Genomic DNA, 50,910 nt, shown 5'->3' with positions numbered 1-50,910 from the left:
CCCGCCTCCCGTCGGCGCTCTTCCCCCGCGCGCGCCCCCCCCCGCGGCGGGCCCCCCCCCCTCGACCGGTTCTGTCAGTGGGAAAGAGCTATACCCCTGTTCGAACAGCATGGAGTAGAGGCGGACAGAATGGTATCTCCGCGCGCCGTCGATGCGGCCGTCGAAGTCAGCGGGAGCGTCGTCTGCCAAATCCGCGAGGGTGTCGGCGACCTCCCGGACTCCGACGCGTCTCGGGCCGACGAAATTCTCTCCCGAAGCGGACTCGACGACCCGAGTCCGGACGAGTGGTATCCGCTCGTCGAACTGCTGGACGCGCTCGACGCGGTCGGCGACGAGGCGCTGATTCACCTCGGAACGACGATTCCCGAAGGCGTCGAATGGCCGCCGAGCATCGAGACCGCGAGCGAAGGGTTCGCGACTGTGGACGAAGCGTACCGACTGAACCACCGTGGCGGTGACATCGGCTACTACGAGTTCGCCGAAGTGGCCGGCCGCGACCGAAAAGTCATCTGCGCGAATCCGTACCCGTGCGCGTTCGACAAGGGCATAATCGAGGGGACGCTCCGAGCGTTCGGCGGCGAGTTCAGTTACACGCCGATGATATTCCTCCACGAGACGAGCGAGCGGTGTCGAGCGGAGGGCGGAGAAAAATGTACGTATCGCGTTTCGTGGTGAACTCTCGCGTTTCGTGGTGAACTCTCACGCGCCTTCGAGCGTCTCTTTCAGTTTCTCGGCCTCCTCGCGGTCGAGGAACGCCGCGAGGAAGCGCCCGTCCCATCTGCCCTCCTCGACGGCCGCGGCGAAGTCCGCCCCGAGCATCGCGGTGTTGAGACGCTCGCCGCCGAGATGCGTGTGAATCTCGTGGGCAGACGGGTCCTCGTACGCGCCGATTGCGTCGAGTCCGTCGGCGAACGCGTCGGCCGCCTCGTCGGTCAGCACCACCGGTAGCCGGTGGTCGTCCCCCCTCGGAGACTGCTCGATTTCGCCGACTGACGCTACTCCTGCCGTCGTCGCGAGTTCGACCGTCTCGTCGCCGTTCGTGACGGTTATCCGGAACTCGGTCGCACCGTCGGTTTCAGAAGTGGTTTCATCGGCTTCGGAGCCGGTGTGGTCGGTTTCGGAGGTGGAGTCGTCGGTACTGCCGTCGCTCTCGGAAGCGGTGTCGCCGGACACGCCCGCGTTCGACTCGCCGAGACACCCCACGTTGCCGGCCAGCGCGAGGCACCCGAGCGCGAGGACTCGCCTTCGGGAGACCATGTCAGCAGTGTAACTTTATCAGTACTTCAAACGCTCGAAACGACTTCCCCCGCGCCCCCACCGAGACCCGTGATTTGATAAGTCAACGCTACTGAACTAACGTATGGCAGATGCGTACGACGACGTTCTGGACCGCTACGAGCGAATCTCCGCACTGAGAGACGGTCAGGGCGTCCTCTACTGGGACCAGCAGGTCACGATGCCCGAGGGCGGCACGCCCGCCCGGTCGAAACAGCTCTCGACGCTCTCGGCGCTCGCCCACGAGAAACTGACCAGCGACGAACTCGGCGGGGACTTGGACGACGCCGAGCGCGAGGACCTCGACGCCGCTCAGGAGGCCGTAGTCCGCGAGATTCGCCGCGACCACGAACGGGCCGCGAAGGTGCCGGGCGAACTGGTCGAGGAACTGAGTCGGCTTCAGTCCGAAGCCCAAGACGACTGGCGCGAGGCCAAGTCGAACGACGACTTCTCGGCGTTCGAGCCCACGCTCGAAACGCTCGTGGACCTCCGGACCGAGCGCGCCGAACACATCGACCCGAATCGGGACCCCTACGAGGTCATGTTCGAGGACGGCGAACCCGACCTCGGACTCGACACGGTCGAGCGAATCTTCGAGGAACTCAAGGACGGTCTGGTTCCGCTCATCGAGGAGATTCGGGCGAGCGACCCCGTACCGAGCGTCTTCGAGGGAAGCTTCGACGAGGACACCCAGCGCGAACTCTCGGAGGACGCGCTCGACCTGCTCGGCTACGACTGGTCTCGCGGCCGCCTCGACACCTCCGCGCACCCGTTCACGTCGGGCAATCAGTTCGATTCGCGCGTCACGACCCGATTCCACGAGGACGACCCCATCGACGCGCTGACCGCGACCGTTCACGAGTTCGGTCACGCGACGTACAATCTGGGGCTTCGGGAGGACGCCTACGGCTCTCCGCTCGGGCAGGCGCGCTCGCACGGCGTCCACGAGTCCCAGTCGCGATTCTGGGAGAACCACGTCGGCCGGACGGAGGAGTTCTGGGAACTGTTCTTGCCCACCTTCAAAGAGCACTTCCCGGAGGTCGGGGATGTGACGCCCGAGGAGGCCTACCGGGCCGCGAATCGGGTGCGCGACGACAATCTGATTCGGGTCGAAGCCGACGAACTCACCTACCACATGCACATCATCCTCCGGTCGGAGGTCGAGAAGGCGTTCGTCTCGGGCGACCTCGAAGTGAGCGAGATTCCGAGTCTCTGGAACGACAAGATGGACGAGTACCTCGGAATTCGCCCCGAAACGGACACCGACGGATGTCTGCAGGACATCCACTGGACCGGCGGGTTCGCGCGCTTCCAGAACTACACCGTGGGGAGCGTGCTGGCCGCCCAACTCTGGGCGACCGTCGAGGACGAACTCGACGACGCCCGCGGCCTGATTCGGGACGGGAATTTCGAGCCGATTCACGACTGGATGACCGAGAACGTCCACCGCCACGGACGCCGGTACACCACCGACGAACTGATTCGAGAGGCGACCGGCGAGGACCTGACCGCCGACTACTTCCTCGACTACGCCGAGGAGAAGTTCGGCGAGATTTACGGGCTCTGAGAGGGTCGGTCGTCGGGTCCGGAATCCCCGCCGAGTGGAAACGGTTATTTTTCCGGCACGAAACTTCAGAGGTGTGCCCTCCAGACGAACGCTTCTATCCGCGCTCGGAGCGAGCGCCGTCTCCGCGGCGCTCGCCGGATGCGCCGCACTCCCCGACGACCCGCTCGAACCGACCCCGGACGAACCGCCCGAATCGGGCGTGGACCACCGTCCCGACCCCGGCGACCACATCTTCGGTGCCGACGGCGAGTGGTCGAGTTTCGGCTGTAACGCGAGCAACACGCGGGAAGTCGCGGACGGGAAGGCCCCGGTAGACGGCGTCGAAGAGCAGTGGCGCACGGAGGTCTTTCAGATGACCGCCGCCGAGCCAATCGTCGCGGATGGCCGAGTCTACCAACTGACGGTGCGGGACCTCGCGGTGTACGACGCGAGCGACGGGAGTCAACTGTGGACGAAGTCCGGCGCGGGCGGACCGCCGCTCGTCGTCGGCGAAACCGCGTACCTCGGCGCGAACGACAGCCTGCTCGCGCTCGACGCCGCGACCGGCGAGACGCTGTGGGAGCGGACGTTCGAGAAAAACGCCATCGTCAGGTCGCCCGCGACCTACTCGGGCGACCGCCTCTACGTTCCCGCTGGCGAGACGATTCACCGGGTCGATTCGGAGACCGGCGACGTGGACTGGTCGCGCCGACTGTTCGGCACGCTTCTGGGGTCGCCAGCCATCTACAGCGGGTACTCCGTCGCAGTCGCTTCGGAGGCCGGAACGCTGTATCTGCTCGGTCCCGACGGGACGGGCGCGGGCGAGTGGAACCTCCCGGCCGTGCCGGAGGCCCCGCCGACTACGGACACCGACCGCATTTACGTCAACTGTTTCGACGGCCGGACCTACGCCGCCGACCTCGAAAGGGAGTCGAAGGGAACCTTCGCGTGGGACGCGGACTCGGGAGTGGCGAGCGCCGGACTGGCCGTGAAGTCCCACGTCTACGCGACCGGCACGGGGGGTCTCTCCGCCATCGACCCCGACACCGGCGAGCGCGCGTGGAAACACGACACGGGCGACTGGCGGTGGACCGCGCCCGCGCTCGGCCGCGACACGCTGTTCGTCGGCGGCGACGCGCTCTACGCGCTCGACCCGACGCCGTCGGGCTTGCTCGGCGACGGACCCGCGCTCCGATTCGAGGAGTCGTTTTTCGGTCGAGTGGGTCCGGGTCCCGTGCTGAACGACGGCACGCTCTACGTGGTGGCCCAGACCAGCGAAGAGTCGTACCACCTGCTCGCGCTGGAGTGAGTATCGGACCGAGCGCGGTCGGTACGGTCAGCCTATCTCCTCGGACGAGTCCAGTCGCAAGAGAAATCAGCGATTGAACAGGTCTGGAATCGGTTTGTTGGACCAATACCATTATATGGCTGGTGTGCGTTAGCATACCATGTATGGCGACCGCACCGACTGGCGACGACGACGCACTTTTCGACGACTTCCTGTCCGAGCGTGGCCACGAAACCGAAACGGTCGGCTGGCAGACGGATTATAACAAGAAGAAATGCCCCGACTGCGGCGGCCTCCACGACACCGCCGCGAGCGAGTGTTCGGTGTGCGGTTGGCGACCGTAGCGTGCGACGAGGCCCTGTAGTCGATACAGTGTAGCTTTTGCGTTGTTTTCCGTCCCACGCAGTCGTGACCTGCCGGACTGCTCCGCCGACCGACTTATCCACCTCCGGTGAGCGTCTCGCCCCGTCACCGCAGGACGCGACGGTCGGAGCGTTCCGTTTCCGGCCACGTTCAGTCGGTGTCGATAGAAATATATTGTAAGATTTCCGTAGCCTCACAAGAGAATGCCAGAGTGTCAAAACTGCGGGGCGTTCGTGACCGACGCCTACGCGCGGGTGTTCACCCCGCGCGGCGTGGACGAACCGCGCGTCTGCCCCGAATGCGAGGACAAGATTCGAGACGGAAGCGAAGTGCGCGAAGCCCGCTCACCGCGAAACACCTCCTGATAGGGTCGGTCGTAACTATTTTCAGCAGTCGTACGCTCTCTCGGCTGAATCGGGCGTGAAATCGTCCGGTGACGGATGCGGGTCGGCAAAGAATGACGACCGACCCTATGACACGGCGTCGGGGCGTCTTCTCCCCGAACTCCGTCCGGTGCGGAGCGTTGTGTCCGACCGCCCCCCGCGGCGGAACCAATTCACGTCCCTTTATGAGTACGGGGAACATGTGATTGGTGTAATGAGCGACGATACGGACGAACGCGTGACCCGCCTCTTCGGCGGTCCGGGGAGCGGGAAGACCACCGAACTCCTCGACCGAGTCGAGGACCTCCTCGACCAGGAGGGCGTGGGCGTCAAGGACATTCTACTGGTCTCGTACACTCGCGCGGCCGCCAACGAGGTCCGCGAGCGCCTCGCCGAGCGCCGGGACCTCAACCCCCGGTCCCTGCAGGGGTCGGTCTGCACGATGCACGCGAAGGCGTACGAACTCCTGGACCTCTCGCGAAACGACGTGGTCGGCGAGTCCGACAAGAAGGAGTTCTGCGAGGACTTCGGCATCGAGTTCGAGGACGAGTACAGCGGCGCGGGACGGCGAACCGCCCGCTCGACCACGCTCGGCAACAAGATTATCGCGACCAGCCAGTGGCTCCAGCGCACCAGCAGGGACGTGGCCGACTGGTACGACGTGCCGTTCCAGTGGAACGACGAGGAGGTCCGCCTACCGCCGGACATCGACCCCAACGCCCAGGAGGGCAACAAGTACACCCCGACGTGGCCGAGTTCCGACGACCGAATCGACGTGCCCGAGGCCATTCGCGGGTGGCGTTCGTACAAGGGCGAAAACGACCTCGTGGGCTTCGCCGACATGCTCGAACGCGTGAAACAGCGGTCGCTCCTCCCGAACGTCGAGTATCTGGTCATCGACGAGTTTCAGGACATCACCAGCCTCCAGTACGACGTGTACGAGGAGTGGAAGCCCCACATGGAGAAGGTCCTCATCGCGGGCGACGACGACCAGGTCGTCTACGCGTGGCAGGGCGCGGACCCCCGACTCCTGCTTGAGGAGGGCGGCGACGACGTGATTCTCGACACCTCCCACCGACTTCCCTCCGAGATTCTCCGCGTCGTCCAACACGAGGTCCGCCACATCGACCAGCGTCAGGAGAAGAACCTCTCGCCCCGGAAACAGGGCGGGACGGTCGAACAGATAGATAGCCCGTCGATGCTCGACCTCGTTCGAAACGTCCGGTACACCGTGGACGAACACGACGGCACCCTGATGCTCCTGTTCCGGGCGCGTTACCAGATGTTCCGGTTCATCGACGAATTCATCGACGAAGGCATCCCGTTCCGGTGTCTGACCGACCAGCGGATGTGGACCGACAGACTCACCCAGTACGTCCGGGCGGTCGAGCAAATCGACGCCGACGAACCCATCACGGGCCTGCAGGCACGGCGACTCGCCGACATGCTTCAGGACTCGGCGTTCGGAACGAACGAGCGCGACGAACTGTTCGACGCCATCGACGAGCGCAAGGAGGAGGCGGACACCGACGACCTCGCTGAAATCGAAGTCGATGCCGACTTCGTGACCGAGTTCGCGCCGTTCATGCCCGGTCCGGCGTCGGCCGCCGACATGGTCCGGAAGGTCACGAGCTTCCAGAAGAACTCGATGAAGGCGTACTTCCAGAACGCGAAGTACCACGGCATGCCCGAAGACCGGGTCCGAATCGGGACCATCCACTCCGCGAAGGGTCGCGAGGCCGACCACGTGTTCGTCGCCACCGACCTGACCGAGAAGGTGGTCGAGCAGATGGCCGCCACGGTGGACGAGGCGGACGTGCCCGACGACATCGAAGAGTTCACCTCCAAGACCGACCCCGTGCCGACGCTGACCGACAACGAGCGCCGGGTGTTCTACGTCGGGATGTCCCGCGCCCGCGAGCGCCTCGTCATCATGGAGAACCTCGTCAGCGGCGCGCCCACGCTTCCCATCGACGTGCTGCTCTACAACGAGCGCAACGAGAAGAGCGTTGAGGACGTGCTGGCGGAGTTGGAAGAACCGCCCGCCCAATCGGACTGAGTTCGGGCATTTTTGCTCAGTTTGTGGCTTCTATGGCGTGGGAGAGTTGCGACTACGGAGCTACTTCTTCACGATGGACGACAGAGAAGCTAGCTACTCCCGGTACATATGAGAAAGAAGCCCTCAGTCGTTGCTCGCGACCTCCGGTCGCTCGCGCTTCCTTCGCCCTTCATCCGCCGAGGGTCCCCACACCTCCCCACTCGCGCACCTACGGTGCGCGGTGCATCCGACCGCAGGGGCTGGGACGAGCCGGGCGCTTCGGAGGCGACACGAGCCACGGGATGCGCCGCGCTTGCGCCCCCACAAGGGCGCAAGCGCACGCGGGGAGGAACGGGGGCGCGGTGCTGTGCGGGGCGGTCCTCATTTGTACCGGGAGTAGCTAGCTTCGTCTAAAAGAGATGAGTCCACAATCTCCGAAAAAAACCGTCCACTTCGACGCTTCCCTCTAGCTACTCCTCTTCATCAGGCGTCTTCGCCACCTTCCCGACCGCCTTCTGCGCGACCGACCCCGGCACGTCGGTCGGACTCGTCAGATACTCCTCCAGCACGACCATCAGAACCGCGACGCCGACGAACGCCGCGCCGACGGTCGTCTCGCCCGCGAGGAGTTTCTCGACGCCGAGCAGGCCCACCGGGAGGGCGAACACGAGCGTCGCCGCCAACTGAATCGTACCCACGATACCCGGCTTGCTCATTGGGTGTCCTTTCCCTCCGACGCGTTAAAAATCCCGCGAGCGCGGACCGGGGGTTCCGCTTCGATGCGCCCTACCTTCGACGCGACTCCGGAATCCTTTTCATCCGACCGCCACCACAAATCTGGTATGTTTACCGGAATCGTTGAGGAGGCGGGCGAGGTACGGGACGTGACCGACACCGACGAGGGCCGACGGCTCACCCTCGCGGGCGACCGAGTCGCACAGGACCTCGACCGCGGCCAGAGCGTGAGCGTGAGCGGCGTCTGTCTCACGGTCGAGGACCACGGCCCGGGGTGGTTCGAGGTGTTTCTGGCGAGCGAGACGGTCGCGAAGACCTACCTCGGTGAGGTCGAGGCGGGCGACCCCGTGAACCTCGAACGCGCGATGCCCGCCGACGGCCGGTTCGACGGCCACGTCGTGCAGGGTCACGTCGATACGACCGCAGAGGTCGCGGACGTGCGCCAAGTCGGTGAGGATGGCGAGGCGCTACGCGCCTCGGACAAGCCGAGCGGTGAGCAGAGCGAGCCGCGAGGCGGCTGGGAGTACGAGTTCGCGCTCCCCGAGGGGTTCGGCAAGTACGTCGTGGACAAGGGGTCGGTCGCGGTGGACGGCATCAGCCTCACCGTCGCCGAGCGAGACGACGACGCCTTCTCGGTCGCCATCATCCCCGAGACGCGCCGAGTGACGAACCTCTCGGAGAAAGAACCCGGCGACCCCGTCCACCTCGAAGTGGACGTCATCGCGAAGTACGCCGAGCGACTGCTGGCCGACGCGGGATTCGAGGCGTAGGTCCGGGCGAGCCGTCTGATTTCACTTCCAACCGAAGCGGTCGTCGTCCGCGTCGGATGCGTCCCCGACGTCCGAGGTGTCATCGCTCGACGCCGACGCGCTCTCGTCCGGCTCGGTCTCTTCGCGCGTGTCGGTCTCTTCGCGCGTGTCGGTCTCTTCGCGTGCATCGATTTCTTCGCGTGCACCGACTCCCTCGCCGGTCGCGCCGTCGAAGCTCACGCTCCGACCCATGTCGGTCTGTTTGTAGGCGTTCCGGTATCGGGCGATTTTCCGGTAGAGGATGTAGCCGAACACGCCGTCGTACACCAGGATGAATCCGAGGAACGCGACGCCGGGCGACACCGCGATGTCGAAATAGTCCACGACATCGGGCAGGTAGGTCACCGCGCTGTTGTACGTCGCGTGGATGAACCCCGCGATGAGGAGGCCCTTCACTACGATGGGACCCGCGTTCTCGCGGTTGAACTTCGCGAGTCCGAGGTAGTAGCCCGCGAACGCCGAGTAGATGACGTGACCCGGTCCCGCGAGCAGGCGAACCGCGGCGGTCTGGCCCGCTTCGGTGATGGTCTGGGAACCCAGACTGTTGACGCCCTCGATGCCCTGGGTGATGTAGATGGCGTTCTCGATGGTGGCGAAGCCGAGACCCGCCATCGCGCCGTACACCGCGCCGTCGACGACCGCGTCGAATCGGTTGCTCCGGAAGGCGTAGAGCCGAACCGCGAGGAGTTTGACGGTCTCCTCGACCGGGGCGACGACCAGATAGAAGAACAGCACCATCCCGACCACCGGGACCAGCGTCAGTCCGCTGGCGAGCGTGTTGAGGATGGCCGCGAACCCGGCGAACAGCACGCCGAGCAGGAACGTCCCGACGAGGAGACCGAGCGGTTCGGAGGTCGTCACGTCAGCGTACCAGATGTAGAGCGCGAGACCGAACGCGGGAACGACCGACAGCAGCACGAACGAACCGATAATCGGGTCCTGGACCGCGGCGAGTCCGGTCAGGTAGAACTGCGCCGCCAGAATCGCGACCGCGAGTAGAACGACGATTGCCTGCGCGGACGCTCGGAGGCCGCGGTGGATGAGGCTCGAAATCCAGTCTAACCGCGTTCGGTTCTCCCACGTCGCGATGTCGTAGAGGTCCGCCGAATCGGTTGAACCTTCTTCCACCGGGTCGCGTTGTGCTCCCATCGGCGCGGGCTACGTATCCCAGCGTCAACTATCTGACCCCGCGGAGACCTATAACACCTTAATGGAGATTAAATACCATTAACACTAGTAGGGGAGTTCTTATCACGGAGAACCGGACTACAACTCGACCAAGATGACGTTCCGAAGTCAGAGTCGCGGACTCATGTACACGGCCCCGCCGGGACCGGACGACGAGAACCGACGAACACCCGCCGAGAGCGGCGAAACCGACGCGAACACGGCAGAATCGGCCGACGAGACGGAATCGGTCGCCGAGGAAACGGCCTCCGAAGCCCCAACGCCCGACCTCGACCCCGCCACCGGAGCGTCCGACGCGAACTGGACCGGCACGCTCCCCGCCGACGACTGAGAGGGTCGTGCGTAACTATTTTCGGGAACTCTTCGACGGTCTGGCGTCTCGGAAGTCCAAAACACGGGTCTAGGACGGCGCGGCAGAGCAGAATTACGCACGACCCGATAGCCTTCTCGAATCGCCAGACCGATATTCGCGCTCGCCTACCGTTCTGCCATGAGTAGCCTCCGAATCAGGGGCATCTACACCACCGCGCTGACCGAGCGCCTCCGCGGGGCGTTCGACGTGGTGCAGGCCTCCCCGCCCATCCGGCGGCGCTTCGACGCAGATTTCCCGAGCGAGGAGTACGACGCGACGATAGAGACGACCGACGACAGGCAGGGCGTCGGCGTCGTCGGCGACCCCGAGACGGTCGCGTCGGTCGCCGAGACCATCGCTGACGGTCTCGACGCGTTCCGGTGGTCCGACCCCGCCCCGCGCGGCGCGGTGTTCGACGCCGAAGTCACCGAGACGCTCGGCGGCGGCGCGGTCGTGGACCTCGGCGACCGCGAGGGCTACCTCCCGTTCAACAAAATCGACCGGCGCGTCCACGCGGGCGACCGCGTGCGCGTGCAGGTCCACGACCCCGTCGCTCCGTGGGCCGACCACCGGCCCGGACTCGGCGCGGCGTTGCACGCGTTCGGCGGCGTGGTCAGCCTCTCGACCGGTATCGACCGCGTCGTCGCCGACGGCGACGACGCGACCCGAACCGAACTCGCTCGGACCACCGAAATGCTCCCGACCGAGGTACCCGACGAGTGGGGCGTCAAGTGGGAGTACGCCGCCGAGGACGCCGAGTTCGGCGCGATGGACGACGCGCTCGCCAGCGCCGTCGAGCGCACCGAGGAGATAGACGACGCGCTCGGAAAAGAGGACTCGGACTCCGAGGAGAACGCCCCCGAACGACTCGTCGCGCCCGAAGCGACCGAGTGGGTGTGGTTCGGCCGAGAGTCGAGATTCGACCTCGACGCCGACCGCCGGGCGGTCACGACCACGATACCCGGACACCACCGGGTGAAGGCCGCCCACGAGTCGGCGAGCGCCGCGGTGGACTTCGCGGAGGATCTCGGAAACGTGGGAACGGAGTTCCCCACGGGCGCGGCCCTCCGGCAGTTCGGTCCCGCGGAGGGCGACCGAGTAGCGATTCGCCACGGCAAGCCAGACGGCCGATGCTTCTCACTCGGCAAGGGAGAGGTGACGGCCTGCGACCCCGACGAGGGGAGGGTGACGGTCCGCCGGAAGATGTCGGGCGGCGGCCTGTACGACGCGCTCGAAGTCCCCCGCGAGTCGGGCGACGTGGCGGTCACGAAGTTCCGCGAGGGCCGGTGGTGGTACCCGACCGCGTACCGCGATTCCGACGGCGAGACCAAGGGGACCTACGTGAACGTCTGCACCCCGGTCGAACTGTTTCCGGACTCGGCGCGCTACGTCGATTTGCACGTGGACGTGGTGAAGTTCCCGGACGGGGAGGTCCGGCGGGTGGACGACGACGAACTGGACGAGTCGGTAGCAGACGGAGAGGTGTCGGCGGAACTGGCCGAGAAGGCGCGGAACGTTGCGGGGAGCGTGGAGAAGGCGCTGCGGTAGATTCGCCAAATATTACGTCGTTATACGGCATCTAGTAGTCTGAGTATCGTGACCGCGAGTACCAACACCCAGTATCGTTTTTTGACTTCTCCAACGGTCTGGTCTAACTCCTGGCGCTCCAGGTAATCGTCCACCATGAACAGGGCGGTGTTGAGAGAGAAAGCGACACACTGGATGTAACCCCAATTCTGGATGATTTGCTCTGTGGAGTTTCCTGACTCCTCGTCGGTTTCCTTCCGTGATGGCGGAAACGCGGGTTCTTGCTCGACGGTCGAATAGTGCTTCTTATAAAATTCGTGGAGTATCTCGCGGGAGAACGCGTCCGGTCGTTCTCGAACTTCCTCAGCGCTAACGCCGATGCGCTCTGCTATCTCTTCGGCGTTGCTGTGATAGTACTCGTTTCTCGCTTTCGATACTTCCTCTGCGAGATCTCGTAGTTCCTCGTCCGGTCCCTGAAAAAGGTCGAGAGACACTTGTCCCTTGGGGACACTTGCGGATTCGACGCTCTCAACGAGCGGGTCGAACGATTCGGTCGGTGTCGTCTGCCCCATCGAACGGAGGTGTGTCCGTCCGCGTGAAAGTATTTTCTACGGAATCGGCTCCGAATCTCAGAAGAAATCCGAGTTCGGCGACCCTTCCCCGCGACCCCCGCGTCCGCCCTCGTTCCGGTCGATTCCCATCACGCTCTCAGGTTGGTCGATGTCCCAGTCGCCCATCCCGTCGTCGGCGACCCGAACTGTCACGTCGTCGACCTCGTCGAAGTCCTTCACGAGGTCGAGTTTGATGTTCTGTGCGGTGCGCGGGCTGATAGCACACCCCGAACACGCGCCCCCGAGTTCCACGACGACCTCGCCGGATTCGGGGTCGGCCTTCTGGACCGCGCTCTCGCCCCCGTGCATGCTGATGATGGGCATCTGGCCAGCGAGCCACCGCTCGACCTTGGCCTTCAGCGAGTCGTCGTCCTCGGTCATGGGTGTGAGTAGGGGTCGGAGGGGTGGTAGGACTTTGGGTTTATTTCCGGGCGCGTGGTGAGACCCGAGGTTTGGCGGCTACGGCGTGGGGTTTCTGTACTGAATTTTCGGTACAGATACCCGGCCAAATTAGGGTTTTACAGAGCTTCCTGCTATCATTCCACAGATGAGTGCCACACACCTCCCCAACCGACTGCGTTGCTCGCTCACTTCGTTCGCTGTGCTACTCATCCCTCGCACGCTTTGGGCGCGGGTCAAACCACGACCCGCGCCAGCGCGCGCCGGGTTCGGTGGCCGAACAGCCGATATCTGTCAGACTGATACGTCTCCGACCCGGATTCTAAAACAGCGACTGTCTCGCCACGTTCACTCCCGAAGCCGACGCCACGCACCGACGCCGAGTAACGCCGCCAGCGCGGCCGGAATCCCGAATCCCGGGACGCTCCCGGACGACTCCTCGGCGGTCGCGGTGTCGTCCGCGAGCGCGGCCTCCTCGGTCGTGGTCTGAGTCGTCTCGGCGTCACCCGCCGTTTGGTTCGCAGTGGTCGTCAGCGATGGAGGGTTCTTCTGCGATTCGTGGTTGGCCGCGTTCTCGAAGGTGTAGAGCGCGCCCTCGCTTCCCTCCAGTCGCCCCGTGCTGCTGGCGACGAAGAAGCGGTCGGTGGCGAGCTTCGCGGTCCAGAACGCCGCCTCGTCGGGCATGCGCCACCAGATTAGCTCCTCGGGGTTCGCGGGGTCGGAGATGTCGTGAATCTTCACGCCGCCCTGATACCACGAGGAGAACAGTCGGTCGCCGACGATATCGAAGTTGTGCGAGGTGGTCCACGTTCCGCTGATGGTCGGGTCGGGCGAGGGCGGGGCCTCGATAGCCGAGAGTCGCTCGGGGTCCTCGACGTCGGAGATGTCCCAGAGTTCTACCCCGCCGGGGCCACCCTCGCCGTCGGCTTCCCACGACTCCTTGTTGATGCCGAGCAGGGTTCCGTCCTCGTTGGGCATCGAGTAGTGGTCGTTGCCCGGCGGGCGGAGGACGTGCTCGCGGGCGTCCTCTTCGGAAATCTCGGCGAGTTCGTCGCGGGGACGACCGCCGACCTGCGCGACGTACTCCGGATTCGCGGGGTCGCTCACGTCGAGAATCCACGTCCCGGCGTCCCAGTGGGCCAGATACGCTCGGCCGTCGCCGACCCACACGTCGTGAATCTGGCGGAGGTTCGATTCGACCTCGCCCCACGCTTCGTCGCGGTCGAGCATCGACCACCGGCCGATTTCCTCGGGGTCGTCGTCGGACACGTCCACGGTCACGAGGGGGTTGTCCTCGCCGTTGTTTCCGGTCAGGTAGGCCACCTCGTCCCTGAGGTGGCAGTTGTGAATCGGGTAGTCGGTCTCGAAGAAGCCGACCTGCTCGGGGTTCTCGGGGTCGGACACGTCGTAGACCACCACGCCCTGAAGCACCTCGCCGATTTTGGGGTCGGCGGGACCGGCGACGAGCAGCGTGTCGCCCTCGACCTTCACGTCCTGAATCTGACGGAGCGGGCCGGTCTCCCGGTCGGCGAACAGGTCGCGCTCCTCGGCTACGATTACGGGGTCGCTCGGCACCATGATATCCACCACGGCGAAGCCGTCCATCGCGGCGACGTAGGCGAACTCGCCCGCCTCGTCGGGGACGGCCTCCGCGGCCTTCGGAATCGAGACGCTCCCGAGCGGTCGATACGGACCCTCATGGCCCGCGGCAATTCCGACAGTCGAGAGAGCGGCCACCCCGACAGCACCCCCAAGAAATTCGCGCCGTCGCATGGTCGGAGTGACGGTCCGGAGAGAAATAAAAGGGAGGGCGCGAAGCGGGGAGATACGAGTCCGCGAACACCGAGACCCGGTCAGGCGACTCGCGTTCTGTCGCCGGTCCCACCGGTCAGCGCGCTCGCGATAGCCCCCTTCAGCACCACGTCGTCGCCGAGCGTGGTCAACTGCACGTCGGGGACGTTGTTGAACACGAGTTCGTCGAGGCGCTCGCGAATCGGGTCCACGACGAGGCTCTCGTTGTTGAGCGCCACCGCGCCGCCGACGTAGACGACGAGGGGCGCGTAGGCCTGGATGATGTTCGTCACGCCGAGCGCGTTCCAGTGGGCGACCTGCTCGACCACGTGGTCGGCGAAGTCGTCCGCGCCCGCGTACTCGAACACGTCCACCGCCGAGAAGTCGGGGTCGTCGAGCGGGAGCGCGGTGTCGATTCCGGGGTCGTCCTCGGCGAGGAGTTGGGCGTACCTCGGGATGTTGTTGCCCGAGCAGTACGCCTCCCAGTGGCCGTCGCGGCCGCATCCGCAGGTCCGGCGACCGCGCGGGTCAACGACCATGTGGCCGATTTCGCCCGCGTTGCCGTCCCACCCCGCGAGGACGTCGCCATCGACGCACACGCCCGCGCCGATGCCCGACGAGATGGTGAGATACACCATGTCGTCGGGGTTACGGTCGCTGTAGAATCGCTCGCCGATGACGCCCGCCACGGTGTCGTTGTGGAGGTACACCCGGTCGGAGTCGATGAGTTGGCCGACCGGTCCGGTCAACGGGATGCGCTCGATGGTGTCCGGGAGGTTCGCCGGACCGTCTATCGCGCCGTCAGCGAGGTCGAGCGGACCGATACTACCGATGCCCGCCGCGCGAATCTCCGACGGCGGGACGCCCGCGGCCTCGCACGCCGAGCGCACGCAGTCCAGCACGGCCTCCGTGACCGCGATGCCGGTCGGTCCGTTGGGCGTGTCCGCCCGGTGGACGCTCACTATCGCCCCGTCTTCGTCGGCGACTGCCGCCCTGACGTTCGTCGCGCCGAGGTCAACGCCCGCGTAGTACGCCATTCAGGCCGGAAAAGACGGCGGGGGCGCACTTAACTACAATCATTTACTCGGGCGCGAGTAGGCAGACGCGTGCCACGAGACGCCCCCGTCGGCGAGAAAACGACCGAAACTCATAGTGATTGCTGTGACTCTGTACCGGGAGGCAGTCACAGATCGACGGGGTCGCGCCTCGGTACCCCGAAATTTCTGGAGGATACTGAAAATAATCACAGCAATCACTATCAGTCCGACCGGACGAACGTGACCGGGCACGGCGACGACAACATTACCTCTTGGGCGGTCGAACCGAACACCGCCTTGCCGGTGGGCGAGCGCGTGCGACCGCCCACGACCACGCGGTCCGCGCCGACCTCGTTGGCGAGGTCCACGATAGTCTCGCCGTGAGCGCCGACCGCACCCCGGACCTGATAGGTGACGCCCGCGTCCACGAAGTGGTCGGTGAGTTCCCGGACGGTGGCGTGGCGCGCGGCCACCTCGTCGGCGCTGATTTCGCCCTCGGGGTCGTAGTCGAGGCGGTCAATTACGTCGTCGAACTCGTCGCGGGTGAACACGTGGGCCACCACGACGGTCGCGCCCGTGGGTTTCGCCACGTCCACGACGGCCTGTGCGAGGTTCTCGATGCGGTCGGCGTCTCCCGGCCCGACCGCGAGCAGTATCGTCTCCAGAGCCATACGAACACGTTTACGCCCCGATAATTAAACGTATGGGACGGCTTCGCAGGGCGGCGGCGACCGCGACGCGGTCGCCGCCGCTTTGCCGCCCCGATTACTCGCGACCGCTTCGCCGCTCGAACCTACTCGCCGCCGAATTCGAAGTCGTTGGCGACTTCCTCGCGCTTGAGTTCCGAGACCTTCCGGCGAGTCTCCTCGGCGTCGTGTTCCACGTCCGAGAGGCGGTCGTCGAGCACGCTTAGAATCTCGCTCTTGACCTTCTCGCTGTCGAAGCGTTCGCGCATCTGTTCGTCCACGGCCTCGGTGAACACCTTCAGGAAGGCGGCGACCGACCCGACCGCCCACACCAGCGCGCCGAGCAGGGCGACCGCGAGACCGGGTGCGGCGGTGCCGACGACCGACCCGAGCGCCGCGCCGTCGGCCAACTGTTCGTACGCGGTTCCGAGACCGAGCGCCGCGCCCGCCACGACCAGTCCACCGCCGACGAGGGTGGCGACCGCCGAGAGCGCGACGTAGTAGAGCGCCCACCGAATCGAACGACTCGCGTTCATGGGCGTGGACACGAACCCCGGAAGGTAAAACCCACGTGTTTTCATATAATGCGTATTACACGAACGCGACGCCCGGATTCGACCCGGAATCGCCGAGTCGAACGCGTTAAATCGAATCCGGATTCGAGTAAGAATTTCGGAGACACACCGGTCGGAACCTTCTTTATTCGGCTTCTTGTTCGACCACATGCACACAATGGCTGTACTCTGGCTGGACGAAGTCGCTGCGGACGACCTCGAATCGGTCGGCGGGAAGGGCGCGTCGCTGGGGGAACTCACCGGCGCGGGCCTGCCCGTCCCGTCGGGGTTCGTCGTCGCTGCTGGCACCTACCGTCGGTTCATCGAGGAGACCGGCATCGAAGAAGAGCTGTTCGACGCTGTGGACGTGGACACCGACGACTCGGCGGCGCTCGCACAGGCCCAGTCCCGCGCCGAGGAACTCATCCTCGAAACCGAGTTCCCCGAGGGGATGGCCGCCGAGATGCTCGACGCCTACGACGAACTGGGAGACGGCGAGGAGTTCGTCGCGGTCCGGTCGTCGGCGACCGCCGAGGACCTCCCCGACGCGAGTTTCGCCGGGCAACAGGAGACGTTCCTCAACGTCACCCGCGAGGACCTCGTGCAGCGAGTCAAGGAGTGCTGGGCGTCGCTGTTCACCCAACGCGCCATCTACTACCGCCAAGAGAAGGGGTTCGACCACTCGGTAGTGAACATCGCGGTGGTCGTCCAGCGCATGGTGGACGCCGAGAAGTCGGGCGTGATGTTCACCAGCCACCCCTCGACCGGCGAGAAGAAGCTCATCATCGAAGCCGCGTGGGGCCTCGGCGAGGCGGTCGTCTCGGGGTCGGTGTCGCCCGACAACTACGTCGTGGACCGCGAGACCGGCGAAGTCGTAGACGTCACCGTCGCCGACAAGAAGACGATGATGGAGAAAGACGACGAGACGGGCGAGACGGTCGAGCGCGCGGTCCCCGACGAAGACCGCGAGGCCCAAGTGCTGGACGAGGCCGACATCTCCCGCCTCGTGGAACTCGGCGAGCGGGTCGAGGACCACTACGGAACGCCCCAAGACGTCGAGTGGGCCATCGTCGCGGGTGAGGTGTTCATGCTCCAGTCCCGACCCATCACCACCATCGACGACTCCGAGATAGCCGACGCCACTCCCGACGCGGAGGGAATCGCCGACGGAAGCGGCGCGGTCGAAACTGGGAGTAGTGCGAGCGACTCGGGAGCCGAGAACGGCGGAGGCGAGACGGGCGAGCTGCTCGTCTCGGGTCTGGGCGCGAGTCCGGGCATCGCGTCGGGCGGAGTCAGCATCGTCGGCAAGCTCGACCAGCTCGACAAGGTGGGCGAGGGCGACATCATCGTGACCGAGATGACCACGCCTGACATGGTGCCCGCGATGAAGCGCGCCGCGGGCATCGTGACCGACGAGGGGGGCATGACCAGCCACGCCGCCATCGTCTCGCGTGAACTCGGCTGTCCCGCGGTCGTCGGCTGCGGAAACGCCACTGCGACGCTCGAAGACGACCAGCGAATCACCATCGACGGCGATAAGGGCACCGTCACCGAGGGCCAGCGCGACACCGGCGACGAGCGCGAACCCATCGAGGACGCCCGGCCCAAGACCCCGGTCAAGCCGATGACCGCGACCGAGGTGAAGGTCAACGTCTCGATTCCGGAGGCCGCCGAGCGCGCGGCCGCCACGGGCGCGGACGGCGTGGGCCTGCTCCGGATGGAGCACATGATTCTCTCGACGAACAAGACGCCCGCGAAGTACCTCGAAGACCACGGCGAGGACGCCTACGTCAACGAAATCGTGGAGGGCGTGCGCGGGGTCGCCGACGAATTTTACCCTCGTCCCGTTCGAGTCCGAACTCTCGACGCCCCGACCGACGAATTCCGCCAGCTACAGGGCGGCGAGGACGAACCCGACGAGCACAACCCCATGCTCGGCTACCGGGGCATCCGCCGGAGTCTCGACCGGCCCGACGTGTTCGCCCACGAACTCGAAGCGTTCGCACGCCTCTACGAGATGGGCTACGACAACGTCGAAATCATGTTCCCGCTGGTGAACGACGCCGAGGACGTGATTCGGGCGCGAAACCTCATGGTCGAGTCGGGCATCGACCCCGAGAAGCGAACGTGGGGCGTGATGATAGAGACGCCCGCCTCGGCGCTCGGCATCGAGGCGATGGCGGAGGCGGGCATCGACTTCGCCTCGTTCGGCACGAACGACCTCACCCAGTACACGCTCGCGGTGGACCGCAACAACGAGAACGTCGCCGACCGGTTCGACGAACTCCACCCCGCCGTCCTCCAGCTCATCTCCGAGACCATCGGGACGTGTCGCGAACACGACGTGGACACGTCCATCTGCGGACAGGCCGGGTCGAAGCCCCGGATGGTCCAGCACCTCGTCAACGAGGGCGTCTCGTCCATCTCGGCCAACATCGACGCGGTCCGGGATGTCCAGCACGAGGTCAAGCGCGTCGAGCAGAAGCTCATCCTCGACTCGGTCCGGTGAGACCGAATAAGCTCGGCTTACCAGACCCAAAGCCCGGACTACGCGAGTAAACGACTCGATACAATCGCCGCGGTTTATGATGTGCGCGCTCGGATTTCTGACGAATGCGAGTCCGACGAGCAGCGCTCGTCGTCGTCGCGGTCGCGCTCGTGGCGGGGTGGTCCGGCAGTGTGACAGCACCGGTGACGACGTCGGGCGGTGCGACGGCCCCCAACGCGTCGGCGTCGAACGCCGCGACGGCCTCCCCGGAGACCGCGGCTTCCGAGACCGAGACGACAGAGCTTCGAGCGACGACGGCCGAGTCCCGAACCACGACCGCATCCGACGACCTCCCGCCGGGCCTAAACGAGTCGGGCGTCGAGGACCCCGAGGCGCTGGTGGACGCCCACCGGGCCGCGCTCGACGACACCGGGTTCGCGTTCCGGTTCCGAGCGAACGTCACGGTCGGGTCCGCGAGTCAGTTGACCGTCCAGCACGGCGCGGTCGAGGAGGGACTCGCGCCGCTGCTCGTCAACTCCACGAGCGAGCGCGACCTCGGTGACGGTCCGGACGCGGTCGCCACCGAACTCTGGGCCGACAAGAACACCACCGTCGTCAGGTACGACCGGGGCGACGACGAGACGAGCGTCCAGCGATACAATCGCTCGGCCGACGGCTTCTCGGTCCCCGACGAGACGTGGGGCCACCTCCCGCGGGCCGACATCGACTCGCAGGTGACGAACGCGTGGCTCATCGAACTCGCGCTGACCGCGGGCGAGTACGACCTCGACGGAATCGAGCGCCGCGACGGCCGGGAGGTCGCGGTCCTGCGCGCGACCGAGGCCGTCGCCGCCGCCAACGTCACCGAAGTAGATTCGACGGTCGTCGTGGACCGCGAGGGCCGAGTCCGCGAACTCTCGCTCACCGCGACCTACGAGGGCGACCCGGCCACGCGGGCCAGCTACGAGTTCGAACTCACCGAACTCGGCGACGTGGAAGTCGAGCGACCGGTCTGGGTCGATGCCGCCATCCCGCCCGGAACGCCGACGCCCCGCTCGGAGACCGACGCGGACTCGACGACCGCATCGAACGCGACGAGCGCCTCGGACGACCGATAGAACCGACGATTCTCCGCGGGGGGTTCGTTTCCGGAGACTCCGGAGTTTTTTTCGGCCGGAATCGTCGATTCCGGCCGAAGGTGTTTTTCGGTCGCCTCCCGTTCGTGTGTGCGGGGGAAACGTATATGACACGTGACAGCAGCACGTCGCGCCGGGAGTTCGTCAAGGCAGTCGGCGCGTCGGGAGCGGCGGTCGGACTGACGGGCTACGTGGGCGACACGGGGGTCGGAAACGTTCAGAATCAGGGCGGGACCACGGTCCAGTGGGCGGCCGACTCGAACGTGGACGGGGTGGGAGAGGAGATACAGCAGGCGCTGTACGACAACGGCCTGTCGAACGACATCGAAATCGACATCCTCGCCGGGTCGAACGTCACCGACGACCGGCAGGCTCAGTACCAGCAGTGGCTGTCGGCGGGCCGGAGTCAGCCCGACCTGCTGATGATGGACAGCGGGTGGACGATTCCGTTCATCGTCCGCGACCAGTTGCTGAATCTGACCGGACCGCTTCCGGACGACCGGGTGGACCAGATTCGAAACGACTACTTGCAGAACCTCGCGCTGACCGGACAGGCGCAGAACGGCGACATTTACGGGGTGCCCTTTTTCCCGGACATCGCGACGATACAGTACCGCAGGGACCTGTTTGAGGAGGCGGGCCACAGCCCAGAGGACTCGTGGGCGACCGACTCGATGACGTGGCAGGAGTTCTCGAACGTCGTGAGCGACGTGCAGGAACAGACCGACGCCGAGATGGGCTTTACGTTCCAGGCCCAAGCGTACGAGGGGCTGGCGTGCTGTGACTTCAACGAGTTCATGACGAGCTGGGGCGGGGCGTACTTCGGCAATCCCCAGGAGAATCTGTTCGGGCCGGTCGGCGACCGTCCGGTCACGCTCGGCGAACAGCAGGTCGTGGACTCGCTCCGGATGGTCCGGACGTTCATCCACGGCTCGGACGCGAATCAGACGCTCGACGACTACGGAGGCGGTATCTCGCCCCAGGCGGTGTTGCAGTGGTCTGAGGAGCCGTCGCGCCAGCCGTTCACCTCGGGCAACGCGGTCACGCACCGCAACTGGACGTACTCCATCGCCACCAACGGCGCGGAGGACCAGTTCGGCGAGGACCTCGGCGTGATGCCGATTCCCTACGCCGTCACCGAGGACGAGGCCGAGTACCCCGGCACGGGCGGGCCGACCTCCGCGCTCGGGGGGTGGCTCACGTCCGTCAACCCGAACTCGGAGAATCAGGAGGCCGCGCTCGAAGTCATCACGACGATGATGAACGAGGACTTCATGTTCCGACTGTTCGAGCTTCTGGGGTGGGTGCCGCCGAACACCGACCTGCTCGAAGACCAGCGCGCACAGGAAGTCGAGGTCATGGGCCGATACGTGGACCAACTGCGGGTCGCGGCCAACGCCGGACTCCCGCGACCGGTCACGGTGGTCTGGCCCCAGCAGTCCGACCAGATAGCCCAGCAGGTCAACACCGCGCTGAGTGAGGGCGGAAATCCCGAGCAGGCGATGAACCAGCTTCAGTCGTCCATCGAGCAAATCGAAGAGAGCGTCTGAAAATCCGCTCTTTTCGGTCGTCGCGTGATTTCTTGGTCGTCGCGGTGAGTTCGTGCGCTTCCGGGGAGGGTGTCACCGGCCGCGACACAGTTCCGTAGACGCCGGAGAGAGGTGAGCGGCGGCTGACGTGTCGAGGACAGCATTTATTAACGCTGGTCGGCTACCTCCGAGCAGTGACCCATACGAAATCCGGAAAGCGCCCGTGGTTGGGGGCGCTTCTGGCGTTCCTCCTCCCCGGTCTCGGACACGTCTACCTCCGGGAGTGGTTGCGCTCGATGATGTGGTTCGCGTTCGTGGTCAGCGCGGTCCTGCTGTTCGTCCCGATTCCGGACTCCGCGATGGCGACCGCCGAATCCGGGAGCATGGAGACCGCGTGGACCGCGGCGATGGAGGCGACCGAAGACCTTCCGCTCGAAGCGCTCCTCCCGGTCTTCGTGGTTCGAATCTTCAGCGCCATCGACGCCTACTGGATTGCGCTCCGGAATCGCGGCGTCTCCGACGGCGGGGACGGCGAGGAGGGTGCGGACTGCCCGGCGTGCGGTCGGTCGGTGGACGAGGACCTCGACTTCTGTCAGTGGTGTACGACGCCGCTCTCGGGCGACGACGAAGCCACCGAGGCCGCGACGGACGAAAAACCGCTCTGATTACTTCTCGATGATGCTCTCCTCGACGGCCTCGCCGAAGTGGCGAGCGGTGTCCTCGCGGTAGACCTTGAGCTCGTCGCCGACTTCGAGGTCGGTGACCGCGGTCCGGCCCTCGCGAGTGGGTACCTTGATAGTCTCTGCGTTCTGAAGGAGCGTCTCGACCCGGTCGCCGTCTTCGAATTCGACTTCGACCCGGAACATCGGCCGCTTCTCGATTTTGACCCGACCGACAGTCGCCTCGCGGGTGTTGCCGTCGAGGTCCACGACCTGCACCTCGTCGCCCGACCGGAGTTCCGCGAGGTACTTCGTGCCGCCGTCGGGCGTCCGGACGTAGGCGTGGACAGCGCCCGCGTTCACCCGGAAGGGTCGGGACGCGACGTACGGCGATTCGGCGGTCTCGGCGTGGACGAAAAAGAGGCCGCGCGACATCGACCCGACGAGCATCCCCTCGTCGTGGTCCATCAGGCTCCCGGTATCGACGCAGACGCGGTCGGCGCTCCCGGTGCGCTCGACAGAGAGGACCTCCGCCCAGTCGAATTCGAGCGTCTCGCGCTCGGCCTCGTCGCGGACTTCGACCGTCCCGCGAATCTCGTCGGGGCTGTCGGAGTCGAGCAGGACGGCGTCGCTCCCGATTTCGAGCGTCTCGAACGCGGTCTGGGCCTCGTCGGCGGTGGTGACGCCCGCGACGAGGTCGGTCTCCTCGCCGATGCGCGCGATGAGGTTTTCGAGCGGGATGATAGTCCAGTCCTCGCCGACGACGATGGTGTAGTCGGCCTCGGCGGCGGCCTCCTCGGCGAACGCCTCGTACTCCTCGCTCAGGATGCGGACGTACGCGCCCTCCGCGCGGTCGTCGCCCCGGCGGAGCGTCGAGAGGTCCGCAGACCCCGAGAAGTCGGAGGGGAGGTCCACGGTCCCGTCGCCCTCGCCGTCCTTGCCGACGACGTAGGCGTCGGGGTCGGCCCCGGATTCGGCCTCGTCGATTACCTGCGCGTCGCCGCTGGTGAACGCCGCGACGTTCACGTCTCCGAGTTCGCGGACTCGCTCCACGTCGTCGGGGTCTACCAGCACCCAATCGACGCCCGCTTCGAGTCCCGCCGTGATTCGTTTCCGGCGGGCGTCCCAGTCGCCGACCGCGTCGTCGGCCTTGAGCCAAACTGAACGTGTCATACTCGGACGCTTGCGGCGGGGCGGCTTGAACGTGGCGGATGCGACAAGGTCGTGACCGGATTTGACGGGATGGCTACCCCGCCACGCTCGGTGACACAAACCACTGGAAACAGCCAGTGGCACAAACCACCGGAAACAGCCGGTGACACAATACACAGGGTGGGAATGAAAGGGGCCGCCCGGTCGCGGGCCAGAGGCCCGTGGTCGCTTGCACGACCCCTATCTGCGCCGATGCGGTCGTTGCTGTGAGGCGCAGATATGTCGTGCAACGACCGCGACCGGGCGGGGGCTTTCTGGCTGTTCGCGGTTCGTCTTTCTACGACGATTCGTAGCGACCGGGCGGGGGCTTTCTGGCTGTTGCAATTCTGTCGTTTCCATTACGAAGCGGCCGCTCTGAGACGTTCGAACAGAACGTAATCGCGCAGTCAGTATCGAATCCAGCGCGAACCTCCTACTCCAACTCCCCGACTAATCGCGAAAGCGTTTCGAGGTCGTACTGGCCGGGCGCGGTCGCCTCCTCGGGTTCGACCGGCGCGTAGCCGATTCTCGACCCGTAGAGCGGTGCGACCGCCCGCGAGTGCCTGCCCGCCTCGCCCATCGCCATCGTCGCCACGCGCTCGCCCGCCGACGCGAACTCGTGGGTGACCGCGAGCAGGTCGAGCACGTCGCCCCGCGAGTCGGCGGTGACCGCGAGCTTTCCCACGTCGGCGCGGTCGGTCGCGTCGGACAGTTTGGCGCGGAGTTCGGCCTCCGGAGGCGTGCGCTCGAAGTCGTGGACCGACGCGACGACCGCGGTTCCGGTCCGGCGGGCGCGCTCGGCGACCCGGTCGCCCTCGCCCGCGGTGAGGCTTGCGAGTTCCACGTCCACCGCGCCGACGCAGGCGAGTTCGGCGGCCTCCGCGAGGGCGGCGAGGCGTTCCGAATCGTCGTCGGCCTCGCCGCCCTCCCACGCCGCGCGGTTGGTGGCGAGGACGGGCAGGTCGCCGTCGTAGTCGTCGAGCGCCGACAGGGGGTCGTCTGCGAGGTCCATGCGGAACTCCACCGCGTCTGCGTGGTCGCGGGCGCGCGCCTCGGCGCCGAGGTCCGAGACAGAGGCCGCGAGGACGAACTCCTCGAAGTTCATGCATCGAGGTGCGCGTGGCGACCGGAAAAGGCTGTCTGTGCGAACGGGGGAGATCGGCGTCGAAGTCCGGTGTCGGTCTGTTCCGAGGTCCGGTGTCGGTCTGTTTCGAAGTATAGTGTCGGTCGGCTATGGGTCAAACCGGCGTCGCGTTTTCGCGACACCGCTCGTACACGCGTTGGAGCCACGCCCTCGCTTCGGGGCGCGCGGACTCGACGTGGACGGTCGGCAGGCCGGTCGCCGGGTCGTGGCCGACGAGCGTGACCTCGTCCTCGTCGATGGCGAAGGTGAACGGAATCTCGTCGTCCTCGGCCACATAGAGCGACACGGCGTCGGTGGCGGCGACTTCGGCGAGCGTCTCGTCGGCGACGGTCGAGTGAGTTTCGAGCGCGGTCCGGGCGAAGATTCGCTCTATCGACTCCTTGCCCGAGAGGTCCGGTGCGGTCTGCTCGACCGCTTCGAGGTGGGTCGTGCTCGCAATCGTCCCGCGGGAGGTCGCGGTCTGCTCGAAGCGTTCGACCACTCGATTGACGACCTCGTAGGGGTTCGACGCGTCCGCGACCGTCACCTCGGGGTCCCCGAAGAGGTGGGCGTGGGTCGCGAGTTCGGGCGAGTCCACGAGGTCGAGCAACGGTTCGAGTCGGTCGATAGTCTCGATAGCGTCGCCGTACGATTCGGCGGCGGCGAGCACCGCCGCGCCGTAGCGCGTAGTTCGGTACCCGTCTCCCGCGTTCTCCAGCAGGCCTCGCTCTTCGAGCGCCACCGTCGCGCGGTAGGCGGTCGAGCGAGAGAAGTGGGTTCGCTCGACGAGCTCTTGGCGCGAACGCGGCCGGTCGTGACAGGCCGCGAGCACGGGTGCGCGCCGCAGAACGGTCAGCATATCGTCGTCTGGCGCGTCCATACGCGACGTGCGGACGGGGGAGACATAACGTTTCACATACAGAACAACAGCGGGGTGCCGAACAGCCCGTTCACGGCTGAGCAGTTGGTTCATCGGTGGCTATAAGCCCGTTTCGGGGCTGATTGTGAGCAATGTCAGAATTTCTATATCGGGGCGGGAGCGTCCGGCGCGGATTTTCACGCGGGAACTGTGACGAGCAAGCCGGACGCGACCGAGAACGGCACGTCCGATACAACCGACGCGACCGAACCCACGGCAGGGACGACCGCGTCGGACGCTGACGCGGAAACGCCCGGCTTCGGCCCGGCGGCGGCTATCGCCGCGCTTCTCGTCACAGTCGGATTACTCGCGCGGCGTTCGAGATAGCTCGTCGGTTCACTGCCCGTCGAACGTCCGGTGGGACACCACGTAGCTGTCGCCCTCCCGGCGGTAGTCGGTCGCGGTGTACAGCTGAATCCGGCGCTCCTGTCTGGTCTTCACGCAGAAATCGTAGTTCTCGGCGTCGTAGTCGAGGTCCTCGTCGGCCGCGAACTCCCGGTGGGCCGCGAGTCGGTCGCGGTTCACCTCGTCGGCGACCGTCTCGACCGTCGAAACCCGGTCGTCGAACGCCTCGCGGAGGTCCCGGCTGAGTTCGTAGCCCGCCGAGTTTCGCCCCGCGACCATCGCCGCGAGCGTCGTGGTGCCGGTCCCCCAGAACGGGTCGAGGACCGTGTCGCCGTACACCGAGTACATGTTGACCAGTCGGTACGGGATTTCGAAGGGGAAGGCCGCCGACCGCTCGCGGAGTCCGTCGCCGTCGAGATGCTGGCGCGCGCCCTGTACGCCGGTCCAGAGGTCCGAGAACCACTCGTTTCGCTCCTCCCAGAAGTAGGCCGCCTCGTATCGGTGGTCGGTGCCGGGTTCGAACGACCGACTCTCCGCGCCGTTTCGAAACAGGAGGACGTACTCGTGTTCGAGCGTCGGGTAGGCGTTGGGCGGCACCATCCCCGACCCCATGAACTTCGTGAGACCGTTCGCGGGCTTGCGCCACACGAGTCCGGGCAGGTGGGCGAACCCCCGGTCGCGCAAGCGCGAGACGAGTTCGGCGTGGTTCGGATAGAGTCGGAAATCGTCGCCGACGCTCCGGGTCGCGTCGGCGACGTTTATCGCGGCGATGCCACCGGGGACGAGCACCCGCGCGAGTTCGTCCCACACGGGTGCGAGCGCGTCGTGCATCGCGTCGAACGCCCCGCCCCCGTCGCCCGCCGCGAGATGGTCGGCGACATCGGGGTCCAACTCCGCGAACAGGTCGTCCCACATCTCTATCATGGGATACGGCGGCGAGGTCACGACCAATTCGACGGCGTCGTCTTCGAGCGCGCCCATCTCACGGGCGTCCTCGACGTGAATCCGATGTTCGGTGTCCATCCGCTGACGGTGTATCACGGCGGCGACAAAACCTTCTTTCGGTTCCGGAAACGGTGAGAGCGGAACTTACAGTACCGCGGGCGCTTCCTCGGCTTCGAGGAGTTCGTGGTAGCGGTTCCGAATCGTGACCTCGCTGATGTCGGCGACGTCGCTGACCTCGGCCTGCGTGGTCTTCTCGTTCGTCAGGAGCGCGGCGGCGTAGACGGCCGCGGCCGCGAGTCCCACGGGCGACTTCCCGCTGTGGACGCCCTGCTCTTTCGCGGTCTTGAGGAGTTCGCGGGCGCGGTGTTCGGCCTCGTCGGAGAGACCGAGACCCGACGCGAACCGCGGGACGTAGCTCTCGGGGTCGGCGGGCTTGACTTCGAGTTTGAGTTCCCGGACGACGTAGCGGTAGGTGCGAGCGACCTCGCTCTTGCCGACTCGGCTCACGTCCGCGATTTCGTCGAGGCTCCGGGGAACGCCCGCCTGTCGGGCGGCGGCGTAGACGCACGCGGTCGAGACGCCCTCGATGGAACGTCCGGGCAGGAGGTCCTCGTCGAGTGCCCGGCGGTAGATGACAGAGGCGGTCTCCCGGACGTTGTTCGGCAGACCGAGCGCGCTCGCCATCCGGTCGATTTCGCCGAGCGCCTGCTTGAGGTTGCGCTCCTTGCTGTCGCGGGTGCGGAAGCGCTCGTTCCACTTGCGGAGTCGCTGCATCTTCTCGCGCTGGCGCGACCCGAGCGAGTTCCCGTACGCGTCCTTGTTGCGCCAGTCGATGTTGGTCGAGAGGCCCTTGTCGTGCATCGTGTTCGTGGTCGGCGCGCCCACGCGGGACTTCTCGTTTTTCTCCTTCGAGTCGAACGCGCGCCACTCCGGCCCGCGGTCCACTTGGTCTTCGTCCACGACGAGACCGCAGTCCTCACACACCGTCTCGCCGTGTTCGCTGTCGGAGATGAGGTGGCCGCTACACTCCGGGCAGGCCGACGCGTCTTCTCGTTCGTTCTCGTCCTCTACTTCGGATTCGGTCGCGGTTCTGGTCTGGATTCGGGTGTCTGTCATGTCTCTAAGTACGTGAGAGGCCGTGGGCTACCGGGCAGGGAGAACCTGAAAAACCCGGACCTCAGTTCTTGAGCCTATCTTCTTCCGAAAGGTATTTAAAATTTTCGGAATCCGGCATCGTGTTTCGCGTGAACGGCTACCACACCCGCTCGAAACGGCGTTCGCACTTCGGGTGAAGGAAAAATTTAAATGTGGAATCGTCAGGGCGAGAGGTAGTCGGACGATTTAACGGGGTGGACCTCCCAAATTCGGCCGATGACCCCGAACGCCGACCGTCGAGACGGGGCGGACGCGGAGGCGGAAACGGAGACCGACGCCCCCGAGCGAATCGTCTCGCTTGCCCCGAGCGCGACCGAGACGCTCCGGGCGCTCGGCGGTCTCGACCGGGTGGTGGGCGCGACTCACCACTGCCCGGACGCCGACGCCCCGGCGGTCGGGGGATGGCTCAACCCCGACTACGACGCGGTCGCCGACCGCGACCCCGACCTCGTGGTGACCGCCGACGCTTTGCAGGCCGACGTCGCGGCCGACCTCCGCGAGCGCGGTCACGAGGTGTTTCACGCCGCGCCCGCCACGCTCGACGAGGTGGTCGAATCGTTCGCCGACCTCGGCGCGGCGGTCGGCCTGCCGGAAGCGGGCGACGACCTCGCGCGGGGCGCACGCGACCGCCTCGACCGAGTCCGCTCGCTCGTCGCCGACCGCGACCGTCCGGTGGTCTACTGCGAGGAGTGGTCCGACCCCCCGATGGCGGCGGGCAACTGGGTGCCCGAAGCGGTCGAGGCCGCGGGCGGTCGCTACCCCTTCGTCGCCCCCGGCGAACGCTCGCGTGAGGTCTCGCGGACGCAGGTCGAGACCGCCGCGCCCGACCACGTCGTGCTCCACGTCTGTGGCCACGGCGACCGGGCCGACCCCGAACGCGTCGCCGAGCGGGGGTGGGACCTCCCGGCGGTCGAGCGCGAGAACGTCCACGTCGTGGACGACTCGCTCCTGAATCAGCCGAGTCCGCGACTCCTCGACGGCGTCGAGACGCTCGCGGCGACCCTTCACCCCGGCGCGCTCGATTCGTGAGTCGGGCGGGGGGGGGGGGGGGGCGGCCCCCCCCCCCCCCCCCCGACTCCGCGCGACCCAACACTCGACCTCGCACGACCCGATTCCCGACCTCGCACGACCCGATTCTCGACGCCGCACGCGAGTCGTCTGGTCGCTTGAACACCCTTATCAACGCTCCGAACCAACGAATCACCATGAACGTGCTACCGGACACGAGCGTCATCATCGACGGTCGTATCTCCGAGCGAGTCGCAGACGGCGAATTTGCCGACGCGACGATACTCATCCCGGAGGCCGCCGTGGCCGAACTCGAAGCGCAGGCGAACCTCGGTCAAGACAGCGGGTGGGACGGACTGGAAGAACTCCAGCGCCTCGCCGACCTCGCCGACGAGGGCGAAATTGACCTGGACTACGTCGGCGAGCGCCCCGACGCCGAGGAGGCGGGGCGGGCGACCGAGGGCGAAATCGACGCGCTCATCCGCGAACTGGCGGCCGAACACGACGCCACGTTCGTCACGAGCGACGGCGTCCAAAGCGAGGTCGCACAGGCGAAGGGTCTCGACGTGGAGTACATCGCGCCCAAGACCCGCGACGTTGGGCGACTCTCCATCGAGGACTACTTCGACGAGAAGACGATGAGCGTCCATCTCAAGGTCGGCGTCGAACCGATGGCAAAGCGTGGCGACATCGGCGAGATGGAGTACCAGAAAATCGACGACGACGTACTCACTCACGACACGGTCAAGGAGTACGCCACCGAGATAATCGAGAGCGCGAAGCAGAGCCACGACGGCTTCATCGAGTTGGACGAGCGTGGCATGACCATCGTCCAGTTCCGCGACTACCGCATCGCCATCTCCGAACCGCCGTTCTCGGACGCGTGGGAGATTACCGCGGTTCGGCCCATCGTCAAGACCGACATCGAGGACTACGAGTTCGCCGACGAACTCAAACAGCGCCTGCTCGACCACCAGCGCGGCGTCCTCGTCGCGGGTGCGCCCGGCGCGGGCAAGTCCACCTTCGCCCAAGCGGTCGGGGAGTTCCTCGCGGGCCACGACTTCGCGGTCAAGACGATGGAGAAACCCCGTGACCTGCAGGTCGGTCCCGAGATTACGCAGTACACCGAACTTGCGGGCGAGATGGAGAAGACCGCCGACTCGCTACTGATGGTCCGGCCCGACTACACCATCTACGACGAAGTTCGAAAAACCGACGACTTCGAGGTGTTCTCGGACATGCGCCTCGCTGGCGTCGGGATGGTCGGCGTGGTCCACGCCACTCGTGCCATCGACGCGCTCCAGCGCCTCGTCGGCCGGGTCGAACTCGGCATGATTCCGCAGGTCGTGGACACCGTCGTCTACATCGAGGCCGGACAGGTCGAGAAGGTGTACGACGTGTCCACCCGCGTCAAGGTTCCCGAGGGCCTGATGGAGGAGGACCTCGCCCGCCCGGTCATCGTCATCGAGGACTTCGAGACGAAGCGTCCGGAGTACGAAATCTACACCTTCAATCGGCAGGTCGTCACCGTCCCGCTCGGAGAGAACGGGGACGAACGCGAGGAGAGCGGCGTCTCGAAGCTCGCGCGCCAGGAAATCGAGCGCGAAATCCAGTCGGTCGCCCGCGGGCACGTGGACGTGGACGTCCAGGGCCAGAACCGCGCCACGGTGTACGTCACCGACGACGACATCTCCTACGTCATCGGAAAGGGCGGCGGCCGAATCAGCGAAATCGAAAAGCGCCTCGGCATCGACATCGACGTGCGGACCCACGACGAGAACCCGTCGTCCGCGCCCCCGAGCGCGAGTTCGGGGACGAGCGCCAACGGCGGCGCGGCCGCGAGCGCGCAGGGCGAACTCGTCACGCCCGAAATCACCTCCCGGCACGTCGTCATCCCGACCGAGGGCCACGCCGGGGAGACGGTCGAAGTGCAGGCCGACGGCGAGTACCTGTTCACCGCGACGGTGGGCCGGGGCGGCGACATTCAGGTGTCCCGGGGCAGCGCAATCGCCGAGGAACTCGAACGCGCCATCGACATGGAGCGACAAATCACGGTCGTTCGGGCGTAGGGTCGTCCGGCGAGAGACGAGTTTAGAGTCGGTTTCTGACGCGCTCGACGTAGCTGTTTCCGTCCCAACTCCGAACCTCGCTGATTTCGTCCAACAGTCGTATCACCTCGGACGCCGAGAGAACGCCGTTCGCTTCGAGAACGAGCAGGAGCTTCGGCGTGGTGACGAGTTTCACGTCGTCGAGCGAGGCGTGAACGAGACCGACTTTGTTGAATTCGTCGCACAGCAACATCGACGCGGCGCGGTCGTTCGCGAGAACGACCGCGCCGTTTTCGCCGTCGTCCAGCGGGAAATCGGATTCGAGAGGAACCGGGCAGGTCGCGATATCGTCGATTCGGTCCAACACGGCGCGCGCTCCGCGCGCTTGGTCGTCGTCGTACGCCGCGATTTCGCGGAGTTCTTCGACGACGATTTCCGGCAGAGAGACTTCGTACTCGGAGACGAGGAGGTCGAGAAGCGGTCGGTCGGTCGCACATCCGAGACTGACCAGCGCGGAGGTGTCTGCGACGAGCGTCATCTATAGCTCTGCGAGTTCGTCGGTCAGCCCCTCGTCCAACTGTCGTTTCAGCACGCGAAAGTTCGCGGCTTCCTCCTTGCCGACGAGCGATTTCAACTGTTCGAAGCTGATTTCGTCGTCGTAGTAGGCCCCCGCGATTTCCTGTCTGATTTCGTCGTCGTGGGCGACCTCTCGCAGGTACTTGCGGAGCGCGTCAAGGAGGATGTCGGTCCGGTCGGACCCGAACACGTTCGCGAGCGAGTCGGCGCGGTCCACAAGCCGAGACGGTGCCCGGAACTGGACCCGCTTCTTGTCGGCGCTCATGTGTGTATGTTGTGAGCCAAGAACCGTAAAGTTTGAGGCGGATTTCGCGGCGTCACCGAGCGCACCGCCCCCGTTCTCAGTTCGTTAGAATCGGGTTCGAAATATATACTCCCCGTCCGCGAACCCTCGAAACGAGAACGATGTCTTTCCACACACCCGCCGAGACGACACCCAACGCCGAGACGACGCCCGAAGTCGAGATGGACGAGGCCGCCGTAGACGACTTCCTCGAACGCCGCGGGTGGGGCTGTCTCACCCTCGCCAAGGACGATTCGGCGTACTCGATTCCGATGTCCTTCGGCTACGACGGCGACTCCACGCTCTACTTCCAGCTACAGGCAACCGAGAACAGCGAGAAGATGGCGTACCTCGACGCGACCACGACCGCGGCGTTTCTCGTGCCCGAAGTCGCACCCCCCGACTGGACCAGCGTCGTGGCGCGCGGCGAACTCCGCCGGGTTCCCGACGACGAAATCGAGAACGTGTTGAATGCGCTCGCGGACAACGCGTGGTTTCCGCTCGCGCCGTGGGTCGAGGGCGGCGGGGCGACCGACCTGAAACTCTACAAACTCGACGCCGACGAGCTAACCGGGCGGTCCTCGATGGCGTGAGAACAGGTCTGCGCCTCGACCCGATGCGAGTCAGTCGCTCGCCGACGCGTCGGCGCGCTCGGAGAGCGCGCCTTCGACTCCGGCGTACCGACACCAGAGGACGAGCAGGCTCGGCAACACGACCACGCTCGACACGAACGCGAAGACGATGCTCGTGCCGGTCACGAGACCGAATCGCTGGAGCGACGGCACGAGCGAGAGTTGCAGGACGCCGAAGCCGAACGCGGTCGTGGCCGCGCTCGCCAACAGCGCGCCGCCGGTCCCCGCGACGGTCGTTTCGAGCGCCGCGATGGGGGTCGGCGCGTGTTCGAGTTCCTCGACGAATCGCTCGCTGATGTGGACCGCGTAATCGACCCCGATTCCGATTGCGATGCTCGCGATAATGGCGGTCTCGGAGTTGAACGAGATGTCGAGCAGGTACATCACGCCGAGAATCCAACTCAGCGCGAACACCACCGGGACCATCGTAATCGCGCCGAGCGCGAGCGTGCCGTACCGTCGGTAGAAGATGGTGGTGAGGAACGCCACGATGACCCCGAGCGTGATGAGGAACGTCTCCACGAGCGTCGTGAGCAGGCCGTCCTGAACGATTTCGTCCACGATTGGCTGGCCGGTCGCGGTCACGGTGAGGTCGCTCCCGTCGCCGATGACCGACGCCGAAGCGCGCATCTCGTCGGTCACGACGCCGGTGTCCGACCCGCCGCGAATCGAGACCGTGAGCCTGAGCGCGCGGTACTCCCCGTCGCCGGTCCGGTGGACGACGTTCGCGGTCTCGTCGGGGGCCGCCGCGTACATCGCGTCGTACACTTCGGCCAGATTCTCGTCGGGGAGACCGTCGCCGTCGGTGTCGCGCTCGGCGACGACCGCGGCGACCGTCTCGTTCTCGGCCGCGACGCTTCGGAGGACCGAGACCGGGTCATCGACGCTCGGTTGGCCGTTCGCGAGCGTGATGGCGGTCGAGCTTTCGCCGATGCGCTCGCGGCCGTCCGCGACTCTGTCGAGGGTATCGGGCGACGTGACCGGTCCCTCCACGAGTATCTCGGCCTGCGATTCGTCGCGGGTCTGGACGAACTTGTCGTTGAGGAAGATGACGTTCTCCCGGAGGTCGTAGTCGCCGGGCCGAATGGGTTCGGGGACCGAGTCCATCCAGTCGGGGGAGTCTCGCGGGAGGAAATCGACCTGATTCAGCGACGTGTCGATGTTCGTGGCGGCGTAGCCGCCCCCCAAACTCACGACGAGCGCGACGACGACGACCGCGAGCGGGAGCTTTCGCGCGACTGTCGTGCCGACGCCGAGCGCGCGCCCGGCGAAAGTTCCGCCGGTCCCGAACGCGCGTTTTCCGCGGTCGAGGCCCGCGCGTTCGAGCAGTCCTTCGAGTTCGAGTTTGAGCGCGGGGAGGAGTCCCGCGAAGACGACGAACGCCGAGACGATGCCGAACGCGCTCACCATCCCGAACTGCGAGATGGACTCGATGGGGCTGACGAGGTTCGAGAGGAAGCCGACCGCGGTGGTGAACGTGGTCGCCGCGAGCGCGACCACGACGCCCGCGAGGCCGACGCGCATCGCGCGAGCGGGCGACCGGTCTGAGTCCTCGGCTTTCGCCTCGCGGTAGCGCATCACGACGTGGAGCGCGTAGTCGATGGAGAGACCGATGAGCAGGAACGGCACCGCGATGAGAATCTGGGTCACGCCGATTCCGGCCCACCCCATGAACCCGCCCATCCAGACGAGGACCAGAAGCGTGCCGAGGAGACCGAGCGCGATGTCGAGTGGGTCTCGGTACGCGACGAACAGCACGAGCAGGACGAGCGCGAACGCGACGGGGGTGATGAGCGCGAAGCTCTCGCCGGTCGCCTGTCCGGACTCTTCGTCCACGATGCCCGCGCCGAACACGAACGAGTCGGTCGATTCGACGGTCCGGTCGGCGATGGTCTGGGTCGCCAACTGCCCGGCGACCACGTCGTCCGAGAGCGAGTCCCCGCCGTCGGCTTGCTGGAAGACGAACAGCACCCGCGCCGACGCGGTCGTGCTACCGGATTCGTAGTCGGTCGCCAGCAGTCTGAAGGGGTCGATTGGTCCCGCCGCCTGACTGTCGGCGTCGAGGACCGCGAGCGTCACGTCGTCGATTTCGGACTGGGACATCGACTCCAGGTGGGCGATTTGGCGGTCGAGCGTCGGCGGCGGGCCTGCGACAGTCGCGTTCTCACCGCTTTCGGCCTGCTCCTGTCGTATCGCAGTCGTCGCGATTAGATTCGAGAGGCCCGCGGTCGGTTGGTCGTCGCGGAGCGTGGCGGCGACCGTCTCGTTGTCGCGTAACTGCTGTTGGAGGCGTAACGTCTCGACCAGCGACTCCTTCGTGAGGACGTTGTCGCCCCGGACCACCACCTGCATCACGGTGGCGTTGTCCTCGCCGGACGTGAAGTTCTCGCGGACGTAATCGAGTTTCTCGGCCTCGGTGGAGTCGCTCCCGAAGCTCGCGATGGTGAGTCCCGCGTCGATGCTCCCCGCGCCGTACCCCACGACCGCGGTGGCGAGCAGTAACACCACCAGTACGGCCTTGCTGTACGTCGTGATTGCGTCGGCGTATCGCTCGGCGAGGTCCATTGGCTACCCATCCGTTGTCGCCAGGGGTATAAATTATTGTAGATTCCTACAATAACCCTGTGCGGAGCGCCGCCACTCGAAACCCCTTACTTCCGGGGGCGTCTCTGACGGGGTAGATGAGCGCACACGAGGCAGTCGAGGCGCTGAAGCGACTCGGTCTCTCGAACTACGAGGCCAAGGTGTTCGTGGCGCTCCAGCGGCTCGGGACCGGGACCGCCCAGGAAGTGAGCCAACTCTCGGACGTGCCGCGGTCGCAGGTGTACGGCGCGGCCGACGACTTGGCCGACCGGGGACTCGTGGAAGTGGTCGAGTCCTCGCCCAAGCAGTACCGCCCGGTGAGCCTCGACGCGGCGCGCGAACAGCTTCGAGCGCGAATCGAGCGCGAGCAGGAGCGCGCCTTCGAGAGCCTCGACGCGGTCCGGAACGAGCACGCAGACCACACCGACGACGGCGAGGTTTCGACCCTCCACGGCCGCCACACGGTCCACGAACGAGTCGCCGAACTGATTCGCCGGGCCGACGAGCAGGTGGTGTTAGTGGCCGGAACGGCGGACCTGTTCTCCGAGGGGGTCGAGCGCGCGCTCGCCGAGCGCGCGGCGGCCGGGATACCGGTCGTGGTCGTCACGCGCGACCCGGCGGTCGAAGACCGCTTCGCCGACGACCCCATTCGGGTGGTCGTCACCTCGCGCGAGCAGACCGGCGGCTTCACCGGGCGGACGCTTCTCGTGGACGACGCCACCGTCCTGCTCTCGGTGCTGACTGAGGGCGACGACCCCGACCCCTTCGGCGAGACCGCGCTCTGGACCGCCGACACGCGAATCGGTCACATCCTCGCGGAGTTCATCCACGCCGGAATGGAGTCGGGCTTCGAAAACGAGTACCCGTAGTCGTACTGTCGGCTGGCTCTGTTGAATCCCCACTTGTTCAATACTTTCCTCGCTGAAATAGCGTTAGGCAGGTATGCGACTCTCACGAGGACAAAGAGAGTCCGAGGTCGTCGGGTCGGTCAGCAAAGGCATCTCAGGCAGTTCGTGTCAAAAGGAATTTGATAGCGTATCCGCTTACTAGTCATAGAGATGAGAGATATAGAAGAAGATGAAGCGATAGAACGAGCTATTCAATATCTGGTGCATTCGTTCGAATCCTCGGGAGATAACCCGAAACCGGTGATTCTTCACAGTACAAGAGTGGGAATGAATCTTTACGACAGAGAGTATGAGAAGCGCATCGTCATCTCTGGCCTTCTCCACGACCTGCTAGAGGATACAGATGTGACTTCCGACGAGATTCGTTCGAAGTTCGGAGAAGACGTTGCAAATATCGTGGAAGCCACTAGTTTCGACGAGAATATCGACGACTATCTGGAACGGCACTACGACATATATAAGAGATGTTTTGAATTGGGAAGAAGCGCGGTAGCTGTTAAAGCTGTGGATATTTTAGATAACAGTGATTACTACGGCTTGGGAGACTCCCAAGAACTACAAAAGAATCAGGTCAAAAAGATGGAGTATTTCATCGATAAATCTGAACCATATATCGGTGAGGAAGACATATTTCAGGAACTCAATGACAGGGCACCCATTGTAAAAGAGCGAGTGCAGAAAAATAGTAACAGATGATATTTTTGTCAGAATTCAGATCGATTGAAGAGTAGCGACCGGCGGGTCGATGTGCCAAGTGAAGCCTGCTCAACAAACCGGAGTAACCGTGACTTTGGATGGCCTATATTCAGTCGAACTACCGGGTGAAGCCGTATCTCTCTGAGGGTTTCAACGGAGCCTGTCGGGTGTACGTACGTGGAAATCACCGCTATTCGAAGCAGTACATCCGACAGAATCAGCTCGGACGAGTGGGCGCGGTTCGAAAGCCTACTCGGCGCACTGCTGGGCGTCGGCGGCCTCCGGCGTCGTCTCGGTCGCAACGTCGATTTCGTAGAGATTCTGTCGCGCGTCGGCGAAGTACACGTCCTCCTGGACCACTTCGAGCTCTTCCAGTCGTTCGAGAGCGTATCGGACCGTTCGGGCCGACAGCATCGACTCCTCGACGATTTGTTTCTGGGTCAACGCACCGTTGTATTCCAACACTTTGAAAACCAGCTTCGCACTCGGCGGGAGTTCGTCGATGTTTTCGCGCTCGGCCTGAGATACCATCATTACGATTCGAAACTCGCAACCGTCATAAAAGTATTGAGAACGACTGCCACGCGTAATCTGACTGATGTTACCGGTACTCATTCGGTCGTGGCGTCGTGAACCGGTCGATTTCGACCGGACACGTCACCCGAGGATGTATCTGGTCCACGGATGTCGCTCGGCCAGCGGTTGCCCGTCGATTTCGTACTGCTCGATGTACGCGTCGAGACCGAGGATTCGGCCAGCGCCGAACGCCGCGACCGAGAGGAACACCAGCATGTACGCGAAGTCGCCGTTGATGTAGCCGTGGGAGATGTCCCAGTTTCCGAGGTAGAACAGGAGCATCAGGAACGCGCCCCAGAACGCCGCGAGTCGGGTGAATGCACCGACGAGCAGGCCGAGTCCGATGAGGATTTCGCCCCACGGCACCGCGACGTTGACGAACTCCACGAACCACGCGGTCTCGCCCATCGCGACGAACAGGTCCGCGGCGGGACTCCCGTTGGCCGGTGGCGCGTTCTGGAGGTAGCCCGCGGCGTCGAAGCTCCCCGAGAGCACCTTGTCGATGCCGCTCTGGAAGAAGGCGAGGCCCATCATGAGTCTGAGCGCGAGAATGAACCACACGCTCAGCGTGTGGAGTTTTCCTTCCGCGGTGAACCCTGCAATCGTGCTTCGAAGTCGGACTTCTTGGGACGACATATCCATTTCGACACGTAGACGCTTATTAAACGTACTCCTCCAACGAAGGCGACATAATTACCAAGAGTTATTCCGAGGAGATGGTGGTGACCCACCGTCTTCGAGTAGCGCGGTCGCGCTTCGACTCTCCCCGCCGCCAAGTCGGGCCGAAAGGTTGGGTTTTTCAACACGGACCCCTCACTCACGTGTATGGCTACAGCTTCCGAACAGCGAGCGTCCCACATGCGAGGGGTGACGGTGACGGCCGTCTCCACGCTCGCGGGGGTCGCCGCGGCCGTCGCGTCCGCGTGGTTCCTCGGGACCGAACCCCAGAGCCAGCTCGGGCTGGCGGTCGTGGGCGCGTTCGTCTTCGCTCAGTTCCCCGTCCTGCAGGTGCTGGGCATCGACTTGGCGGACTTCTCGACCAAGGACCACCTCTACGTGATGTTCATGACGTTCTCGCTCTGGTTCGTGACGTGGACGATTCTGCTGACCAGCAACGTCACCTTCTAATCATGGCGGACGACAGCATCGCGGTCGTGGACCTCGAACGGTGTCAGCCAGACCGGTGCAGTTACGAGTGCAAGAACTACTGCCCGCCGAACCGCACCGGCAAGGAGTGCATCACGCTCCGGGGCGAAGACGCCGACGAAGGGGGTCCCGACCAGATTCACATCAGCGAGGAAATCTGTCTCGGCGAGACCTGCGGTATCTGCGTCGAGAAGTGCCCGTTCGACGCCATCGAAATCATCAATCTCCCCCAGGAGTTGCAGGACGAACCGGTCCACCGCTACGGCGAGAACGCCTTCTCGCTGTACGGCCTGCCGGTCCCGCTGGAGGGACAGGTCACGGGCATCCTCGGCCCGAACGGCATCGGGAAGACGACGGCCGTGAAGATTCTCGCGGGCGAACTCGCGCCCAACCTCGGCGAGTACGCCGACCCGCCGGGGTGGGAGGCGGTCCTCGACGCCTACCGGGGCACCGAGCTACAGGACTACCTCGATTCGGTCAAGGACGGCGGCGTGAGCGTGGCTCGCAAGCCCCAGTACGTCGATAAGATTCCCGACCGATTCGACGGCCCGACCTCCGCCCTGCTCGAAAACACCGACGAGCGCGGCGTCCTCGACGACCTGCTCTCCCGCCTCGAAATCGAGCACGTGATGGACCAGTCCATCGACAGCCTCTCGGGCGGCGAACTCCAGCGGGTCGCGCTCGTGGCCGCGCTCGCCCGCGACGCCGACTTCTACTTCATCGACGAAATCACGCCGTACCTCGACATCAGCCAGCGAGTGGCCGCCGCGCGCCTGATTCAGGAGATGGCCGAGGAACACGGCAAGTCGATACTCGTGGTCGAACACGACCTCGCCATCCTCGATTTGGTGGCCGACAATCTCCACGTCGCGTACGGTGAACCCGGCGCGTACGGTGTCATCACCTCGCCGAAATCGGTTCGGAACGGCATCAACGAGTATCTCGAAGGCTACCTCGACAACGAGAACATGCGCATCCGGCCGAACGCCATCGAGTTCGAGGAGCACGCACCGCGGCAGGTCACGCGCGCCGACACCCTCGTCGAGTACCCCGACCTCTCGAAGTCCTACGGCGAGGGGGAGTTCGGTCTCGACGTGGAGGGCGGCGCGATTCGCGAGAACGAAGTGCTGGGCGTCGTCGGCCCGAACGGCATCGGGAAATCGACGCTCGCGAAACTGCTGGCGGGCCAACTCGAACCCGATGAAGGCGAACTCGATTTCAGCCTCGACATCGCGTACAAGCCCCAGTACATCGAAATCGACCAGCCGATGCGCGTGGACGCGTTCATGCATTCGATCACCGACCGCGTGGGGTCGTCGTACTGGAACACCGAAATCGCCCAACCGCTCCAGTTAGAGCGCATCATGGAGCAGAACCTCACCGACCTCTCGGGCGGCGAGCGCCAGCGAGTCGCCATCGCGGCCTGCCTCTCGAAGTCCGCGGACCTCTACCTGCTCGACGAACCCTCGGCGTACCTCGACGTCGAACAGCGGGTGCGCGCGACCCGCGCCATCCGGCGGTTCGCCGAACAGCAGGACGCCACCGTGCTGGTCATCGACCACGACATCTACTTGATGGACCTGCTCGCCGACCGCCTGATGGTGTTCGACGGCGAACCCGCCGTTCGCGGCCGCGCGAGCAAACCCAAGGAGATGCGCGAGGGGATGAACGACTTCCTCGCCAACCTCGATATCACCTTCCGGCGCGACGAGAACGTCGGCCGCCCGCGCATCAACAAGCCGGGCAGTCAGTTGGACAAACAGCAGAAGAAGCAGGGCGAGTACTACTACGCGCCCTGAAAACTCGGTTTTCGGTGGGAACGGTTCTTCTCTCGGCTTTTGACTGTTCCTGCGCGCCGGGCAGGAGGCTGTCGGAGTCAACGAAGAACCGAACGGTTTTCGTTCGTGCATGCATAGCCCCACTTAGTGATACGTGTCCTCTTAGTCTGGTTCGGCACCGGCCACGAGAGGCGCGCAAAGCTGTTCGCGTGCCTCGCGGTGGTCTGTCTCGCAGTCGCGACCGTCGGCGTCCTCTCGGCCCCGGCGTATCCCCAACTGACGGTGAACGACCACTCGCCCGAAAACAACACTCTCGTCGCGTTGCAGGGGTATCAGGACGAGGGACGAGCCATCGAGGTGTCGCCCGAGGGCGAGGTCGTCTGGGAGTACGACGAGACCGACGACGTGTTCGACGTGGAGGCGCTGGGTCCCGACCGCATCCAGATTTCGACCGCGGAGGAGATTCCCGACGCCGACTGTCCCGAGGAGTATCAGAACGACGGGTACACTAACTGCGTCCGCAACAGCCTCCGAATCGTCGAGCAATCGACCAACGACACGGTGTGGGAGTACGCGTGGTACGACGTGGAGCTTCACGAACACGAACTCCACGACGCCGACCACTACACCGTGGACGGCGAAGACCACTGGGTGATGGTGGACATGGGCAACGACCGCGTGTTCGCGGTGAACGAATCGAAGGACATCGTCTGGGAGTGGTACGCCACCGACGACTACGAGCGCCCCGACGAGATAGGTCCCGAGGGCGACTGGACCCACGTCAACGACGTGGACCGACTCGAACCCGGCGTGTTCCAGATTAGCCTCCGAAACTTCGACACCGTGGCCGAACTCCACGTCGAAGACGACGGCTCGGTGAGCGTCGAACCCGTGGTCGGACCGGACGACTACCACGAGGAGGGTGAGATTCTCCACGAGCAGCACAACCCCGACAGGCTGGCCGACGACCACCTGCTCGTGGCCGACAGCGAACACGACCGTATCGTCGAGATGAACGCCGACGGCGAAGTCGTCTGGACGTTCGGCGGGAGCGGCACGCTCCAGTGGCCCCGGGACGCCGACCGACAGCCGAACGGGCACACGCTCGTCACCGACTCGTACAACGACCGCGTGGTGCAGGTGAACGAGGAGGGCGAAATCGTGTGGGCCGTGAAAACGGGCGGCCTGCCCTACGAGGCCGACCGACTTCCCGGCGAGGGGAGCAGCGACCGACCCACCGCCGACGATGCGGGACTCGCAGACGCCGAGGAGAATCGGTGGATAGTCGAGCAGTATCTGAACTACGGCGTCTCGATAACCAAGTACGTCCTGCCGACCGGGTTCGGCGAGCAGGCGATTCCGCTGTTCGTGAGCGTGCTGGCGCTCCTCGGAGCAGGAATCGAAGGACTCAGGTGGCGCGGCGTGGGCTGGCTTCGCCGACTCCGCTCATAGAACGATTCGCTGACACGACCCGCAGAGATTCTCCTCTTTCACGTCCACCTCTCGGACGGTGGGCGAGAAGTTCATCACGCACCGCTTGTTGTCGCAGTGTTCGAGACCCATCGTGTGGCCGATTTCGTGGACGACCTCCTTGCGAACCCGGTCGGAGAAGATGTCGCTCGCGCTCCGATTCGAGAAGCCGCCGTCGCTGGAGGTCTGGAGTCGGTAGGTCGAGATGACGCTCCCCTTGCCGTCGAGGTAGGCGAGACCGAAGACGTAGTTTCGTCTGCGGTAGAACAGGTCCTTAGGCGTGATGGCGATGTTCTTCGCGCCCGACCCGATTCGGCCCGCGAGTTCGATGAACTCCTCGGCCCGGTACTGGTCGCGTTTCTCGTCGTGGGCCCCGGTGGGGACCGACTGGGATTCGTGAATCGTGACCTCGCAGTCGTAGACAGAGCGGAGCGCGGCCGAGGCCTGCCGCTTGACCTGCGCGGAAACGTCCCCGACTGGGACGACATCAACGAGCATAGGAACCACTATGCGCGAGCGGCCCATAAACTTCCCGCCGTGGACCCACACACCCGCGACGCCCTCGCCGACCGCCTCTCGGGGTTCGAGACGCTCGTGGAGGTCGGAATCGGCCGCCGGACCGACGTGGCGGCCGCGCTCGCCGACGCCGGAAAGACGGTGACCGCGACCGACGTCCATCCCCGAGAAGTCCCGGCGGGCGTCGCGTTCGTCGCGGACGACGTTTTCGACCCCGACCTCGCGGTCTATCGGGACGCCGACGCCATCTACGCGCTGAATTTCCCGCCCGAACTTCACGGCCCGGCGCGCGACCTCGCGCGCCGGGCCGACGCCGCGTTGCTGTTCACCACCCTGGGCGGCGACCAGCCCGCGGTTCCCGTCGAGCGCGAGACGATTCCGGGCGACACGGTGTTCGTGGCGCGAGAATAATGGCGCAAGAGTAGCGCGTCCGCAGTGAGCGAATCGGACGTTCGGACGCGAATCGAGGAAATTATCGCCGACGATAATGAAACCTAACTTTATTACTTCGAGATGAAACGTTCGCGGTATGCTCATCATTCCCGGGTTCCTGATAAGTCTCGTGACGTTCCCCGGCGTCGTCGTCCACGAGTTCGCCCACAAAAAGGTCTGCGACCGCTACGACATTCCAGTCGCCGAGGTCTGCTACTTCCGAGTCGGCAATCCCGCCGGGTACGTCCTCCACGACGAACCCGAGCGCTTTCGCGCCTCGCTCGCCGTCAGCGTCGCGCCGTTCGTCCTGAACACCGCGCTGGCGTTGGGACTGTTCGGAGCGCTCGCGCTTCTCTGGGGGAAACCCGACGGAAGCGGACTCTACGTCGACCAGTTCGGCGCGCCCGCCTACGGCTTGCTGTGGCTCGGTGCGAGCGTCGGAATGCACGCTTTCCCGAGTACCGGCGACGCGGAGACCATCTGGAACCGAACCAAGCGCGAGTGGCGAAGTGCGCCGCTCGTGTTGCTCGCCTTGCCGGTCGTTGCGGTTATCTACGTCGCCAATCTGCTGAGTTTCTTCTGGCTCGACGCGATATACGCGCTCGGCTTGCTGTTCGTCGCGGTCATCTCGATGGGCGTACTGCAGTAGTCTCCGGCTGGCGGGCCTGCCACGACGTTTTTCCGAAATCCGACCGACGAGTGAAGCGTGTCGGTCGCGCCCGACCCCGCAGAAATCTTCGACCGAGCGGTCGCCGAGGGCGAGCGCCGCCTCGACCAGTCGTTGCTCGAACTCGTCTCGACCAGTTTCATCGCGGGATTCACCATCGTCTTCGGGATGGCCGCGCTCGGCATCGTGGAGGCCGCGGTCGAACCCGAGTTCGACGAGGTCGCCCCAGTCGCAGGGGCGCTCGCGTTCGGCACCGGGGTCGTGTTTCTGGTCGTCGGCCGGGCCGAACTGTTCAACGAGAACTTCTTCGACCCGGTCGCGAAAGCGGCCGACGAATCGGAGTCGTGGCTGGTCGGCCCGCTGGTTCGGCTCTGGACGCTCACGTTCGCGTTCAACCTCGTCGGCGGCGCGCTCCTCGTGGCCCTCCTGTCGGTCGAAGGCGCGCTTCCGTCGGGGACGCCCCACGTCCTCGTCACGACCGCCGAGGAAATCGTCCGCCGTGAACCGTCCGCCGAGTTCGTGAAGGCCATCACCGGAGGCGCACTCGTCTCGCTGCTGTCGTTTCTCTTGGCGGCGGTCAACAGCGTCGGGAGCCGAATCGCGATGGCGTACATCGTGGGCGTCCTGCTGACGCTCGGCCCCTTCGACCACGTGGTCGTCACGATACTTCACGTCCTGTTCGGCGTGTTCCTCGGTGCGAACGTCGGGGTCGGCGCGCTGGTCGGGACGACGGCCGTCGTCACCGCCGGGAACCTCGTCGGAGGTCTGGGTCTGGTCACGCTGAGCCACGTCGCGCAGGTGAAGGGGGCGCGCGAGGACGACTGACACTCAATGAGGATAATCGACTACTCGATTCCGAGCGCGTCCGCGATAGCTTCGAGTTCCGCCTTCCGGAAGGGTCGCTTCGCGCTCTCCGGGTCGTCTGCGACGCCGATTTTCCAGAGGATACCTGCTCGCATCTCCGACTTGGCGGGAAGGCGGTTCGTCTCGATATCGTAGCTCACGGCGTCGCAGATTGCGGCGAGGGCTTCCTTGGTGAAGGCGGTCGATTCGACGCGCTCGTATCTCCCGACTGCCTGGCGAATCTCGTTCCGGAGGTCGTCAACGGTTCGTGTCACACGCCTACTGGCGGCCGGATTCGTTCTGAACGTTCCGATTACGCGTCGCAAGACCCTTGAACGCCGGTTCACTACCCCCACGCATGCAAGCAGACGCGGTCGTGCTGGACATCGACGGCGTGGTCGTGGACGTGGCCGACTCCTACCGGCGAGCAATCGTGGAGTCGATAGAGCGCGTTTACGGCGACACCATCGCGAAGGCCGAGATTCAGGCGTTCAAGGACGCGGGCGGTTTCAACAACGACTGGGAACTCACCTACGCCGCGGCGCTTCACGTCCTCGCGCGCCGGGAGGGACTCGACCTCGACGTGGACGCCTTCACCGACCGAATCCGAGAGTCGGGCGGCGGTCTCTCGGCCGCCGAATCGGTCGTGGACGACGCGCTCGCGGGCAGTGCCCGCGAGCGCGTTCGCGAGGCGTGGGACACCGAGCGCCTCCGGGCGGTGTTCCAGCAACTCTACCTCGGCGCGGACCTCTACTCGGACATCGAGGGCGAGGCCCCCGACATCGACGCGCCGGGGTTCATCCACGACGAACCGGTCATCCTCGACCCCGCGACTCTCGACGCGCTCGCCGACCGACCCCTCGGAATCGTGACCGGCAGACCCGCCGCCGAGGCCGACATCGCCCAGCGCCGGGCCGGACTCGGCGTACCCGACGACCGGCGGTTCACGATGGACGACTGGGAGGAGGGCAAGCCCCACCCACACGCGCTCGTCACCCTCGCCGACCGATTCGACGCCGACTCGGTCGTGTTCGTCGGCGACACCTTGGACGACGTGAAGACCGCGCGAAACGCCGCCGAGGCCGACCCCGACCGGGAGTACGTCGGGGTCGGCGTGCTGACCGGCGGTTTGACCGGTGCGGAAGGCCGCCGGAAGTACGAGGACGCAGGTGCGGATGCGGTCGTGGCGTCGGTCAACGAGCTTCCAGAAATATTGGAATAGCAATAATTTTCCGAGATTGCGTTCAATAGCTGACCTATGAACTGGCAAGACGCCGAACGCGCGGCGTGGACACTCGGACTCGGCGGCTTTCTCGCAATCCTGTTCGGCGCGCTCGTCGCGCCGAACCCGACTGCGTTCTGGCCCTACGCCGCGGTGTCTCTCCTTGTCGGACTTCCGATTGCGCGCTGGTACGTGAACCAGAAGACGGCGTCTCACGACGGCGCTGGCCGACTCACGCTGTTCTTTCTCGCGCTGTTCGGCGTCTCGCTCGTCGGCTTCTGGACGGTCGAGCGCGTGGTCGCCCCCGAAACTGCGCTCGACCTCGCGGGCCGGGTCGTGACGGTGCTGGTCGCACTACGAGTCGCCCGCCGAGCGTCGGGCGACGGCTACGACAGGCTTCGGGCCGCGCTCGGAACGCCGTCGGCGTCGCGGTAAGGAATGTTTAATCCGGCCCCGCGTCGAACGTGGGGTATGCGAATCGCACTTCTCGGCGGAACGGGAGACATCGGACAGGCGCTCGCGCTCCGGTGGGCGCGCGACACCGACCACGAGATTCTCGTCGGGTCTCGCGACCCCGAGCGCGCGCGAGGCAAGGCCGAAGAGTACGAGACCGAACTCGACAGCGTCGGCGTCGAGCGCACGGTCAAGGGGTTCGGAAACGAGATGGCGGCCGACCGCGCCGACGTGGTGGTGCTCGCGGTGCCCGCCTACCACGTCCGGGACACTATCGAGTCGGTCGCCGACCGCATCACTGACGCCGACGTGCTCGTCACCCCGGCGGTCGGGATGAAGCGCGACGACGACGGCTTCCACTACAAGCCCCCGAAGGCCGGGAGCGTGACCGAACTGGTCGCCGACACCGCGCCCGACGGCGTCCCTGTGGTCGGCGCGTTCCACAATCTCTCGGCCGACCGCCTCGCCAATCTCGACGTGGAACTCGACCTCGACACCCTCGTCGTCGGCGACAACGACGACGCCGTGGACATCGTGGTGACGCTCGCCGAGCAAATCGAGGGACTTCGCGCGCTCTCGGCGGGCGGAATCGCGAACGCCGCGGAGGTCGAAGGGCTGACGCCGCTGCTCATCAACATCGCGATGGAGAACGAGGGGATGCACGACGTGGGCGTGAAATTCGAGTAGTGGGCATCGAGTTCGACTGGAGGCCGCAATCAGCCTTATCTCCGCGCGAAGCGTACACTGAGACGAGATGACCAACTGGTACGCGGTCGCGGTCGGCTTCGTCATTCAAGTAGTGGTGGGGACGCTCGGCATCGTCTTCCCCGGACTCGGCCAGCTCACCGCGGGCCTGCTCGGCGGCTTCGTCGCGGGCTACATCGCGGGCGGCGGCTTCGGCGGCGGCGCGTGGCACGGCCTGCTCGCTGGCTCCATCGGCGGCGTCGTCCTCGCCGTCGTGCTCGGAATCGCGGCCGGGGCGCTCGGCACTGTCGGTCTCGGTCCGCTTGGCCCCCTGCTCGGCGGGAGCATCTTCCTCGTCGGGGTGTTGCTCGCGCTAATTCTCGGCCTCGAAAGCGCGATTGCCGGTGCGCTCGGCGGGTGGATTGCCGAGGAATAAGTCCGAGGGAGGAGGCCAGGAGTCCCCAACCACTTTGTCGGTCGCGTCCGTCTTCTTCGATATGGTAGACGCAGACACCCTGCTCCCGAACGGACGAATGCGAGACAGCGCGCTCGCGGGCGACGTGACACAGATTCACCGCGGCGACCAGTACGCCGAGACGGGCGACCGCTTCGAGATTAGCGGGGAGGCGTTCGAGGTGGTCGAAGTACAGGAGCGTCGATTGGGCGACCTGACCGACGAGGACGCGCAAGCCGAGGGAATGGCCGATTTGGAGCAGTACCGCGAGGTGCTGAACCGAGCGCACGACAACTTCGAGTGGGACGACGATAGTGAGGTCGTTCTGCATCGGTTCGAGAAGGCGGACGGCGAGTAATCTTCGGAATTGCCGGGTGTTGGCTTCGAAAGCTCCCGCCCGGTTACGGTGCGGATGCGATTCGTTGCAGTGCGGATGCGGCCTCCATTTGCACCGGGAGTAGATAACGAAACCCAATAAACTGGACCGCAAGTAGAGAGCGGCTAGCTATTCCGGGTATGCGCGACTTTCCACGCGGTCAAAGTCCTCAACGACGGAGGTAGAGACGCGGTCAAAATCCTCAACGACAGAAGTAGAGAGCAGCTAGCTATTCCCGGTACCTATGAGACCGCATCCGCACCGCAAACGCGGGCCACAATCCTCCCCAACCGATTCGTTCACTCACTCCCTGCGGTCGCTCGTTCTCGTCATCCCTCGCGCGCTTTGGGCGCGACTCAAACCACGAGTCGCGCCAGCGCGCGCCGTGATTCTAACGAAGATTCCCGGAATCGACCCCCCAAAATCGCCCTACCGCCGCTCTCGAAGCTCCGCCCGCAGGTCTTCGATGTCCATCCCCTTCATCGAGAGCAGGACCAGCAGGTGGTAGACGATGTCGGCGCTCTCGTGGGCCATCTCCTCGCGGTCGTCGTCTTTCGCCGCCAGAATCAGTTCGGTCGCCTCCTCGCCGAGCTTTTCGAGGACCGCGTTCTCGCCCTTCTCGTGGTCGAACAGCGAGGCGGTGTACGACCCCTCGGGCATCGTCTCCTTGCGGTCTTCGATGACCGCGAACAGTTCGTCGAGCACGGCGTCGGTGTCGCCGTCGCTTTCCGGGTTCCCGCTCATGGTCCCAACTCCGCGACTTCGTTGATATCCTGCAGTTCCTCGAACTCCTCGGGGTCTCGTCGGCCGTGTTCGAACACCTCGTCGCCGACCTCGACCGGGGCGTTCGTCCGGGCGGCGAGCGCGAGCGAGTCGCTCGGCCGGGCGTCCACTACGGTCGTCCCTCGCGGGGTGTCGATGTGGAGGTCGGCGATGTAGGTGTTGTCTTCGAGCGACGACACCACGACGCGGGTGACTCGCCCGCCGAGTTCCTCCATCACGTCGAGCAGGAGGTCGTGAGTCAGCGGGCGACCGATGTCCTCGGCTTCCATCCCGCGGGCGATGCTGACCGCCTCCTCGAAGCCGATGAAGATGGGGAGAATGTCCTCGTCGTCGTCGGGCGCGAGCACGACCACCGGGACCGGACCCTCGCCGGTCATGGCGACTCGCACCGCATCGATGTCGGCGTTCATGTCCCGACCGACGGGAGCCAGCAAGAAAAGTCTGCCCTACTCGCCGACGGGAATCGATTCCTCTGCGTCCGCGTCCTCGAAGAACGCGAGCCCGTGAAGCCGCGAGTCGGGCGTGAGTTCGGGGTGGAACGAGGTGGCGACCACGGGTCCGTCCCGGACCGCGACCGGTCGGCCGTCCCACTCGGCGAGGACCTCCGTCCCCTCACCCACCTCTTCGATGAGCGGCGCGCGGATGAACACTGCCGGAAACGGCGAGTCGAGGCCCGCCACGTCGAGGGGCGCTTCGAAGCTATCCTTCTGGCGACCGAAGGCGTTGCGCTCGACGGTCACGTCTACGATACCGAGATTTTCCACGCGGTCGTCGCCCGCGTCGGTCGCGGCGACGATGAGGCCCGCGCACGTCGCCAGCACGGGCTTGCCCGCCTGCGCGTGGGCGACGATTTCCTCGGCGATGCCCTCCGACTGGAGAAGCCGCGAGATAGCGGTCGATTCGCCGCCGGGCATCAGAAGCAGGTCGCAGTCGGACACTGTCCCCGCGGTCCGAATCTCGGCCACCTCGACTTCGCGGTCGTGGGCCGCTCCGGCCCGGCGGACGGCGTCGGCGTGTTCGCTCACGTCGCCCTGGACGGCGATGACGCCAGCTTTGAGAGTCATGACCGGGGTTACGAAGTCGGGGCGCAAAAAGCGTGCGTCTCGTCACTCCGCGCCGAATCGGGCGAGCGCGTCCCGATGCTCGCGGGCGCGGGCCTCGACGGCGGTTTCGGGGCGTCCGGCCATCTCCTCGTCGAGATTCACCATCAGTCGAAGTCGCGCCGCGAAGTCGTACACCCGACGCCGTACCTCGAATCCCGCGTCGCGTTCGAGGTCGTTCGTCTCCTGATATCCCTCGTAGAGACGCTCGCGGAGGTGTCGCTTTCTGTCGGGTCCGAACGCTGGCCAGTCCACGAGGAGGGCGTCGGTCACGGCCAACTCGGATTCGGCGGTCGCCGCGGTCGGGGTCGCCCAGTCGATGACCGCGTTCGTGACCGGGCGATTGGACGCGTCTCGGTTCAGCAGGAGGTTGCCGAGTCGGTAGTCGTAGTGAGTCACGACCGGGTCGAACGGGCCGTATTCCCGAAGTTCCGCCGCGGCGTCGGCGACCCGGGAGTCCAACGCGGGAGTCAGGTCCGAAAATCGGGTGCCTTCGAGGCGCTCGACGTTGTGGCTCGCCCACGCTTCGAAGTAGGTCGGCCAGTCGTCGAACGTTCGAACGAATTCGAGCGACTGGTGGCCCGCTTCGACGCCCAACAATCCCCAGTCGTCGGCCGGGAGCGCGGCGTGGAGCTCGCCGAGATTTCGGCCCGCCTCGACGCAGACTCGCTCGAACGTCTCGGGCGCGAGGGCTTCGGGGTCGCACTCGAACGTCTCGCCGGGGACGCGCTCGGCGAGGAAGCACGGGGCGTCTGCGAGTTCACCCAACCCCACGACCTCCGGCACGGGAATTTCGGTGCGAGACGCGATTCGGTCGAGGACGAACGGTTCGGCGCGACACCCCTCCGGGAAGTGGTAGGTGCCGACCTTCAGAACAAGTTCGCGCGACTCCTCGCCATCTGAGAGGGTGACGACGTAGACGGCGTTCTTCCCGCGCTCGACTGCACGAACGTCCCGGAGTTCGGCGGCGGGCAACATATCGCGGACCGCGTCCCGGAGTTCGGCGCGAGAGTGAGCGTCACCAGAAATCGAAACGCCGTTGCTGTCTGACATGCGCGGCGCTACAGTGAGACGTCTGATATACTTTCTCCGAGACGAAAGAGCGCCGTTACAGTCCGATGACGTTCAGCATCTGGACGAACAGACCGAACAGGACCCCGAAGGCGACGACGGTCTTAGGGTCGATGCGAATCGCGTTACTGTCCTCGGCGTCGAAGTATCGGACGAGTCCCGCGCTGGACATCAGTCCGCCGCTGTTTTCTCCGCTGCTCATGAGTCACGATGCGCCCTCGGGTCGCCTAAACCTTTCGGAGCGTCTCGACGCGTCCGGGTGGTCAGAACGCTGGAGAGTTGCGGTCGCGGCAAGTCAGCGTCGGTGGGAAACCCTTATGCGCGCGGCGCAGGTACATTCGGCCAGACCACCAATGACTGTCACCCTGAAGGACTTTTACGCCGACTGGTGTGGCCCGTGCAAGACTCAGGACCCCATCCTCGAAGAGATGGAGTCTGACTGGGGCGATGTCGAGTTCGAGAAAATTGACGTGGACGAACACCAAGACGTCGCCAACGAGTATCAGGTCCGCTCGATTCCGACCATCGTGGTC

57 protein-coding genes (1 of these 57 cut by a window edge) are annotated in these 50,910 nt (G+C 65.3%); 31 read left to right on the top strand and 26 right to left on the bottom strand.

The window, feature by feature from the left end; translation table 11 throughout:
• Positions 1–129: 129 nt before the first annotated feature.
• A complete protein-coding gene (locus EKH81_RS06430) occupies positions 130–675 on the top strand; it encodes a hypothetical protein (protein WP_132057304.1) in 546 nt (181 codons plus the stop codon).
• Positions 676–699: 24 nt separating this feature from the next.
• On the opposite strand, the gene EKH81_RS06425 is transcribed toward EKH81_RS06430, so the two are convergent.
• Positions 700–1,257, bottom strand: coding sequence for a preprotein translocase subunit SecD family protein (locus EKH81_RS06425; RefSeq protein WP_132057302.1), 558 nt, complete (start codon positions 1,255–1,257; stop codon positions 700–702).
• 103 nt (positions 1,258–1,360) lie between these two features.
• On the opposite strand from EKH81_RS06425, the gene EKH81_RS06420 reads away from it, so the two are divergent.
• The 5 genes from EKH81_RS06420 to EKH81_RS06405 all read left to right on the top strand — a co-directional run bounded on the left by EKH81_RS06420 (position 1,361) and on the right by EKH81_RS06405 (position 6,914).
• Positions 1,361–2,842 (top strand): carboxypeptidase M32, encoded by a 1,482-nt coding sequence (locus tag EKH81_RS06420; protein WP_132057300.1) that lies wholly within the window; start codon positions 1,361–1,363, stop codon positions 2,840–2,842.
• Positions 2,843–2,915: 73 nt separating this feature from the next.
• Entirely contained in the window at positions 2,916–4,130 is a 1,215-nt protein-coding gene (locus EKH81_RS06415) for an outer membrane protein assembly factor BamB family protein (protein WP_132057298.1), read from the top strand.
• Positions 4,131–4,273: 143 nt separating this feature from the next.
• Positions 4,274–4,453, top strand: a complete 180-nt coding sequence (locus EKH81_RS06410; RefSeq protein ID WP_132057296.1) for an HVO_0416 family zinc finger protein — start codon at positions 4,274–4,276, stop codon at positions 4,451–4,453.
• Positions 4,454–4,675: 222 nt separating this feature from the next.
• Positions 4,676–4,837, top strand: coding sequence for a DUF7563 family protein (locus tag EKH81_RS19270; protein WP_202935070.1), 162 nt, complete (start codon positions 4,676–4,678; stop codon positions 4,835–4,837).
• A gap of 232 nt (positions 4,838–5,069) precedes the next feature.
• On the top strand, positions 5,070–6,914 hold the full coding sequence (locus tag EKH81_RS06405; RefSeq protein WP_132057294.1) for a UvrD-helicase domain-containing protein: 1,845 nt from the start codon (positions 5,070–5,072) through the stop codon (positions 6,912–6,914).
• A gap of 449 nt (positions 6,915–7,363) precedes the next feature.
• On the opposite strand, the gene EKH81_RS06400 is transcribed toward EKH81_RS06405, so the two are convergent.
• Positions 7,364–7,609: a DUF7533 family protein gene (locus EKH81_RS06400; protein WP_132057292.1), complete on the bottom strand. Its 246-nt coding sequence runs from the start codon at positions 7,607–7,609 to the stop codon at positions 7,364–7,366.
• A gap of 126 nt (positions 7,610–7,735) precedes the next feature.
• Between EKH81_RS06400 and EKH81_RS06395 the strand changes: the two genes are divergently transcribed.
• On the top strand, positions 7,736–8,398 hold the full coding sequence (locus tag EKH81_RS06395) for a riboflavin synthase (protein WP_132057290.1): 663 nt from the start codon (positions 7,736–7,738) through the stop codon (positions 8,396–8,398).
• Between the two features lie 21 nt (positions 8,399–8,419).
• Here EKH81_RS06395 and EKH81_RS06390 read toward each other — a convergent pair whose 3' ends face one another.
• Positions 8,420–9,586: a PrsW family intramembrane metalloprotease gene (locus EKH81_RS06390; protein WP_132057288.1), complete on the bottom strand. Its 1,167-nt coding sequence runs from the start codon at positions 9,584–9,586 to the stop codon at positions 8,420–8,422.
• Positions 9,587–9,719: 133 nt separating this feature from the next.
• Here EKH81_RS06390 and EKH81_RS06385 point away from each other — a divergent pair, with 133 nt between their 5' ends.
• Both EKH81_RS06385 and EKH81_RS06380 read left to right on the top strand, forming a co-directional pair.
• The gene (locus EKH81_RS06385) at positions 9,720–9,956 is read left to right on the top strand and encodes a hypothetical protein (RefSeq protein ID WP_132057286.1); all 237 of its coding nucleotides are present in this window, start codon (positions 9,720–9,722) and stop codon (positions 9,954–9,956) included.
• 159 nt (positions 9,957–10,115) lie between these two features.
• Positions 10,116–11,525 (top strand): ribonuclease FAU-1 family protein, encoded by a 1,410-nt coding sequence (locus EKH81_RS06380; RefSeq protein ID WP_132057284.1) that lies wholly within the window; start codon positions 10,116–10,118, stop codon positions 11,523–11,525.
• A gap of 20 nt (positions 11,526–11,545) precedes the next feature.
• Here the strand turns inward: EKH81_RS06380 and EKH81_RS06375 are convergent, their stop codons facing one another.
• From EKH81_RS06375 to EKH81_RS06350, 6 genes are all read right to left on the bottom strand, one after another.
• On the bottom strand, positions 11,546–12,076 hold the full coding sequence (locus EKH81_RS06375) for a hypothetical protein (protein ID WP_132057282.1): 531 nt from the start codon (positions 12,074–12,076) through the stop codon (positions 11,546–11,548).
• Positions 12,077–12,133: 57 nt separating this feature from the next.
• Complete coding sequence (locus EKH81_RS06370) at positions 12,134–12,496, bottom strand: NifU family protein (RefSeq protein ID WP_132057281.1); 363 nt, start codon at positions 12,494–12,496, stop codon at positions 12,134–12,136.
• A gap of 366 nt (positions 12,497–12,862) precedes the next feature.
• Entirely contained in the window at positions 12,863–14,287 is a 1,425-nt protein-coding gene (locus EKH81_RS06365; RefSeq protein ID WP_132057279.1) for a PGF-CTERM sorting domain-containing protein, read from the bottom strand.
• A gap of 80 nt (positions 14,288–14,367) precedes the next feature.
• Complete coding sequence (locus tag EKH81_RS06360) at positions 14,368–15,342, bottom strand: ROK family protein (protein ID WP_132057277.1); 975 nt, start codon at positions 15,340–15,342, stop codon at positions 14,368–14,370.
• Between the two features lie 221 nt (positions 15,343–15,563).
• Positions 15,564–16,013, bottom strand: a complete 450-nt coding sequence (locus tag EKH81_RS06355) for a universal stress protein (protein WP_132057275.1) — start codon at positions 16,011–16,013, stop codon at positions 15,564–15,566.
• 122 nt (positions 16,014–16,135) lie between these two features.
• Positions 16,136–16,564 (bottom strand): dynein light chain family protein, encoded by a 429-nt coding sequence (locus EKH81_RS06350; protein ID WP_132057273.1) that lies wholly within the window; start codon positions 16,562–16,564, stop codon positions 16,136–16,138.
• Positions 16,565–16,760: 196 nt separating this feature from the next.
• Between EKH81_RS06350 and ppsA the strand changes: the two genes are divergently transcribed.
• The 4 genes from ppsA to EKH81_RS06330 all read left to right on the top strand — a co-directional run bounded on the left by ppsA (position 16,761) and on the right by EKH81_RS06330 (position 22,400).
• Positions 16,761–19,091, top strand: a complete 2,331-nt coding sequence (ppsA, locus tag EKH81_RS06345) for a phosphoenolpyruvate synthase (RefSeq protein ID WP_132057270.1) — start codon at positions 16,761–16,763, stop codon at positions 19,089–19,091.
• Positions 19,092–19,195: 104 nt separating this feature from the next.
• Positions 19,196–20,188 carry a hypothetical protein gene (locus EKH81_RS06340; RefSeq protein WP_132057268.1) on the top strand — a complete coding sequence of 331 codons (993 nt, stop codon included), beginning with the start codon at positions 19,196–19,198 and terminating at the stop codon, positions 20,186–20,188.
• 125 nt (positions 20,189–20,313) lie between these two features.
• A complete protein-coding gene (locus tag EKH81_RS06335) occupies positions 20,314–21,756 on the top strand; it encodes an extracellular solute-binding protein (protein ID WP_132057264.1) in 1,443 nt (480 codons plus the stop codon).
• A 173-nt stretch (positions 21,757–21,929) separates the two neighbouring features.
• Entirely contained in the window at positions 21,930–22,400 is a 471-nt protein-coding gene (locus EKH81_RS06330; RefSeq protein ID WP_132057262.1) for a zinc ribbon domain-containing protein, read from the top strand.
• Here the strand turns inward: EKH81_RS06330 and EKH81_RS06325 are convergent, their stop codons facing one another.
• From EKH81_RS06325 to EKH81_RS06315, 3 genes are all read right to left on the bottom strand, one after another.
• Positions 22,401–23,567 carry a 3-dehydroquinate synthase II gene (locus EKH81_RS06325; RefSeq protein ID WP_132057260.1) on the bottom strand — a complete coding sequence of 389 codons (1,167 nt, stop codon included), beginning with the start codon at positions 23,565–23,567 and terminating at the stop codon, positions 22,401–22,403.
• A 451-nt stretch (positions 23,568–24,018) separates the two neighbouring features.
• Positions 24,019–24,690 (bottom strand): type I 3-dehydroquinate dehydratase, encoded by a 672-nt coding sequence (locus EKH81_RS06320; protein ID WP_132057258.1) that lies wholly within the window; start codon positions 24,688–24,690, stop codon positions 24,019–24,021.
• A gap of 133 nt (positions 24,691–24,823) precedes the next feature.
• The gene (locus tag EKH81_RS06315) at positions 24,824–25,588 is read right to left on the bottom strand and encodes a helix-turn-helix transcriptional regulator (RefSeq protein WP_162224511.1); all 765 of its coding nucleotides are present in this window, start codon (positions 25,586–25,588) and stop codon (positions 24,824–24,826) included.
• Positions 25,589–25,777: 189 nt separating this feature from the next.
• Here EKH81_RS06315 and EKH81_RS06310 point away from each other — a divergent pair, with 189 nt between their 5' ends.
• Positions 25,778–25,954, top strand: a complete 177-nt coding sequence (locus EKH81_RS06310; RefSeq protein ID WP_162224510.1) for a PGF-CTERM sorting domain-containing protein — start codon at positions 25,778–25,780, stop codon at positions 25,952–25,954.
• Between the two features lie 9 nt (positions 25,955–25,963).
• On the opposite strand, the gene EKH81_RS06305 is transcribed toward EKH81_RS06310, so the two are convergent.
• Both EKH81_RS06305 and EKH81_RS06300 read right to left on the bottom strand, forming a co-directional pair.
• Complete coding sequence (locus EKH81_RS06305; protein WP_132057254.1) at positions 25,964–26,995, bottom strand: DNA-methyltransferase; 1,032 nt, start codon at positions 26,993–26,995, stop codon at positions 25,964–25,966.
• A 66-nt stretch (positions 26,996–27,061) separates the two neighbouring features.
• On the bottom strand, positions 27,062–28,033 hold the full coding sequence (locus EKH81_RS06300) for a transcription initiation factor IIB (RefSeq protein ID WP_132057252.1): 972 nt from the start codon (positions 28,031–28,033) through the stop codon (positions 27,062–27,064).
• 255 nt (positions 28,034–28,288) lie between these two features.
• Between EKH81_RS06300 and EKH81_RS06295 the strand changes: the two genes are divergently transcribed.
• Both EKH81_RS06295 and EKH81_RS06290 read left to right on the top strand, forming a co-directional pair.
• Positions 28,289–29,101, top strand: coding sequence for a cobalamin-binding protein (locus tag EKH81_RS06295; RefSeq protein ID WP_132057250.1), 813 nt, complete (start codon positions 28,289–28,291; stop codon positions 29,099–29,101).
• Positions 29,102–29,277: 176 nt separating this feature from the next.
• Positions 29,278–31,149, top strand: coding sequence for a PINc/VapC family ATPase (locus tag EKH81_RS06290; RefSeq protein WP_132057248.1), 1,872 nt, complete (start codon positions 29,278–29,280; stop codon positions 31,147–31,149).
• 22 nt (positions 31,150–31,171) lie between these two features.
• Here EKH81_RS06290 and EKH81_RS06285 read toward each other — a convergent pair whose 3' ends face one another.
• Together EKH81_RS06285 and EKH81_RS06280 are read right to left on the bottom strand one after the other, a co-directional pair.
• Positions 31,172–31,666 carry a PIN domain-containing protein gene (locus EKH81_RS06285; RefSeq protein ID WP_132057246.1) on the bottom strand — a complete coding sequence of 165 codons (495 nt, stop codon included), beginning with the start codon at positions 31,664–31,666 and terminating at the stop codon, positions 31,172–31,174.
• Positions 31,667–31,969, bottom strand: a complete 303-nt coding sequence (locus tag EKH81_RS06280) for a hypothetical protein (protein ID WP_132057244.1) — start codon at positions 31,967–31,969, stop codon at positions 31,667–31,669.
• Between the two features lie 140 nt (positions 31,970–32,109).
• Between EKH81_RS06280 and EKH81_RS06275 the strand changes: the two genes are divergently transcribed.
• Positions 32,110–32,580 (top strand): pyridoxamine 5'-phosphate oxidase family protein, encoded by a 471-nt coding sequence (locus EKH81_RS06275; protein ID WP_132057242.1) that lies wholly within the window; start codon positions 32,110–32,112, stop codon positions 32,578–32,580.
• Positions 32,581–32,610: 30 nt separating this feature from the next.
• Here the strand turns inward: EKH81_RS06275 and EKH81_RS06270 are convergent, their stop codons facing one another.
• Positions 32,611–35,184 (bottom strand): efflux RND transporter permease subunit, encoded by a 2,574-nt coding sequence (locus EKH81_RS06270; RefSeq protein ID WP_132057240.1) that lies wholly within the window; start codon positions 35,182–35,184, stop codon positions 32,611–32,613.
• A 116-nt stretch (positions 35,185–35,300) separates the two neighbouring features.
• Here EKH81_RS06270 and EKH81_RS06265 point away from each other — a divergent pair, with 116 nt between their 5' ends.
• Together EKH81_RS06265 and EKH81_RS06260 are read left to right on the top strand one after the other, a co-directional pair.
• A complete protein-coding gene (locus EKH81_RS06265) occupies positions 35,301–36,071 on the top strand; it encodes a TrmB family transcriptional regulator (protein ID WP_132057238.1) in 771 nt (256 codons plus the stop codon).
• Between the two features lie 189 nt (positions 36,072–36,260).
• Entirely contained in the window at positions 36,261–36,806 is a 546-nt protein-coding gene (locus EKH81_RS06260; RefSeq protein ID WP_132057236.1) for an HD domain-containing protein, read from the top strand.
• Positions 36,807–37,055: 249 nt separating this feature from the next.
• Here the strand turns inward: EKH81_RS06260 and EKH81_RS06255 are convergent, their stop codons facing one another.
• Both EKH81_RS06255 and EKH81_RS06250 read right to left on the bottom strand, forming a co-directional pair.
• Positions 37,056–37,337 carry a MarR family transcriptional regulator gene (locus tag EKH81_RS06255; protein ID WP_132057748.1) on the bottom strand — a complete coding sequence of 94 codons (282 nt, stop codon included), beginning with the start codon at positions 37,335–37,337 and terminating at the stop codon, positions 37,056–37,058.
• 126 nt (positions 37,338–37,463) lie between these two features.
• Positions 37,464–38,018, bottom strand: coding sequence for a DoxX family protein (locus EKH81_RS06250; protein ID WP_132057234.1), 555 nt, complete (start codon positions 38,016–38,018; stop codon positions 37,464–37,466).
• Positions 38,019–38,207: 189 nt separating this feature from the next.
• On the opposite strand from EKH81_RS06250, the gene EKH81_RS06245 reads away from it, so the two are divergent.
• From EKH81_RS06245 to EKH81_RS06235, 3 genes are all read left to right on the top strand, one after another.
• Positions 38,208–38,510, top strand: a complete 303-nt coding sequence (locus tag EKH81_RS06245; RefSeq protein ID WP_132057232.1) for an EMC6-like membrane protein — start codon at positions 38,208–38,210, stop codon at positions 38,508–38,510.
• Between the two features lie 2 nt (positions 38,511–38,512).
• Positions 38,513–40,327, top strand: a complete 1,815-nt coding sequence (locus tag EKH81_RS06240; protein ID WP_132057230.1) for a ribosome biogenesis/translation initiation ATPase RLI — start codon at positions 38,513–38,515, stop codon at positions 40,325–40,327.
• A gap of 126 nt (positions 40,328–40,453) precedes the next feature.
• The gene (locus EKH81_RS06235; RefSeq protein ID WP_238392134.1) at positions 40,454–41,758 is read left to right on the top strand and encodes an NHL repeat-containing protein; all 1,305 of its coding nucleotides are present in this window, start codon (positions 40,454–40,456) and stop codon (positions 41,756–41,758) included.
• Here the strand turns inward: EKH81_RS06235 and EKH81_RS06230 are convergent.
• Positions 41,753–42,274 carry an archaemetzincin family Zn-dependent metalloprotease gene (locus tag EKH81_RS06230; RefSeq protein WP_132057228.1) on the bottom strand — a complete coding sequence of 174 codons (522 nt, stop codon included), beginning with the start codon at positions 42,272–42,274 and terminating at the stop codon, positions 41,753–41,755. The two genes, EKH81_RS06235 and EKH81_RS06230, sit on opposite strands and share 6 nt — an antisense overlap.
• 39 nt (positions 42,275–42,313) lie before the next feature.
• Here EKH81_RS06230 and EKH81_RS06225 point away from each other — a divergent pair, with 39 nt between their 5' ends.
• The 3 genes from EKH81_RS06225 to EKH81_RS06215 all read left to right on the top strand — a co-directional run bounded on the left by EKH81_RS06225 (position 42,314) and on the right by EKH81_RS06215 (position 44,216).
• On the top strand, positions 42,314–42,703 hold the full coding sequence (locus EKH81_RS06225) for a UPF0146 family protein (protein WP_132057226.1): 390 nt from the start codon (positions 42,314–42,316) through the stop codon (positions 42,701–42,703).
• A 118-nt stretch (positions 42,704–42,821) separates the two neighbouring features.
• Complete coding sequence (locus EKH81_RS06220; protein ID WP_132057224.1) at positions 42,822–43,373, top strand: metalloprotease family protein; 552 nt, start codon at positions 42,822–42,824, stop codon at positions 43,371–43,373.
• Positions 43,374–43,430: 57 nt separating this feature from the next.
• Positions 43,431–44,216, top strand: coding sequence for a formate/nitrite transporter family protein (locus EKH81_RS06215; protein ID WP_132057222.1), 786 nt, complete (start codon positions 43,431–43,433; stop codon positions 44,214–44,216).
• Positions 44,217–44,236: 20 nt separating this feature from the next.
• Here EKH81_RS06215 and EKH81_RS06210 read toward each other — a convergent pair whose 3' ends face one another.
• The gene (locus EKH81_RS06210; RefSeq protein ID WP_132057220.1) at positions 44,237–44,509 is read right to left on the bottom strand and encodes a hypothetical protein; all 273 of its coding nucleotides are present in this window, start codon (positions 44,507–44,509) and stop codon (positions 44,237–44,239) included.
• A gap of 83 nt (positions 44,510–44,592) precedes the next feature.
• Here EKH81_RS06210 and EKH81_RS06205 point away from each other — a divergent pair, with 83 nt between their 5' ends.
• The 5 genes from EKH81_RS06205 (at position 44,593) to EKH81_RS06185 (ending at position 47,405) form a co-directional block, all read left to right on the top strand.
• Positions 44,593–45,456, top strand: a complete 864-nt coding sequence (locus EKH81_RS06205) for a TIGR01548 family HAD-type hydrolase (protein WP_132057218.1) — start codon at positions 44,593–44,595, stop codon at positions 45,454–45,456.
• Positions 45,457–45,492: 36 nt separating this feature from the next.
• A complete protein-coding gene (locus EKH81_RS06200; protein ID WP_132057216.1) occupies positions 45,493–45,891 on the top strand; it encodes a hypothetical protein in 399 nt (132 codons plus the stop codon).
• A 36-nt stretch (positions 45,892–45,927) separates the two neighbouring features.
• Positions 45,928–46,596: an NADPH-dependent F420 reductase gene (npdG, locus tag EKH81_RS06195; RefSeq protein ID WP_132057214.1), complete on the top strand. Its 669-nt coding sequence runs from the start codon at positions 45,928–45,930 to the stop codon at positions 46,594–46,596.
• A gap of 67 nt (positions 46,597–46,663) precedes the next feature.
• Positions 46,664–47,029, top strand: a complete 366-nt coding sequence (locus EKH81_RS06190) for a DUF5518 domain-containing protein (RefSeq protein ID WP_132057212.1) — start codon at positions 46,664–46,666, stop codon at positions 47,027–47,029.
• A gap of 61 nt (positions 47,030–47,090) precedes the next feature.
• The gene (locus EKH81_RS06185; RefSeq protein ID WP_132057210.1) at positions 47,091–47,405 is read left to right on the top strand and encodes an ASCH domain-containing protein; all 315 of its coding nucleotides are present in this window, start codon (positions 47,091–47,093) and stop codon (positions 47,403–47,405) included.
• Between the two features lie 447 nt (positions 47,406–47,852).
• Here EKH81_RS06185 and hisE read toward each other — a convergent pair whose 3' ends face one another.
• From hisE to EKH81_RS06160, 5 genes are read right to left on the bottom strand one after another with little or no spacing between them, the layout of a single operon-like run.
• Complete coding sequence (hisE, locus tag EKH81_RS06180; protein WP_132057208.1) at positions 47,853–48,167, bottom strand: phosphoribosyl-ATP diphosphatase; 315 nt, start codon at positions 48,165–48,167, stop codon at positions 47,853–47,855.
• Positions 48,164–48,616 (bottom strand): bifunctional nuclease family protein, encoded by a 453-nt coding sequence (locus tag EKH81_RS06175; protein ID WP_132057206.1) that lies wholly within the window; start codon positions 48,614–48,616, stop codon positions 48,164–48,166. The genes hisE and EKH81_RS06175 overlap by 4 nt, the downstream gene beginning before the upstream one ends.
• A 36-nt stretch (positions 48,617–48,652) precedes the next feature.
• Entirely contained in the window at positions 48,653–49,270 is a 618-nt protein-coding gene (gene pdxT, locus EKH81_RS06170; protein WP_132057204.1) for a pyridoxal 5'-phosphate synthase glutaminase subunit PdxT, read from the bottom strand.
• A gap of 42 nt (positions 49,271–49,312) precedes the next feature.
• Entirely contained in the window at positions 49,313–50,359 is a 1,047-nt protein-coding gene (locus tag EKH81_RS06165; RefSeq protein ID WP_132057201.1) for a phosphotransferase family protein, read from the bottom strand.
• A gap of 55 nt (positions 50,360–50,414) precedes the next feature.
• Positions 50,415–50,579 (bottom strand): preprotein translocase subunit Sec61beta, encoded by a 165-nt coding sequence (locus tag EKH81_RS06160; protein ID WP_132057199.1) that lies wholly within the window; start codon positions 50,577–50,579, stop codon positions 50,415–50,417.
• 151 nt (positions 50,580–50,730) lie between these two features.
• Here EKH81_RS06160 and EKH81_RS06155 point away from each other — a divergent pair, with 151 nt between their 5' ends.
• Positions 50,731–50,910 carry the 5' portion of a thioredoxin domain-containing protein gene (locus EKH81_RS06155; RefSeq protein ID WP_132057197.1) on the top strand. 87 nt of this gene lie beyond the right edge of the window, so only the first 180 of its 267 coding nucleotides appear in the window; it begins with the start codon at positions 50,731–50,733; its stop codon lies off the right edge, out of view.

This window comes from Halorussus amylolyticus (genome assembly GCF_004143485.2).
Classification (GTDB): domain Archaea; phylum Halobacteriota; class Halobacteria; order Halobacteriales; family Haladaptataceae; genus Halorussus; species Halorussus amylolyticus.
Note: the sequence above shows the minus strand (reverse complement) of the source record. Positions and strands in the feature narration are given on the sequence as shown.

Excerpts from the sequence above, each read along its gene's own strand:
- EKH81_RS06430 (WP_132057304.1), top strand. The coding sequence starts at position 130 with ATGGTATCTCCGCGCGCCGTCGATGCGGCCGTCGAAGTCAGCGGGAGC.
- EKH81_RS06425 (WP_132057302.1), bottom strand. The coding sequence starts at position 1,257 with ATGGTCTCCCGAAGGCGAGTCCTCGCGCTCGGGTGCCTCGCGCTGGCC.
- EKH81_RS06420 (WP_132057300.1), top strand. The coding sequence starts at position 1,361 with ATGGCAGATGCGTACGACGACGTTCTGGACCGCTACGAGCGAATCTCC.
- EKH81_RS06410 (WP_132057296.1), top strand. The coding sequence starts at position 4,274 with ATGGCGACCGCACCGACTGGCGACGACGACGCACTTTTCGACGACTTC.
- EKH81_RS19270 (WP_202935070.1), top strand. The coding sequence starts at position 4,676 with ATGCCAGAGTGTCAAAACTGCGGGGCGTTCGTGACCGACGCCTACGCG.
- EKH81_RS06405 (WP_132057294.1), top strand. The coding sequence starts at position 5,070 with ATGAGCGACGATACGGACGAACGCGTGACCCGCCTCTTCGGCGGTCCG.
- EKH81_RS06400 (WP_132057292.1), bottom strand. The coding sequence starts at position 7,609 with ATGAGCAAGCCGGGTATCGTGGGTACGATTCAGTTGGCGGCGACGCTC.
- EKH81_RS06395 (WP_132057290.1), top strand. The coding sequence starts at position 7,736 with ATGTTTACCGGAATCGTTGAGGAGGCGGGCGAGGTACGGGACGTGACC.
- EKH81_RS06390 (WP_132057288.1), bottom strand. The coding sequence starts at position 9,586 with ATGGGAGCACAACGCGACCCGGTGGAAGAAGGTTCAACCGATTCGGCG.
- EKH81_RS06385 (WP_132057286.1), top strand. The coding sequence starts at position 9,720 with ATGACGTTCCGAAGTCAGAGTCGCGGACTCATGTACACGGCCCCGCCG.
- EKH81_RS06380 (WP_132057284.1), top strand. The coding sequence starts at position 10,116 with ATGAGTAGCCTCCGAATCAGGGGCATCTACACCACCGCGCTGACCGAG.
- EKH81_RS06375 (WP_132057282.1), bottom strand. The coding sequence starts at position 12,076 with ATGGGGCAGACGACACCGACCGAATCGTTCGACCCGCTCGTTGAGAGC.
- EKH81_RS06370 (WP_132057281.1), bottom strand. The coding sequence starts at position 12,496 with ATGACCGAGGACGACGACTCGCTGAAGGCCAAGGTCGAGCGGTGGCTC.
- EKH81_RS06365 (WP_132057279.1), bottom strand. The coding sequence starts at position 14,287 with ATGCGACGGCGCGAATTTCTTGGGGGTGCTGTCGGGGTGGCCGCTCTC.
- EKH81_RS06360 (WP_132057277.1), bottom strand. The coding sequence starts at position 15,342 with ATGGCGTACTACGCGGGCGTTGACCTCGGCGCGACGAACGTCAGGGCG.
- EKH81_RS06355 (WP_132057275.1), bottom strand. The coding sequence starts at position 16,013 with ATGGCTCTGGAGACGATACTGCTCGCGGTCGGGCCGGGAGACGCCGAC.
- EKH81_RS06350 (WP_132057273.1), bottom strand. The coding sequence starts at position 16,564 with ATGAACGCGAGTCGTTCGATTCGGTGGGCGCTCTACTACGTCGCGCTC.
- ppsA (WP_132057270.1), top strand. The coding sequence starts at position 16,761 with ATGGCTGTACTCTGGCTGGACGAAGTCGCTGCGGACGACCTCGAATCG.
- EKH81_RS06340 (WP_132057268.1), top strand. The coding sequence starts at position 19,196 with ATGCGAGTCCGACGAGCAGCGCTCGTCGTCGTCGCGGTCGCGCTCGTG.
- EKH81_RS06335 (WP_132057264.1), top strand. The coding sequence starts at position 20,314 with ATGACACGTGACAGCAGCACGTCGCGCCGGGAGTTCGTCAAGGCAGTC.
- EKH81_RS06325 (WP_132057260.1), bottom strand. The coding sequence starts at position 23,567 with ATGACACGTTCAGTTTGGCTCAAGGCCGACGACGCGGTCGGCGACTGG.
- EKH81_RS06320 (WP_132057258.1), bottom strand. The coding sequence starts at position 24,690 with ATGAACTTCGAGGAGTTCGTCCTCGCGGCCTCTGTCTCGGACCTCGGC.
- EKH81_RS06315 (WP_162224511.1), bottom strand. The coding sequence starts at position 25,588 with ATGGACGCGCCAGACGACGATATGCTGACCGTTCTGCGGCGCGCACCC.
- EKH81_RS06305 (WP_132057254.1), bottom strand. The coding sequence starts at position 26,995 with ATGGACACCGAACATCGGATTCACGTCGAGGACGCCCGTGAGATGGGC.
- EKH81_RS06300 (WP_132057252.1), bottom strand. The coding sequence starts at position 28,033 with ATGACAGACACCCGAATCCAGACCAGAACCGCGACCGAATCCGAAGTA.
- EKH81_RS06295 (WP_132057250.1), top strand. The coding sequence starts at position 28,289 with ATGACCCCGAACGCCGACCGTCGAGACGGGGCGGACGCGGAGGCGGAA.
- EKH81_RS06290 (WP_132057248.1), top strand. The coding sequence starts at position 29,278 with ATGAACGTGCTACCGGACACGAGCGTCATCATCGACGGTCGTATCTCC.
- EKH81_RS06285 (WP_132057246.1), bottom strand. The coding sequence starts at position 31,666 with ATGACGCTCGTCGCAGACACCTCCGCGCTGGTCAGTCTCGGATGTGCG.
- EKH81_RS06280 (WP_132057244.1), bottom strand. The coding sequence starts at position 31,969 with ATGAGCGCCGACAAGAAGCGGGTCCAGTTCCGGGCACCGTCTCGGCTT.
- EKH81_RS06275 (WP_132057242.1), top strand. The coding sequence starts at position 32,110 with ATGTCTTTCCACACACCCGCCGAGACGACACCCAACGCCGAGACGACG.
- EKH81_RS06270 (WP_132057240.1), bottom strand. The coding sequence starts at position 35,184 with ATGGACCTCGCCGAGCGATACGCCGACGCAATCACGACGTACAGCAAG.
- EKH81_RS06265 (WP_132057238.1), top strand. The coding sequence starts at position 35,301 with ATGAGCGCACACGAGGCAGTCGAGGCGCTGAAGCGACTCGGTCTCTCG.
- EKH81_RS06260 (WP_132057236.1), top strand. The coding sequence starts at position 36,261 with ATGAGAGATATAGAAGAAGATGAAGCGATAGAACGAGCTATTCAATAT.
- EKH81_RS06255 (WP_132057748.1), bottom strand. The coding sequence starts at position 37,337 with ATGGTATCTCAGGCCGAGCGCGAAAACATCGACGAACTCCCGCCGAGT.
- EKH81_RS06250 (WP_132057234.1), bottom strand. The coding sequence starts at position 38,018 with ATGTCGTCCCAAGAAGTCCGACTTCGAAGCACGATTGCAGGGTTCACC.
- EKH81_RS06245 (WP_132057232.1), top strand. The coding sequence starts at position 38,208 with ATGGCTACAGCTTCCGAACAGCGAGCGTCCCACATGCGAGGGGTGACG.
- EKH81_RS06240 (WP_132057230.1), top strand. The coding sequence starts at position 38,513 with ATGGCGGACGACAGCATCGCGGTCGTGGACCTCGAACGGTGTCAGCCA.
- EKH81_RS06230 (WP_132057228.1), bottom strand. The coding sequence starts at position 42,274 with ATGCTCGTTGATGTCGTCCCAGTCGGGGACGTTTCCGCGCAGGTCAAG.
- EKH81_RS06220 (WP_132057224.1), top strand. The coding sequence starts at position 42,822 with ATGCTCATCATTCCCGGGTTCCTGATAAGTCTCGTGACGTTCCCCGGC.
- EKH81_RS06205 (WP_132057218.1), top strand. The coding sequence starts at position 44,593 with ATGCAAGCAGACGCGGTCGTGCTGGACATCGACGGCGTGGTCGTGGAC.
- EKH81_RS06200 (WP_132057216.1), top strand. The coding sequence starts at position 45,493 with ATGAACTGGCAAGACGCCGAACGCGCGGCGTGGACACTCGGACTCGGC.
- npdG (WP_132057214.1), top strand. The coding sequence starts at position 45,928 with ATGCGAATCGCACTTCTCGGCGGAACGGGAGACATCGGACAGGCGCTC.
- EKH81_RS06190 (WP_132057212.1), top strand. The coding sequence starts at position 46,664 with ATGACCAACTGGTACGCGGTCGCGGTCGGCTTCGTCATTCAAGTAGTG.
- EKH81_RS06185 (WP_132057210.1), top strand. The coding sequence starts at position 47,091 with ATGGTAGACGCAGACACCCTGCTCCCGAACGGACGAATGCGAGACAGC.
- hisE (WP_132057208.1), bottom strand. The coding sequence starts at position 48,167 with ATGAGCGGGAACCCGGAAAGCGACGGCGACACCGACGCCGTGCTCGAC.
- EKH81_RS06175 (WP_132057206.1), bottom strand. The coding sequence starts at position 48,616 with ATGAACGCCGACATCGATGCGGTGCGAGTCGCCATGACCGGCGAGGGT.
- pdxT (WP_132057204.1), bottom strand. The coding sequence starts at position 49,270 with ATGACTCTCAAAGCTGGCGTCATCGCCGTCCAGGGCGACGTGAGCGAA.
- EKH81_RS06165 (WP_132057201.1), bottom strand. The coding sequence starts at position 50,359 with ATGTCAGACAGCAACGGCGTTTCGATTTCTGGTGACGCTCACTCTCGC.
- EKH81_RS06160 (WP_132057199.1), bottom strand. The coding sequence starts at position 50,579 with ATGAGCAGCGGAGAAAACAGCGGCGGACTGATGTCCAGCGCGGGACTC.